The organism is Nonomuraea sp. NPDC005983, from assembly GCF_040614375.1.
Taxonomy (GTDB): domain Bacteria; phylum Actinomycetota; class Actinomycetes; order Streptosporangiales; family Streptosporangiaceae; genus Nonomuraea.
The window spans coordinates 1-42,987 of record NZ_JBEXUP010000075.1 but is presented as its reverse complement, the minus strand read 5'-3'; the positions used below and the strand labels follow the sequence as shown (position 1 = coordinate 42,987).

Sequence of the window (42,987 nt, the reverse complement as noted above, 5' to 3'; positions counted from 1 at the left end):
CGGCGGGCGGCGGGGCCGCGGCGACCCCGGCGAGCCTGGCCGCGGCTTCGCGAAGGGCGCGCACCTCCGACACGCAGGACGCGCACCACGCCAGGCGCCTCTCGAACAGCGCCCTGTCGGCCGCCGGGAGCGCGTGCACGGCGTAGGCGCCCGAGAGGGTGTGGGGTCCGTCCTCGTCCATCGCTCCACTCCCGTGCCGTCACGCCCGCATGCCGCCCATGTCTGTACTTCGCCTCCTTGGGCATGTCGGATGGCAGGGAGACTCGCTCTTTTCCGAACGTGAGCCGATCTCAACGGAGGGCGCGGCCATGAGTTGTGTGATCGCGGGCGGCGGCCCGGCGGGCGCGGTCCTCGCCCTGTTGCTGGCCAGGGCCGGCGTCGAGGTGACGCTGCTGGAGAAGCACGCCGACTTCCTGCGCGACTTCAGGGGCGACACGATCCACCCGTCCACCCTGCAGGTGCTCGACGAGATCGGCCTGGTCGAGGAGTTCCTGCAGCTGCCCCACCGCAAGGCGCACGGGTTTCGCATCGTGACCGACGACGGCGAGGTCAGGGTGACGAACCTGCGCGGCCTGCCGGGCAACTACGACTACATCGCCTTCGTGCCGCAGTGGGACTTCCTCACGCTCATCACCTCGACCGCGCAGCGCTACCCGAACTTCCGGCTGCTGATGAGCGCCGAGGCGACCGGCCTGATCCGCGAGGGCGACACGGTGCGCGGCGTCCGCTACCGGGACGGATCGGGAGAGCACGAACTGCGGGCGGAGCTGACCGTCGGCGCCGACGGCCGCGACTCGACGCTGCGCGCCGCCGCGCGGCTGGTCCCGCGCGACTTCGGCGCGCCGATGGACGTCCTGTGGTTCCGGCTGCCCCGCCAGGAGGGCGACCCGGAGCAGCCGTTCCTGCGGCTGTCGAGCGGGCACCTGATGGTGGCGATCAACCGGGAGACCTACTGGCAGCTCGCCTTCGTCATCCCCAAGGGCGGGTTCGACCGCCTGGCGGGCCAGGGCATCGAGGCGCTCCGCGAGCCGGTCGCCCGGCTGCTGCCGTTCCTGCGCGAGCGGGCCGGGCTGATCGAGAGCTTCGACGACGTCAGCATGCTGACGGTCGTGCTCAACCGGCTGCGCCGCTGGCACCGGCCCGGCTTCCTGTCCATCGGGGACGCCTCGCACGCCATGTCGCCGGTGTTCGGCGTGGGGATCAACCTGGCCGTGCAGGACGCGGTCGCCACGGCGAACCTGCTGGCGGGCCCGCTCCAGGCGGGCATGCACGTCTCCGAGCAGGTGCTGCACCGGATCCAGCGGCGGCGGATGCCGCCCACCGTGGTGACGCAGGCGGCGCAGCGGTTCGTCCAGAACCGGCTGATCGGGCCCGCCCTCGACAGCAGGCTGGGCACGCCGCGGCTGCCGCGCGACCTGGCGCGGGTGCCGCTGTTCAACCGGGTGACGCGCCGCTTCATCGGGCTGGGTGTCCGTCCGGAGCACGTCACGGCGCCGGCGCGCGAGCCGACGTGAGGTGTCCTGGCAAGTTTATGGTCAGGAGTGGGTAAAGTCCGGCCCGGCAATGGGGTGGTTCGGTGGGCGAATGTCCGTTCTCGCAATACCGGCCCCCCGTGCGAGGAAAGTCCGTTCTCACTACGTGGACATCAGGGTCGGCCGTGCCGGGCCAGTGGAATACCCTCGTATGTCGTGAGCGCACAGAGCAATCCTGCGGAACTCGATTCCTGGCGAGCCCTCCCCGCGGCCCAGCAGCCTGACTGGCCCGACCGCGGCGAGCTCGACAAGGTCGTCGCCGAGCTCGGCGGCCTGCCCCCACTCGTCTTCGCCGGCGAATGCGACCAGCTCAAGGAGCAGCTGGCCGCCGTCGTCAGGGGTGAGGCCTTCGTCCTGCAGGGCGGCGACTGCGCCGAGACCTTCGCGGGGGCCACCGCCGACAACGTCCGCAACAAGCTCAAGACGCTGCTGCAGATGGCGATCGTGCTCACCTACGCGGCCAAGGTGCCGGTGGTGAAGATCGGCCGGGTGGCGGGGCAGTTCGCCAAGCCCCGTTCCAAGGGCACCGAGACCCGCGACGGGGTCGAGCTGCCGGCCTACCGGGGCGACATGGTCAACGGCTTCGACTTCACCTCCGAGGCCCGCACGCCCGACCCGTGGCGGCTGCTCAAGGCGTACCACTCCTCGGCCGTGACGCTGAACCTCGCGCGGGCGTTCGCCAAGGGCGGCTACGCCGACCTGCGCCAGGTGCACGCCTGGAACCAGGACTTCGTGGGCGAGTCGCCCGCGGGCCGCCGCTACGAGCAGCTTGCCCGCGAGATCGACCAGGCGCTCGCGTTCATGCACGCCTGCGGGGCCGACCCCGAGGAGTTCCACACGGTCGAGTTCTACTCCTCGCACGAGGCGCTGATCCTCGACTACGACCGGGCGCTGACCCGCATCGACTCGCGTACCGGGCAGCCGTACGACGTTTCGGCCCACATGGTGTGGATCGGCGAGCGCACCCGCCAGCTCGACGGCGCGCACGTCGACTTCTTCTCCCGCATCCGCAACCCGATCGGCGTCAAGCTCGGGCCCACCACCAGCCCCGAGACGGCTCTGTCGCTGATCGAGCGGCTCAACCCCGACAACGAGCCCGGCCGGCTGACGTTCATCACCCGGATGGGCGCGTCCAAGGTCCGTGAGCTGCTGCCGACGCTGGTCAAGGAGGTCACGGCCACGGGCGCGCAGGTCGCCTGGGTGTGCGACCCGATGCACGGCAACACGTTCGAGGCGCCCAGCGGCCACAAGACGCGGCGGCTCGACGCCGTGCTCGACGAGGTGGCGGGCTTCTTCGAGGTGCACCGCGCGCTCGGCACCCACCCGGGCGGCATCCACATCGAGTTCACCGGCGACGACGTGACCGAGTGCGTCGGCGGCGGGCACGAGATCGCCGAGGGCGACCTGGCGACCCGCTACGAGACGGCCTGCGACCCGCGCCTGAACCGCGGCCAGTCCCTTGACCTGGCCTTCCGGGTGGCGGAGCTGTACCGAGGCTGACTCCGATCACGTCCTGCGACGCGGGCGCGGCATGTCGCCGCGCCCGCCCGGCCTGACCTTCCCGAAAAACCGGCGTCCGGACTCCGGGCCACGGCCGGGGGGCGGCAAGCCCTCCGTCGGCTACGCCGGAGTCGGCAGGAAGGGCTGAGCAGGCGGCAGGCCCGCCGATCACGGCGGGCCCGGGCGGTCACTGCTGTTCGGAGCTGTTCATCTCGGCGTTCTTCAGCTCTTCGCTGAGCTCGGCCCTGATCGCGTCCATGTCGAGCGCGCGGACCTGGCTGATGAGGTCCTCGAGAGTCGGCTCGGGGATGGCGCCGGGCTGGGCGAACACCACGATGCCGTCGCGGATGGCCATCAGCGTGGGAATGGACGTGATCTCGAAGCCCTGGGCGAGGTTCTGCTGGGCATCCGTGTCGATCTTGCCGAACGTGATGTCGTCGTGCTTCTCGGACGCCTTCTCGAAGATCGGCCCGAACATCCGGCACGGCGGGCACCAGGTCGCCCAGAAATCGAGCAGGACGATCCCCTTGTCGGCGATGTCGTTGAAGTTCTGCTCGGTTACTTCGATGGTCGCCACACGTGGCTCCTCAAGTCGTCGCTGAAGTTTCACCCCAGTCAACCAGGTACCCCTCTCCAGCATTCCATGCCCACGACCTTGATCCAACAAGGGACCCCGCGCGCGGCCCTCACGAACCGCGCCCGTATGATCACGATTTCTCACCCTCGCCTGGCCACAAGCCTCGGCGGGGACGTACGACGAAAGGATTTGCATGCACACCCGCAGCAAGCTCGCGGTCCTGGCCAGTGCGGTGATGGTCTCCGGCTGGCTGGTGGCCTCCGCCGCCCCGGCGGGCGCGATCTCTGCCGCCGCGGCCGGCCCGTGCGGAAGCGGTTACAACCGGGTCGGCGTCTACGCCATCCCCAAGTCCGGCCCCAGGACGGGCACCCTGGAGGTGTACTACAGCTCCGGGACCGGGAAGAACTGCGCCCTCGCCTACGGCTACGGCTCCACCGCCGGCAAGAAGACCTACAAGTCGGTGACCATCGGGGTGTCCAGCGGCACCCAGGCCGACCATGACTACGGCCAGTTCGCGCAGTACGCGGGCCCGGTGTACGTCTCGGCCCGCAACAAGTGCATCAACGTGTCCGGGTGGATCGGCAAGACCCACCGCGACCTGACGAAGGTGCACTGCGGCTGAGCGTTCCCCGGATGAGAGCCGTTCGCGCCCCTGGTGAGGGCGCGAACGGCCCCAGGGCAAAGCACGCATGACAAGCGCTTTACGGGTCTTTTAGGCTCCATATTTCTAGATAAATATGGATAGAGCATTAAATTAGCGAACCTTGACATGGGCCGACGCGGGTATGAGCAGGGTATGGACTGGGTCACCTGCTCGCATTCGCCTGCCTGCACAGGAATTGCTCGGCCTCCGTACGGGCTCTGCTTAGCGCACCTGTCCCCCGAGAACCTCGCGTCCGAACTGGCCGCGATGGTTCCCGGACGCCTGCTCGACCTGCGCGGGACCACCGTGACCGGCGATCTCCTCGGCCGGGTGGTCGAGGCGGTCCTCGGCAGGCCGGGCCGGGCCAGGCTGGACGGCGCCAGGTTCACCGGAGACGTCCGGTTAGCCGGAGTGACGTTCGCGGGCGACGTGTCTCTCGACGGCGCCAGGTTCGACCGGCTCGCGTCCTTCTTCGGCGCCCGGTTCGAGGGCAACGTGTCGATGGCCGGAGCCAGGTTCGCCCGCGAGCTGTCGTTCCACGGCGTCAGGGTGCGCGGCCATCTCTCGCTCGACAGAGCGGTGATGGCCCGCGACGCGCTGTTCAGCCAGACCGCGTTCGGGCACGGGCTGTCGTGCGAGCGGGCCAGGTTCGACGGGTACGCCACCTTCGACGGCGCCAGGTTCGGCGAAGGCGCGAGCTTCCGCGGCGCCAGGTTCGGCCGGACGCTGTCGTTCCGCAAGGTCACGGGCAGCGCCGGGTTCGACGCCGCGCACTTCGCCGCCGACGCCTACCTGTCGGCCAGCGGCCGCTTCTCCGCCTCCCGCGCCCGCGCCGACGGCGCGCTGGACGTGGCGGTCACGGGCTGCGGCGTGGACCTGCGGCGGGTGGAGGTCGCCGGGACCACCGTGCTCAGGCTGACCGACTCGCACGCCGACCTGGAGGGCGCGGTCCTGCGCGGACCCGCCGCCGTCAGAGGCCGGGGCAGGGCCTCGCTGACCTCGCTGCGTCAGGTGGACGCGGCCGACCTGGCCCTGTCGGGCCTGGACCTGTCGTCGTGCAGGTTCGCCGGGCTGGTCCATCCGGGGGGCGTCCGCTTACAGGACTGCACGTTCGCGCTGACGCCGCGCGGCGTGCGGGTGAGCCTGCGCTGGCCGATGCTGCGCTGGATCTCCCGCCGGCGGGCGCTGGCCGACGAGCACACGCTGCGCGGCTGGGCCGCCGCCGCCGCCGACGGCACGACCACCGCCGACCGCCTCGCGACGCTGTACGCCGGATTACAGAGCCAGGTGGACGACCACGGCACCTCCGCCGACTTCGCCTTCGCCGCCATGGAGATGCGCCGCCAGGCCTCGCACCGCTGGTGGCTGTCGGCGTACTGGCTGCTGTGCGGGTACGGCATGCGGATGGGCCGGGCGGCGGCCTGGTTCGCGCTCCTGGCCGCCCTCACGGCCGGAGCGGTGTTCTGGACGTCCACCTCGCACGCCGAAGGCCGAGCCTCCATCCCGAATCCCGCCGTCCACCATCACTAGCGCGGTGAGGGCCGAGCCGGGGGGCGCGCCTCCCGCTCGGCCGTCAGAGCTCCGCGACGACGCGTTCGATCGCCCGGAAGTGGGAGGTGCGCCAGCCGCTGCCCATGATCTTGCGGGAGAGTTGCTGTCTCGGGTCGTCGGGGTCGAAGCCCTCGTGGTCGAGGAAGAGCCTGGTGCCCCGGCCCTCGGGTTCGAGGCGCCAGGTGACGGTCCAGTCGGCGTCTGTGCCGTCGGTCCAGCTGATCCTCAGCAGCTTCTCCGTCTCGAACTCCAGCACCTCGCAGTAGACGATCCCGTCGAAGCCGACCGCCTTCCTGGGTTCGGTGGTGAAGGTGAAGCGGTGGCCGACCTCCAGCCTGAAGTCGTTGGGCATGAGCCAGCGGGCCATCAGCTCCGGCTCGGTGATCGCCCGCCACACCTTCGCGGGCGGGTGCGCGAGGTACTGGTCGACCCTGATCGCGCGGGTGTCTTCAGTCATCGTCCTCTTCCATGATCGTCGTCTTCCATCTCGTCGAGCAGCATGCTGAGGTCGGCGAGCTTCGCTCTCCAGAAGCGCTCGTACGGTGTGAGCCAGTCGCGGATCTCCATCAGCGGCTCGGCCTCCAACCGGTAGTGCCGCTCCCTGCCTCTGCGGCTCTCGGCTACCAGCCCGGCGTCCTTGAGCACCTTGAGGTGCTCGGAGACGCTCGGCCTGCTCATGTCGAAGCGCTCGGCAAGCCGCCCGGCGGGCTGCGCGCCCTCCTCGCGCAACAGGCGCAGCAGCTCACGGCGGGCGGGGCTGGCCAGCGCGGCGAACACGTGGTCGGCCGTCATGCCTGGATGACCGCGTACCCGTTGCCGAAGGGGTCGTTGAACAGGAGCTGGCGGCCCCACGGCTCGTCGCTCGGCCCCTCGACGGCCACGCCGTGCTCGCCCAGGGTGGCGGCGAGCTCGTCGAGGTCGCGCGAGATGAGCACCATGCCGCCGATCGGCGCCATGTCGGGGAACCAGGACGCGAGCAGCAGCGTGCTCTCGGCGCCCTTCGGGGCGACGGTCAGCCAGCGGCCCATCGGGAACGGGTTGTCGGTACGGAGCTCGAAGCCCAGCGCGCCGGTGTAGAAGGCGAGGGCCCGCTCCTGGTCGGAGACGGGCACGGTCACGGTGGCGATGGTGGAGATGTTCATGTCAGCCACTATATGTAGGAAAAATCCTACATATCAACCTCTACGGGGAAACTCAGGGAAATCCCCGGCTTACCCCCGCGGGCCGCCGTTCGTAAAATGGGGGCCATGTTGATCGACGACTTCGTGTCCGACCTGGGACGGGCCCTGGCCGGGCCGTCGGGCCCCAAGCGCGACCTGGTCGTCGAGGCCCGCGACAGCCTGTCCGACACCGCCGACGCCCTGGAGGCCGAGGGGCTCGACCGGGCGGAGGCCGAGCGGCGGGCGGTGGCGGAGTTCGGGGAGATCTCCGAGATCGCACCCGGCTACCAGGCGGAGCTGACCGCGGTGGCGGGCAGGCGGCTCGGCTGGCTGCTGTTCATCAGCGTCCCGATGACCGTGCTCATGTGGTCGGTGATCTGGCGTTTCTACCCGGTCGACGCGAACGCGTGGGCGCACAAGCCCGGCTGGTTCATGTTCGTCTCCCGCCTGCTCGACACCCTGCAGCTCGCCACCGGCCTGCTCGGCGCGCTGGCGCTGTTCGCGCTCGGCCGGGGCACCCGCTGGATCCGCAGACCGCGGCTGGTGACGAGGTCACTGGGAATCCTGGTGTGGGCGATGCTGCCCACGACCGGCATCCTGAGCCTGTTGCTGTCGTACGGCTCGGGCGTGCCCGACAGCCTGCCCGTCTACCTGCCCTCGATCCTGGCCAACCTGGTGACCTCGGCTCTGTGGGGGATGCAGCTCTACGGCGCGGCCCGCTGCCTCAAGGTCACCCGGACGATCTGACGTCCGACTGCATCACGCTGCCGATCACACTGGCGAACTCCCGCCAGGCCGACCGCTCGCCTTCGAGCTGCTTCCTGCCCGAGTCGGTCAGCCGGTAGGTGCGCCGCTTGCGGCCACCGACCGTGGCCCACTCGCTGACCAGGTGGCCGATGCGCTCCAGCCTGCGCAGGGCCGGATAGACGGTGCCCGTCGGCACGCTGAGCGCGCCCCCGCTCCGCTCCTGCAGCGCCTCGATGATGGCGTATCCGTGCAGCGGCTCGCGCTCCAGCACGGAGAGCAGCAGGGCGTCCATGTGGCCGCGGAGCGCGTCGGGATTCATGGCACAGATCCTAGGTCCCCGTTCGCGATGTAGCCAGTCTACATGTAGGCTCTCTACATGTAGACAGACATAGTAACGGAGTTGACGCGATGGACGTACTCGACCTGGCCCGCCTGCAGTTCGCGGTGACAGGAAGCCTGCACTTCCTGTTCGTCGTGCTCACACTGGGCCTCGCACCACTGGTGGCGATCATGCACACCCAGTGGGCGCTGTCAGGCAAGCCGCTGCGCGAGGGGATGACCCGGTTCTGGGGGCAGATCTACGTCATCAACTACGCGCTGGGCATCGTCACCGGGCTGGTGATGGAGTTCCAGTTCGGGCTCTCATGGAGCGGGCTGTCGCACTACGCGGGGGACGTCTTCGGAGCGCCGCTCGCCATGGAGACCCTGGTCGCCTTCTTCCTGGAGTCCACGTTCCTGGGGCTGTGGATCTTCGGCTGGGGGCGGCTGCCGAAGGCGCTGCACGTGGCGTGCATCTGGATCGTCACGCTGACGGCCTACGCCAGCGCGTTCTTCATCATGGCGGCCAACTCGTTCCTGCAGAACCCGGCGGGCGCAGTCGCCAGGGGCGGCCGTCTGGAACTGGTCGACGCCGGAGCGCTGTTCACGAACAAGACCCTGGTCTTCGCCTTCCCGCACGTGATCGGGGCGGGGCTGTTCACCGGCGCGATGGTGCTGGTCGGGGCGAGCGCCTACAACCTGCGCCGCCGTAGCGACCAGGTGCAGTTCTTCACCAAGTCGCTGCGCACGGGCGTGCTGTTCGCCTCCCTCGGCATCTTCCTGACGGTCGGCTTCGGCTACGCCCAGTTCGGCGGGCTCCAGGACGGCAAGTTCAAGGGCGCCTCCGCCGCCGCCGCGGGCGTGCCGCTCTCCTCCATGATGCTGATAGGCGACCTGCTCATGTTCGTCGTCCTCTTCCTGATGCTGCCGCTCATCTACTTCCTGCCGCGCTGGCGGTGGACGCACCCCCTCCTCATCGCGATGACGCCGGTGCCGTTCGTGGTGGCGATCCTCGGCTGGCTGGCCAGGGAGATCGGCCGCCAGCCGTGGATGATCTGGGAGAAGCTGACCGTCGCCGACGCCATGACGCCCGGACTGACCTCGGGCATGATCACGTTCTCGCTGGTGGGTTTCGTGACCGTACTGGGGCTGCTGGCCCTCGTCGACTACGTCCTGATCGCCAGGGTGGTCCGCCGCGGCCCGCGCGATCTGGCCCTGGGCGCCGCCGACGAGCAGCGCTCCCCCGCGCTGAGCTACTAGGAGTCGCTGACATGGAACTGATCTGGTTCGCGCTGTTCGCCGTGCTGCTGGCCGGATACTTCGCCATCGAAGGCTTCGACCTGGGAGTCGGCCTGCTGCTGCCGGTGCTCGGCAAGGGGCAGCAGGGCCGCGACCACATGGTCGCCGCCATGGCGCCGTTCGTGCTGGCCAACGAGGTGTGGCTGGTGGCCGTCGCCGGGGCGCTGTTCGGCGTCTACCCGGCGCTCGAAGGCGAGGTTCTGTTCGGGCTGTACCCGCTGGTCGTGGTCATGCTGCTGGCGTGGGTCGTCCGTGACGCCGGGCTGTGGTTCCGGCGCAGGATCGACGGCCCCGCCTGGCGGCGCTTCTGGGACCTGATGGTCGCGGCCGGCTCACTGGGGCTCTCGTTCGGCTGGGGAGTCGCGCTGTACGCCGCCGCCACCGGGTTCGGCTCGTCGCTGCTGCACCCGCTCGGGCTGATGCTGGGCGTGGTGACGACCCTGCTGTTCGCCTACCACGGGTGGACCTTCCTCTGCTGGCGGGCACCGGGGTTCGCGGGGGCGTCCCGGTCAGGCAGGGCGCTGCTCGTGTCGGGGCTCGTCGCCGCGCTACCGGTCGTCGGGGTGACCGTGGGGAGCATGCGATACCTTCTGGACAGCAGTGCGCCGCCGGCCACGCTGAGTGTGCTCAGTCTCATGGTGCTGCCGTTCGCACCCATCGTGGTGGTGGCGCAAGTATGGGTGTGGCGCACCTTCCGGCCGGGCAGGGACGCCGTCCGGATCCCGTCGTTCTTCTGAGGACACGTGCATAAAGATCTCCTGCGGCTCATGCGGGCCGAGCAGTCGGTGCGCCGTCACCTGGCCGTCACGCTGGTCGCTGCGGTGCTGGCCGGGCTGCTCGTGCTCGCGCAGGCGGAACTGCTCGCCGGGGTGCTGTCAGGACGGTTCACCGCCGCGGCGCTCGCGGCGCTGGCCGGGGTGGTGGCGCTGCGCGCGCTGCTCGCCTGGACTCAGGGGGTCTTCGCCGGCCGCACCGCCACCGGCGTCAAGTCGGCTCTGCGGAGCCGCCTGCTGTCCCGGCTGCAGGAGCTCGGGCCCGCCAGGCTGGCGGGCCACCGTTCTGGCGAGCTCGTCACGCTCACCGGACGCGGCCTCGACGGCCTCGACGCCTACCTGACCGGCTACCTGCCGTCGATCGCGGTGGCCGGGGTGGTGCCGCTGGCGGTGCTGATCCGGCTGTTCGCCGCCGACCTGGGCAGCGCCGTCATCGTGCTGGTGACACTGCCGCTGATCCCGGTGTTCGGGGCGCTGGTCGGCATGACCACCAAGGCGGTCACCGAGCGGCAGTTCCACGCGCTGTCGAGGCTCGGGGGCCACTTCCTGGACGTCGTGCGCGGCCTGCCCACGCTGCGCGCCTTCGGCCGCGCCCGCTACCAGGCGACCGTCATCCAGCAGGTGGCCGACGCCCACCGCGCCGCCACCATGCGGACGCTGCGGGTGGCGTTCCTGTCGTCGCTGGTGCTGGAGTTGTGCGCGTCGCTGTCGCTGGCGCTGGTGGCGGTGCCGATCGGCCTGCGGCTGCTGGGCGGCTCGCTCGACCTGACGACGGGGCTGCTGGTGCTGCTGCTGGCGCCGGAGGCGTACCTGCCGCTGCGCATGATGGGCACCCGGTTCCACGCCTCCATGGAGGGGGTGACGGCGGCTGACGCCGCCTTCGCCGTCCTCGACGCCCCCGCGCCTGCTGGAGACCGGCCCTCGCCTGACCGCGCGTCGCAGCGATCCGGCGAACGGCCTCCGGCCGACGCCGTGGAGACTCCGGTCGACGGCGCGGACGTCGCCCCGAGCCTGCCGAGCGACACGCCGGAGATCCGGCTGGAGGATGTCACCGTCCACTACCCCGGCCGTGACGATCCGGCCCTCACAGGCGTCTGCCTCACCATCGGGCCCGGCGAGCGGGTGGCGCTGGTGGGCGAGAGCGGCGGCGGCAAGAGCACCCTGCTCAACCTGATCCTCGGCTTCGTCCACCCGTCTGAGGGAGCGGTCCTCGTCGACGGCACCGACCTGCGCGAGCTGGACCTCGACAGCTGGCGCGCCCGCCTCGCCTTCGTCCCCCAGCGCCCGCACCTGTTCGCGACGTCGGTGGCCGACAACATCCGCCTCGGCGCGCCCGGATCGTCCCTGGACGAGGTGCGTCAGGCGGCCACGGCCGCCCAGGCGGACGAGTTCGTGCAGGCCCTCCCCCACGGCTACGACACGGTCGTGGGCGAGCGCGGCACGAACCTGTCGGCGGGGCAGCGTCAGCGCATCGCCCTCGCCCGCGCCTTCCGCCGCCCCCAGGCCGCGGTGCTGCTGCTGGACGAGCCCACCGCCCGCCTCGACGGCCGCAGCGAGGCCGCCGTGGTCGCGGCGACGGCGGCCCTCGCGCGAAGCCGCACGGCGATCATCGTCGCCCACCGCCCGGCCATGATCGACCTCGCCGACCGCGTCATCCGCATCCACGAGGGCCGGGTGCTCTCCGACACCTGTCCCTCCAACCGGGACTCGCCGGGAAGTGACGGGGCCGTCGGGCGGGAGGAGGCCGTCGGGCAGGGCGGCGTTGATGGCGGGTCCGGGCTGAGGAGGGACGCGTGACACGGCGGATGGGGATGCGGCTCGCGTGGGCGGTGCTCGCGGGAGCCGCCGCCGACCTGGCGGGGCTGGGGCTGATCGCCGCCGCCGCCTGGCTGATCACGCGGGCCGCCGAGCAGCCGCCGCTGGCCGCGCTGAGCGTGGCGATCGTGGCGACGCGGGCGTTCGCCACCGGCAAGGGCGTCTTCCGGTACGCGGAGCGGCTCACCGGCCACGACGTCGCCCTGCGCGCCCAGGCGGGCACCCGGGAACGCCTCTACCAGGCGCTCATCCCCCCGCGGCAGCCCAGGCACGGCGGCGCGGACCTGCTCAGCCGGATGGTCGACGACACCGACGCCGTCCAGGACCTGCTGGTCCGCTGCCTGCTCCCCGCCGCGGCCGCCGCGGCGGCCGGTCTGGCGGCCGTGGTGATCGGCCTGGTCGTGCTGCCGGTCGCGGCGCTGGTGCTGCTGGCCGGCCTGGTGGTGGCCGGCGTGCTGCTGCCCGCCGGCACGGCCGCCGCCGCCCGCCGCTGGTCGGCCAGGATCGCCCCGGCGCGGGCGGCCCTGGCGGGACGCGTCGCCGACCTGGTGCACGGCTCGGCCGACCTGTCCGCGTACGGCGCGGGCGAGCAGGCCCTGGCCCAGGCGAGGGAGGCGGACGCCGCCCTGGCCGCCCTGGAGGTCCGCCAGGCCAGGGTGCACGCCGCCGCCCTGGCGGGTGGCACCCTGGTGCAGGGCCTGACCGTGGCGGTCGTCGTCCTGCTCGCCCAGTCGGCCGGCGCCGGCACGGTCGCCACCGCGGTGCTGGCCCTGACCTCCCTGGTCGCCTTCGAGCCGGTCCTCCCGCTGGCGGCGGCGGGCGAGCGCCTCGCCGGCATCAGCGCGGCACTCAGGCGCCTCAGGGACGTCCGCACCGAGCCCGCCGCGATCGCGGAGCCCGCGGACCCCGCCCCGCTTCCCTCGGGGCCCTTCACCGTCGAGGTCCATGACCTGGTGGTCCGGCACTCCGCCGACCAGGCGGCGCCGGCCGTCGACCGCGTCTCGCTGACGCTGACGCCCGGGAAGCGGGTGGCCCTCGTGGGCCCGAGCGGAGCGGGCAAGAGCAGCCTGCTCGCCGCGCTGATGCGGCTGGTCGAGCCGGAGTCGGGCACGGTCACGGTCAACGGCGTGGACATCAGCCGGCTGGACTCCGACACGGTCCGCACGGTGATGACCGGTCTCACCCAGGACCCGTACGTCTTCCAGACCACGCTGCGCGACAACCTGCGCCTCGCCGGGCCGGAGGCCGACGACGCGCGGCTGCTGCACGCCGTCCGCGACGCGCGGCTCGACCAGTGGGTCGAGCGGGTCGGCTGGGACGCCCACCTGGGCGAGGACGGCCGGACCGTCTCCGGCGGCCAGCTGCAACGCCTGGCCCTGGCCCGTGCGCTGCTCTACGACCCGCCCGTGCTCCTGCTCGACGAGCCGGCGGAGGCGCTCGACGAGGAGACCGCCGACTCGCTCATGGCCGACCTGCTCGACGTCACGCACGAGCGCACCACGCTGCTCGTCACCCACCGCCTCAAGGGCCTGGAACAGGTGGACGAGATCATCGTGCTGGAGGACGGGCACGTCGTCCAGCGGGGGCACCATGACGACCTCGTCCGGGCCGACGGCTACTACCGCGACCTGTGGGAGTCGGAGGTGCTGGCCGGCGGTCAGGCGCCGGCGAGCCGCAGCCGGGGTTCCGCCTCGCGCTCCAGCTGACGCAGAACCTGCGCATTCCGGCATAGCGACCGCGCTGTCCAAGTCGTGGACAGCGCGCTGTTCACGGCGCAATGTGGTTTATAGTACAAACCAGTTTGAGCGCGAGAGAGGTTGCCATGGCAGACGACGATGAGCGGGCCCCCACCCCCGAGGAGACACTGCGGCTCATCGAAGAGCAGCAGGCGGCCACCGTGAAGCGGCTGCAGGGCGACCCGCTGACCCGGTACCTGCCGTGGGGGGTCGCCTGGCTGCTCGGATTCACCGCGCTCTTCCTGCACTACGGGCCCGACGGCCGGCCGCTCGTGCCGATCACGCAGATGCAGGCGGTGGGCGTGCTGATGTTCGGGCAGGTGATCGCGGGAGCCGTGGCCGCCTACGGCATCACCAAGGCCACCACACTGGTCCGGGGCCAGAGCACGGCCCAGGGGGCGATGTACGGGTACTCGTGGCTCGCCGGGATGGCGCTGATGTTCCTCATCGCGGCCCGCCTCTCCCCACTCCTGCCTTCCGACGAGACCGGGCTGGTCTGGGCCTCGGTGTCCCTGCTGGTGGTGGGCGTCCTCTACATGGCAGGAGGGGCGATCTGGCTCGACTGGCCGACGTTCTTCATCGGCACCTGGGTCGTGGCCGTCGACGGGCTCGGGGTGCTGCTGGGGCCCGCGTGGCACGCGCTGCTCGTCGCCGTTCTGCTGGGTGGCGGGTTCATCGCGGTGGGCGTGTGGCTCAGGTGGCGCCGGTGACAGCCGAGCTGCCGGAGCTCGACCCGGTGATCCACGCGCAGGCCAGGCTGCGGGTGGTGGCCTCGCTCAACACCCTGGCCGAGGGCGACGAGATGTCCTTCCCGGCGTTGAAGGACCTGCTCGGCATGACCGCGGGCAACCTCTCCGTCCACCTCAGCAAGCTCGAGGAGGCGGGATACGTCCACATCACCAAGACACACAAGGGCCGCACCCCCGTCACGTACGTCGCGCTGACCAGGCGCGGACGGCTGGCCTTCGACGACTACACCAGGGCCATCCGGGCCCTGCTCGACACCGCAGGAGGCACGCCATGACCGCGTCCGCTGACCCCTCGACCGTGCTCGCCAGGGCCGTCGAGGTCACCCGCCGCTACGGCGACGTCCTCGCGCTCGACCGCCTCTCCCTGGACATCCGCGCGGGCGAGCTGGTGGGCCTGCTCGGCCCTAACGGCGCGGGCAAGTCCACGCTGATCAACCTGTTCGTCGGCCTGCGCAGGGCGTCGAGCGGGACGGTCGAGCTGCTCGGCGGCTCCCCCCAGGACCCAGCGGTACGGCGCGGCATCGGCGTGACGCCGCAGGAGACGGGGCTGCCCGAGGCGCTCAGGGTGGGAGAGATCGTCGACTTCGTCTCCGCACACTTCCCGAAGAAGGCCGACAAGGGGGAGCTGCTGGACCGGTTCGGGCTCGCCGACCTGGTCGGACGCCAGATCGGCGGGCTGTCCGGCGGGCAGAAGCGGCGCCTGGCCGTGGCGCTGGCGTTCGCCGGCGAGCCGCGGCTCGTCTTCCTGGACGAGCCCACCACCGGGCTGGACGTCGAGGCCAGGCGGGCGCTGTGGGACGGCATCACGTCCTTCCACGGCAACGGTGGCACCGTCCTGCTCACCAGCCACTACCTGGAGGAGATCGAGGCGCTCGCGCAGCGGGTCGTCGTGGTCGGCCACGGCCGGGTGCTCGCCGACGACACCGTGCGGGCCGTCCGCGACATGGTCGGCGTGCGGCGCGTCTCGCTGGCCGCCGACGACCTGCCGGAGCTGCCGGGCGTGCTCAGCAGCGAACGCGAGGACGGCCGGATCCACCTCGTCACCACCGACCCCGACCGGCTCGTCGTGGAGCTGGTGCGCAGCGGCACGCCGTTCTCGGGCCTGGAGATCAGGCCCACATCCCTGGAGGAAGCCTTCCTCGCCATCACCTCGAAGGAGACCGCGCATGCCTAGCCTGATCCTCGCGCACACCCGTTACCAGCTCCTGGAGCAGATCCGGGTGCCGATCGGCCTGATCGCCAGCTCGTTCTTCCCCGCCGCCTCGATGCTGGCGTTCGTGGTGCCGTTCGCCTCCGACGACCCCGTCGCGGCCACCCGCGCGACAGGGTCGATGATGCTGGTCGGCGCGATGTCGGGCGCGCTCGTCGGGCTCAGCATCCAGGTCGCCCAGGACCGCGAGCAGCCGTGGAACCCGTACCTGCGCACGCTGCCCGCGGGGCCGCTCCCCCGCTTCGCGGGGCGGATCCTGTCGACCATGGCGGTCATGCTCGTCTCGGTCGTGCCCGTGCTGGTGATCGCGGCGCTGTTCACCGAGGCCGCCATCACCCCGCCGAGGCTGGCCCTGGGGCTGCTCGCGCTGCTCGCCGGGTCGGTCCCGTTCATGCTGGGCGGGCTGTTCCTGGGTTTCCTGCTGCCCTCGAAGGCGGCGATCGGGGTGTCGCAGGTGCTGTTCTTCCCGTTCGCGATCCTCGGCGGGCTGTTCCTGCCCGCGCAGTTCATGCCCGACTTCGTGCAGACGCTGTCGCCGTACGTGCCGAGCAGGGGCGCGGGAGAGCTGGTCTGGGCGGCGACGACGGGCGAGGCTCCGAGCCCGGTGGCGCTGGTGATGCTGGCGGCGTGGACCGTGGTCGCGGCGCTCGCCGCCGGCTGGGCCTACCGGCGGGACGAGGGGCGCAGGTTCTCCTGACCGTGGCCGTGTGTCGCCGAGCCCGCGACAGGGTGCACGTCGCCGAGCCCGCGACAGTGCGTACGTCGCCGAGCCCGCGACAATGGGGGGTGTGTCGCCGAGTCCGCAGCGATCTCGACGACACACCCGTCCATGAGGGGGTCCTGGTTATTTCTTCTCTTGGAGGTTGACGGTGACGTCGTGGGTCTTACCGTCCCTCATGTATGTGATCTTGACCTGTTGGCCCGGTTTGAAACCTCTGACCTGCCCAACTACAGTATCTCCCCCGTCAACCGCAACGTTACCGATCTTGGTGATCAGATCTCCCTGCTGGAGTCCCGCCTTCTGCGCGGGGCTGCCGTCGGTGACCTGGCGCACCAGCGCGCCGGGCACGTCGCCGGTGGCGTCGGTGACGCTGACACCGAGGAAGGCGTGGCTGACCTTGCCGCTCTTGATGAGCTGCTCGGAGACCTGCTTGGCGGTGTTGACCGGGATCGCGAAGCCGACGCCGATGTTGCCGGTGCCGCCGCCCGTGGCGATCGCGGTGTTGATGCCGACCAGCTGACCGGCGGCGTTCACCAGCGCGCCACCCGAGTTGCCGGGGTTGATCGCGGCGTCGGTCTGGATGGCGCCGCCGATCGTGGAGACGGAGCTCTCCTGCTGTTGCTGCCCCCAGCCGGGCGGAAGTTGCTGCTGCTCCTGCCCGCCGCCGGCGGTGACCGTGCGGTCGAGCGCGCTGATGATGCCGGCGGTGACGGACCCTTCGAGGCCGAGCGGGCTGCCGATGGCCAGGACGGGGTCGCCGACCTTGAGCTGGTCGCTGTCACCGAGCGCGATCTTGGTCAGCCCCGAGACGCCGTCCGCCCTGATGACCGCGAGGTCGGTGGCCGGGTCGGTGCCGACGACCGACGCCTTGGCGGTCTTGCCGTCGCTGAACTTGACCGTCATCTGACCGCCGCCCTGGCCCGCGCCGACGACCACGTGGTTGTTGGTGAGGATGAGACCGTCGTCGGAGAGGACCACCCCCGAACCCTCGCCGCTGTTGCCCTGGATCATCACGACCGAGGGCTGCACCTTCGCGGCGACCTCGGCGACCGTGAGCTGGTTCGACGCCTGCTTGAAGACCGGGCTCGGCATGCTGACGACGCGCTCGGGCTGGAAGGAGGTGGCGACGACGGCCCCCACGACGCCGCCGCCGACCGCCATGGCCGCGAGCGCGAGCCCGGCGACGGCCTTCTTCCCGACCGAGAGGCTCGGCTTCTTGGTGCTGGCGGGCGGGGGTGGCGGCTGCTCCATGGCCACGGTGTCCCGCCGGGGGAAGCCCCCGGCGGAGGGCGGCGTGGCGCCGAACTGGCTCCAGCCGCCGGTACCCTGCTCGCGAGGCTCGTTCGCGTTCATCTCTTCTCCTCAAGTCCCGATGACTCAAGGGTGCCAAGAGCGGTGTAAACGCTGGTTAAGCCATTGATCCACGTGTCGTGAGACCTCTGACGCGATTCTTATCACCGCAGGTCCACGGCCGGTTACCCGCGTGAATCCCGCCCAAAAATCTTCGGGCGGCAACCACACAGGTCAAGGACGGTTTAATCGGCTCCCCATCGCTTAAGTGGAGCCGGCTCCGATCCCCGCACCGGGAGGCCCAGCCATGTCCGAAAAACAACGTCGTCGCGTTCGCCCCCCCGCGCGCGTCGCACAGCCCGCCGGCGCAAAACGGTCGTTCCCCGCGGCACTCCCCTGGCCGCTCTCATCTCCTCGTGGGAGCTCGCGCTCAAGGCGGCGAACAAGGCCCCGACCACGATCGCCATGTACACCCGGGTGGCGCACCAATTCGTCGACGTCCTCGGCGCGAAGCAGCTGCCGGACGATGCCGAGACCGTCACCGCCGATGAGATCCGCGCGTTCCTTGTGCACGAGCAGAAGCGTGCGGGCCTGCCGACGGCGAAGGCTGCACACGCCTACCTCGGCGTGTGGTTCGCCTGGCTCATCGCCGGAGAGGAGAGAACCACCTTCTCCCCCGTGCTCAAGACCGACAAGCCGCGGCTACCGCAGAAGGCCAGCAAGTACCTGACGCTCGACGAGGTGGCCGCGCTCCTGGACGTCTGCAAGGGCAGCAACTTCGTGGCTCGGCGCGACGCGGCGATCATCCGCGTGCTGATCGACAACGGCCTGCGCGTCTCCGGTTTAGCCGGCCTGCGCCTTGACAATGTAGATCTGCGCGGGCGGCGTCTGAAGATCGTGCTGAAGGGCGGCGATGAGCACTGGGCGCCGATCGGCGACAGGACCGTCCAGGCGATCGACCGCTACTTGCGGGCGCGGGCCCAGCACGCTCGCGCGGACTCGCCGTGGCTGTTCCTTGGGACGAAGAGCCGCACGCGGCCGGGGTTAACGGATGCCGGCATCCAGGCCATGCTCAAGCGTCGGGGCGAGCAGGCCGGGGTCGAGGGGGTGCATCCGCACCGCTTCCGGGGGACGTCCGCGCACCAGCTGCTTGCCGCTGGAGCGTCTCCTGATGATGTGCGCAGGATCCTCGGATGGAAGTCCGAAGCGATGTTGCGGCATTACACCGAGGAGCTGGGGTACGAGCGGGCGCGCGCGGCGCATGCGCAGTTTTCGCCGGGTGATCGGCTGTAGGAACGAAAGTGCCCGGTCCCCGTCATCGATCGGGGGCCGGGCACTGCTCTCAGGGTGGCTGGGTAGCGCGCATCGTCACCTGTGCGCTGCCGCGGCCGGGCTGCGGATTAGCTTCTTTCGTTTCGGCCGTGCCGGTAACCAATACGGTATTCAATGCCCTGGCGGCGGAGCAGCCAGGCGATTGTGACCGCGATCGTGATTCCGACGAGCAGCCGCTGGCCCGGCTGGTACTCGCAGGTCGATGAGGACGTGTGCAAGGCGTTCCAGTCGGAGAAGGGGCTGCCGTCGACCGGCACTGTCGACGAGCCGACGTGGCGCGCCGCGTGGACCGCGCCCGTCACGTGATCGATGACTTGGCCCGGCTGTACCTCATTCGAGGACGCTACGGGCCTCCTACCTGCGGCGACGTGTCGCGGGTTCCTCATTTCCGCCCTCGAATGAGGGACGAGCCTCCCAAGGAGGGCACATGAAGTTCCTCGGACGTGAGCCGGCACTCTGGCTCACCCTCATCCAGACTGCGGTCGCACTCGCCGTCGGCCTCGGCCTGGCCCTGACGGGCGGGCAGGTCGGGCTCATCAACGCCGCGGCGGCGGGGCTCGCCCTGGTCGCTGCGATCCGGGCAAGGTCCGCAGCGGTAAGGGGGATCTGCTCGACGATGTACTCCCCGCGCGCGGGGTCGCCGAACTCCGGGCCGCTACGTCGGGAGACGTCCCAGCTGCTGATGTTCGCCAGGAAGAAGTACTCGCGATCCTGGCCCTCTTGAACGCTGATCAGCGATTGGATGTTGATCTCACCGCCCAGCTCCTCCCTGATCTCGCGGCGCAGGGCCGTCTCCAGGTCGGCGTCGCTCTTCTCGACACCACCCCCAGGCAACACCCAGTAGGGCGCCATGCCTGGACGTACGCGTTTGATGGTCAGTAGGTGCCCGGTCGGGGTGACCAGGATGGCGCGGACGCGGTCCTTCATATGGTGTCCTTTCGATCAGTGCAGGAGCCAGCCGCCGTCGACATGCAGGGACTGGCCGCCGCCCGGCCCCTTTCAACTCCCGGATCTGGGAGAAACTGGGAGCAGGCTGCGAGTTACAGCGAAGATCCTCCGTAGACGCACAATCTGCTCCGAGGACAGCGGTGGGGCCTGATTGACGATCCGCTGGATCGCAGCTGCACGCGCGGCTCTCGCGTCAGCGGTCGCTCTTGCTCGGCCTATCCGGTCACCCACGGCTGCACCGTACCGCTGCAGCTACCAGGGAAAGTGGCGTGGGCGGCGTTTCCAAAAGGAAGCCTGGCGATCAGGATCCGTGACGAGCTGGGAGTGCTGTTCGCGGATGAGGACTTCGCCGAGGCGTTCTCAACTCGCGGGCAGCCTGCTCTGTCACCGGCCCGGCTGGCGCTGGTGTCGATCCTGCAGTTCACCCAGAACCTGTCCGACCGGAAGGCGGCCGAGGCGGTACGTGCCCGGATCGACTGGAAGTACGCGCTCGGGTTGGAGCTGACCGATCCGGGTTTCGACCACTCGGTGCTGTGTGAGTTCCGCCTCCGGTTGATCGACAACGGCCTGGAACAGCGGGTTTTTGATGCTGTGCTGGAGCATGCCCGTGAAGCTGGCCTGGTGCGCAGCGGCGGCCGGCAGCGCACCGATTCCACTCATGTTCTGGCCGCCGTCCGGGCGATGAACCGGCTGGAGAAGGTGCACGAAACGTTGCGGGCGGCGCTGAACGCGCTGGCCGTGGTAGCACCCGACTGGCTGGTCACGGTGGCCGAGACAGAGTGGTGGGACCGCTACGACGCCCGCACCGAAGAGTTCCGGATGCCCAAGCAGATGGCGACCAAGGTCGAACTCGCCAACCAGATCGGAGCGGACGGGATGCGGCTGCTGCTCGCCGTATATTCCAAGGAAGCCCCGCCGTGGCTCAGGAACGTCCCGGCGGTGGAGATTCTGCGGCGGATCTGGATTCAGGAGTTCCGCGACGAGGAAGGACGAGTCCGGTGGCGCACCTCCCAGGAGCAGCCGGCTTCATCCGCGCGCCTGGTCTCCCCCTACGACGAGGATGCACGCGTCGGGGTCAAGCGCGATACCCAGTGGACGGCTTCAAAGTCCACCTCACCGAGACCTGCGATGACGGCGAACCCCATCTGATTACGGACGTTGCGACGACTCCGGCACCCGGCAGCGACTACGGCGTGCTGCCCATCGTCCACGAGGGATTGGTCGAGCGCGGGTTGTTGCCGGCCGAGCACCTGGTCGACGCCGGATACATGAGTGCCGACGTGGTCGTGGCAGCCAAGCGCGACCATAACGTCGAGATGGTCGGGCCCATGATGCCCGGCACCAGCTGGCAGAAGTCTGGCGAGGGGACCATCCCCGTCAGCGCCTTCACCATCGATTGGGACAACGAGACGATCACCTGCCCGCAAGGCAAGATCAGTAAGCGATGGGCGCACGAAATGGACAAGGGCGGCAGAGAGGTCATCAGGGTCCAGTTCGCCCGGAAAGATTGCACGCCGTGTCCCGTACGGCCCCAATGCACCCGGGCCAGCATTCCCCGCCGCCGGATCACGCTGCGAGTCCGAGAGCAATATGAGGTGCTTCAACAGGCCCGCACCAACCAAGACAGCCCCGAATGGAAGGCCCGCTACCAGGCCCGTCAGGGCATCGAGGGCACCATCGCCCAGGCCGTCAACGGGTTCAGGGCCAGGCGGTCCCGCTACCGCGGGACCGCCAAGACCCATCTTCAGCACCTGCTCACCGCCGCGGCGATAAACCTCACGCGGATCGACGCGTGGCTGATGGGCGTGCCCCTCGCCCCGACGAGGACCTCACACTTTGCGGCGCTAGCTGCATAGGGGTTCAGGCCACATAAGGTCAAAACCCACATTCGGTGGATCATGAACGGGTGTTGGAGTGCTCTTCCTCGCACCACGCGGGGCACTGTTTCATCTGGTCGGGCCTCATTCCGAATGGATCGTCACTACGTTCCAGCGTGCTGGCATGCCGTCGCCATGGCACTCCACCGCGGTCGCTGACCTGCCGCAATCAGCATGCCGCCATAAGGGACGAGCTCTATGATCAGGTTCGTCCTGATCGTAGAGATTCGGAGAAGATGTCAATCTCATGCGCCGTGCCATGGTCCTTCTGGGTGGCGTCGCCCTCGCCGTCGGCGCGTTCGCCCTCTTCTACCGGGGCCCGGGACAACCGTTCATCCGCGGTTACGTGAGCGACGTCGGCGCCACCATGCTGGTCTACGCGTTCTTGGGGCTGCTGTGGCGCACCACCGCCGCACGCCGCACCCTGGCCACGGCCGCGATCGCCGCCGCCGTCGAGTTCTACCAAATAGTCGGCATGACCCCGCCGGGCATCGGCGGTGTCCTGGTCGGCGCGTTCCCCGACCCATGGGATCTGGTCGCCTATGCCATCGGTGTGGTCGCGGCTCTGGCCTGGGAACGCCGATTGGTCCGATCCGGTGATCAGGCCGGCTGACTCTCGGACTCCACCCCACCGGCACGCTGAAGGTACGGATGCCCCACAGCGGCGAGGTCACCGGGTTCGTCCTGCGCGGCGGCCAGCCATTGCAAGGCAGGACGAGGTCCGGCCCATATAAGCCCGAAACCCACATTCACCAGGTGTTGCCACTGGCGAGGAGCCTGATGGGCGGCGCGCGGCGGGTTGATGTACCGGATAAGGGACGGTTATCCGGTACATGGCCGTCGCGCCAAGGTATCGGCGACCTGCTGGTTCACCGGAACGATCGCCGCGCGACTCGGGTGCGTTATCCGGTACATCAGCAACCCAGCAAGATCGAATGTGGGTTTTGGGCTTATGTGGGCCGGACCCCTACCAGGCGACGCTCGCCGAGCACCGGGACGAGCGCGAGGCGTGGCACGCTGTGACCGCCTCCTGGAGCCTCCCCGCGGCGACCGACGCCCACCGGGCCACCCGTACCGCCAAATCCCGTCCTGATCTTCCTCAGCCCCGCGCAGAAGCCGATCCGGTGCCGTGGCCGACCGCGCCCACCAACGAGATCGAGGGACGCGCCGTCCCGCCCGACGTCGACCCCGGCCCGCCGGCAGGCGATCCCCCGCCGAGCGAGGTGGAGGCGATCGTGCTGCTGGAGCAGATGCTCGGCGCCCAGGTGATCACCTCGGGCTGGCCACAGCGCCTGCCGCGCGGCCGGGCGCGAGCGTCGAGCACCGGCCCGCCCGGAGGGTAGGCCGGGTTCGTCCCTACTTGGGGTGTTGGTAAGAAGTCCGTCACACGCCCCAAAGCAACCGTGTGTAACCAGGAGCTCCTGGACGGCTTGATATAAAGGCACTTACCGAGCACGCTGGCCTGGAAAAACACGCCGTACGGCGTTATCAGGGTCGCGAGCGCCGGACTCATCCCCGAACATCCCGACCGGAACTCGGTCTCGGTCGGGATGCCAGTCATATGCAGTGACCTGCGCCGATGCCGCTCGTTTGGGGCGTGTGACTCGGTTCTTGCCGGCACCCCTACCGGGGCCCCGGGAGTGGTGTGACCGACAAGGGGTCCCGGTAGCAATGGAGAAATTTCCACCGAAGTAGCGTCTGAGCTGCGGTAATGCGAGACTTCGTAAGCTGGATCTCGATTTGCTTACGGTGCGGAAGCTGAACGATGGACGATCAGCGATTGCGGTCTGCCCACAAGTGCGCGAGACGCTCCATCAACTCTCCGATCCGGTCGGCGTGTAGCTGCTGTCGCTGGTCGGCCTGGGCCATCAGGCACGCCTGCACCGCAGGAAGCTCTTCGGCGGGTACGTCGTCCAGCCACTTGGCCAGGTGTTCGGGGCTGTCGAAGTCGTCGAGTGAAAACAGATGGCGTCATGGCAGGTGCTCTTCCGGTTGGGTGGCTGCTGCGAGCTCGGGTGGTGATGCGGGGGAGTCGCCAGTCTCGATCTGCTGGACGCTGCCGGGCTTGAGTTCGGGCACGTACTTGTAGATCGTGGAGCGGCTGACGCCGAGGAGCCGGGCGATGGAGGAGATGGTGTTGTCCGGCCGGGTGAGCAGGTCGCGGGCGTGCCGGATCTGCTCGGGTGTCATCGCCGGCGGGCGCCGAGGCGCTGGCCGCGGGCGCGGGCGGCGGCCAGTCCCTCGTGGGTGCCTTCCACGATGAGCTCGCGGATGAACTCGGCGAGCGCGGCGAAGACATGGAAGACGAGCCGACCGCCGGCGGTGGTGTCCAGCGCCTCGTGCAAGGAGCGGGAGCCGACGCCGCGCTTGCGCAGCCCGGCCACGATGGAGATGAGGTCCTGCAGGGAGCGGCCCAGCCGGTCCAGCGAGGGCACCACGAGGGTGTCGCCGGGGCGCAGATAGTCCAGCGCTTTCCACAGCTCCTCGCGCTCGGCGGTCTTGCCGGACTTCTTGTCGGCGAAGATGCGGAGACAGCCCGCAGTGGTGAGGGCTGCTAGCTGGCGGTCCAGGAGCTGGCCGCGTGTCGGTTCCTGAAGTCCTCTGCACTGATTCCCGAGGTCGTCTTCAAACTGACTGATCTGAAGGCTATTTGCTCATCCGAGTTTCGCGGTACGCCGTCGCCGACGCCCTCCGCGACGCCCCCAGACGGAGCCGACGACCCCGCCCGCCCTGTGACACCCGACCAATCCCGCCCCGGCCTCCGGGCCCACTTGATTTTCAGGACGCGGGTTTCCGGGAGCCCTGGTCGCTTCGGTGTCCTGTCGGTTCCTGTAGGGCGATCGCCGCGTCGTTGTCGGAGACGTCGTCCGCAGTAATCCGTTTGTGTATCACCACAGCCCGCTGTCAGTATGAGGGCCCATGCGTCACCCTCTTGACACGCTGGACTGGCCGATTTCCACCGAGCGGCTGCTGTTGCGCCGGGCTGCCCCCGACGACCTGGACGCGACCTGGGCCTTCCGGCAGCTGCCGGAGACTCACGAATGGGTCGCGGCCGCCACACAGACCTACGACGACTACCGTGAGCGTTTCCTCCGCGAGGAGCGGCTCGTAGACCTGCTCATCGTCGAACTGGACGGCCGGGTGATCGGCGACCTGACACTGAAGGTCCAGGACGGCTGGGCCCAGGAAGAGGTCGCTGACCAGGCGGAAAGCGTCCAAGGAGAGCTCGGGTGGACGCTCGATCCCTCCTACGGCGGCAAGGGCTACGCCACCGAAGCGGTACGCGCCCTCATCGACATCTCCTTCAAGAGTCTTGGCCTGCGCCGCCTGCACGCGGACTGCTTCTACGACAACGAATCCTCGTGGCGGCTGATGGAGCGGGTCGGGATGCGCCGCGAACAGCACACGGTGAGAGACTCACTCCACCGCACCAAGGGATGGCTCGACGGTCTCTCATACGCGCTCCTGGCCGAGGAATGGCCCGCTCACGAGTGATTACGGCGGAGACGCTTGGGAGCCCTCGCCGGGACGAAGATCACGCTGTCACTCATACACGCGGCCGCTCTCCTGCCGGCGCTGCGGCTGGAACCCAAGGACGCCACCGCGCCGGCACGGCTCAGTGCGTGGGGTGAAGCGCGGTGAAGGACATCCGGCCCGCCCGTCGTCGTTGGCGTCCGGGGGGTGAGCCAACGCTATGCGCGGGCACTGACAATCTGCGGGCGCCAGCGGGCCGTCTCAGAAACGCTCGATTCCGCGACCGGCCGCGGCTTGTCAATCGCTGAGGTAGCGGTGCAGGGAGGTCTTGGGGATGCCGGTCTTGGCGGCGATGACGCCGAGGGAGTCGCCTTGGGCCTTGAGGAGCCGGGCGTACTCGATCTTGTCTTCGGGGTGGGCGACAGGGCGGCCGATCTGGCGGCCGGAGGCTTCGGCGACGGTGCGGGCGTGGGCGGCGCGTTCGGCGGTGAAGGCGTCCTTGTCCCGAGGCTGTCCTCAGCCCCAAAGTGGATCGATCGTTGCAGGTCACGAGGTTCGGCGGCACTATCGGAGGTATCGGGTTCGGCGCCAGGTGGTGGTGCTGAGCATGCGGCCGAATCCGCGCCGGGAACATCTCCGATGCGTTGACCTGCGGCAATGCCGTTCCAAGAATCGGACAGAATCTGGTTCTGTCCTATCAGCGCAACCTTGGGCCCGAGGACGGCTTCGGGAGCGGGAGGCCGGATCGGGCCTCCTCTGTACCCGGGGGCAACGGTGTCTCCACGGTCCGGATTCGATCCCTGGCCGCCGTTCGCCGCCTTCCAACGGCATGCCTATTCACCACGGTCAGCATCCCGTCCCGTGGCGTGGACATGACGAGGCATCAGCAAGGATTCACGGTCGTTCGCCCTTCCAACCTTCCCTTCGCCTGTGGCCCCCGGACGGAACGGGCACCCTTGGGCTTTCCTCTGGGCTCCGCATCCCCAGTTGTCCGCGACGCACGCAGGAGCAGGGACAGGTCTCAGACACTGACCTGGATCACGGTCCCGACATCGCCGGGCCTCCTTTCTCGTGACCACTCACAACGTGCGACCTCATGTCGTAACCAACCATGTCCCCGCCCCAAAGGGCGCTTGATCGCGCTGTGGCACCTTCTCGGGGTGTCGGAATTAGGTCTAATCCCGACACCTCGCGAGGGCGCCACCTGAAGATCAATTCCTGCTTGGGGGTGGGGCCGCGCTCGGGAGCGGAGGACCGGGTTGCGCAATCTCGGCAGTCACACCTGGAGAGTGCCCTTCCGAGATCGCGTCAATCTCGGGACCGCCACACTGAGGCTTCTCGTGGACGGTTCAGCCGCGTCAGAACCAGAGGCCGCAGTGGTGGGCGCTGTTCATGTTGATCGGTCGTACCGTGTCCGGAGCGAGCTTGAGCGCACGGTCGGCGGCATCCAGACGGGGCCATCTCGTACTGCCCGCCCCGTTGGGGTCACCGGTCCGGACGAACCTGGCCCAGTAACCCACGAGCCGGTCGGCCAGGCGCCGCTGCGCCGCGCTGAGCCCTGGGCCGTCGGGGAAGTCGAACAGGTAGAAGGTCTCGGCTCCGTGCGCGGTTGCGGGCCGGACGTGCGCGGGCAGGGGGCTGCCGCTGGGCGTGGGTGCCGACGGGTCGGCGAAGACGTAGGCGTAGGTGGACGCCTTTCTCGCGTGCTCACGGCCCGACTTCCAGGAGGGGCAGATCCAACCGCTGTCGCTGAACACGCGGCTGGCCGCCGCGGTGGGAGAGGTGAAGCGCCGCGCCGGGTAGCGTCGTTCGACCTGTGGCGCGGCCGAGGCAAAGGCGGTCTTGAGCATGGTCGGGTACTGGCGGGCGGTGATGCCTTGCGGGTAGAGGCCCAGGGTGAACTCGACGTGCTCGTCGCGGGCGTTGCCCTGCAGCAGCGGTATGGCCATCTGCTTGCCCGCGGCGAAGACCTTGGCCGGCTCTTGCGGGACGAAGCTGGTGCCGTAGGCGAGCAGCGGGAACTGGGCAGTGTACGGCAGCAGCTCGTCGGCGCTCTTGCGGCGCAGGCAGGCCACGTCGGCGCAGTCCAGCTGCCCGGCCAGAGCCTGGCCGGCGCCTCGGATCGCGTCGATCGGGTGCCAGGAGGAGATCGCGGGCATGCCCTCGCCCATCGCGCCGGCCGGGTGGCTGGTGCGGCACGAACCGCTTTGGACGATCGCCCGGTGGAACAGCCCCCGGGCGGCCGGTGAGGTCATGAGGGTGCAGGTGCTCATCGCGCCGGCCGAGGCTCCGGCGAGAGTGACCTTGCCGGGATCGCCGCCGAACGCGGCGATGTTGGCGCGCACCCAGCGCAGCGCCGCCACCTGGTCCTGCAGGCCGAAGTTGCTGGCTTCGCCGAGCTCGGGGTGGGCGAAGAAACCGAACACGCCGAGCCGGTAGTTGACGGTCACGACCACGATGTCTCCGGCCCTGACCAGCCGGGCCGGGTCGTATATCGAGCCGGTGCCGGTGATGAAACCGCCGCCGGGCGCCCAGACCATGACCGGCCGTCCCTTGCCTGGCCGGGCTGGCGTGGTCACCTCCAGGGTCAGGCAATCTTCGCTCTGCGGGGTGCCCTTGGGCATGTCAGGCGCTTGCGGCTGCAGGCACGCCGGTCCCGCTTTCGTCGCGTCGCGGGTGCCGGTCCAGGAGCTCGCCGGCTGAGGCGGCTGCCAGCGCTGCTCCCCGACGGGCGGAGCAGCGTACGGGAGGCCGCGGAAGCGTCGGATCCCGTCCTGATCCGTGCCACGTACCTTGCCCGACTCCGTCACGGCCACGAGGGCTGAGCTGTCGCCGGCATGAGCAGGCAGAGCGTTTGCCGCGAGCATCGCTGCGCAGGCCAGCGCGGTGAGGACCCCGGCGGCCGCTCGCGCGCGGCCGGTCATCGCCCGCGCCCGTTCCGCTTGGCCTGCTTGCCGCCCCAGCCGGCCAGGAGGGCTCCGGCGACGGCGGCCGTCGCGTAGAGCGTGAGCCGTACCGCGAATCCGCCCGGCAGCCAGGCGAGCAGCCCGGCGTTGCCGTGGTCGGCCAGCAGCCGGATGGCGCCCTGTGCTCCCAGCGCCAGCAGCAGCATGCCGACGATCAGCACGGTGACGTGCTTCATATGGCCTGTCCCCCATCGCTCTCGAAGGGCATGGACACGCCCCTCACCTGTTATGGTTCGATCGAACCATAACAGCCTTGTGGTGCGATCGCACCACAAAAGAACCGCAGGAGGCGACCGACATGCCGAGACAGGCCGACCATGATCGGCGCCGCCGCCAGATCGCCGAAGCCGTCTGGCGCCTGGCCGTCGGCGGCGGCCTGGAAGAGGTCACCCTGAGACAGGTCGCCGCCGAGGCCCAGGTCTCCGCCCGGCTGCTGCAGTACTACTTCGGCACCCGCGCCGACCTGTTGCTCGGCGCGCTGAAGATCCTCAACGACGATGCCGAGCACCGGGCCCGCGAACGCCTCGCCCTGCTCGGTGAGACACCCGGCATGCACGCGATCGTGCGGGGAGTGCTGCTCGAACTGCTCCCCGTGGACGAGGAACGGCGCACCCGGCACCTGGTGTACGCCGCCTACTTCGTCCGCTTCCTGACCGACCCCGACCTGGCCGGGGTCGCCCGCGACGCGCCACGCGCGCTGGAGGACCTGGTCGCCGGCCTGATCACGCAAGGCCAGGACACCGGTCAGGTGCCCCGGCGCGTCGACGCCGCGGCCGAGGCCGCCTTCCTGGTGGCCGGCGCCGAGGGGCTGCAGTCGAGTGTCCTGCTGGGGCAACGGACGGCCGACGAGGCCGTCGCGATGATCGACCATCAGCTCGCCCGCGTCTTCACCCCGAACCCTGCATGACCACCTCCCCGAACCTGTCCGTGCCCGCCACCCGCCTTGCGGCGGCGGCCGGGCGAGGACCGTCAGCCGCCCGGCCGGTGCGGCGCTCGGGTTGTCCTGGCCATCACTGTGCGCGCAGGCGATCGTTGCCCACTGGACCAACGGTGCGACGGCGGTATTGCTCGCTGGCTTGACACCGCCTGCGCGCAGATGGTCGGACGGGAAAGCAGCGATCACATCGACGTCACCTCTGCGGCGACGGACACGGACCGCCTCACCGCAGGGCTGGCTGGGCCAGCATCGCGGAGAACTACGCGGCACCCGCCGCCGAATACGGCGAGTCCGCGCCGACGGCTCACTAACGCCACTGACGGTTCGATTGCTGCTCAACCCCCGAGGCGTGATCCGCCGCTACCTTGCGGCTGGTGTCTGAGCCAGGACTCCGAGGCCGTGTTCGCTCTCCTGTCACTGCCGGGAGATGATGAGCCAGGGCCGCCGGGGCGGCCCGCCCCTCGACGGAGGGATGGGTGGGACGCCGGTCCGGTCTATGCTCAGGCCCATGGCACTGCAATGGGAACAGATCATCGTCGACTCCGCCGACCCCGTCGCTCTCGGGCGCTGGTGGGCCGAGGCTCTCGGCTGGGTAGTGGTCGACGAATCCGAGGAGATCATCGAGATCCGGCCTGAGCCGGACCAGATGCCGGGGCTGCTCTTCGTGCCTGTCCCCGAGGGCAAGACGTCGAAGAACCGGCTCCACCCCGACTTCCGCCCCGACGACCAGGAGGCCGAGGTCGCCCGGCTGCTCTCCCTCGGTGCCCGGCGCGCCGACACCGTGCAGGACGAGCAGCACTGGGTGACCCTCCTCGACCCGGAGGGCAACGAGTTCTGCGTCCTGAGTGAGCGGAAGAGCTGAGCGGAAGCACTGGCGGAAGCGCTGAGCGGAGGCCGGGCAGTTGTCCGGGGCCCCGACGTCCCACGCAGCAACACGGACAGAATTGACACGGAAGCCGGATGGCGGTGGCGCGGCGCACCCGAGCGGGCCGGCACCGAGGGGCTCGTGCCGCGCGAGTTCCTGTTCTCCTGCCCGGACTGTCCTGCGGTTCTCTGACCTACGCGGCACGACGTCGCGACGGCCTAGCCCAAGATCATTTCGTGGCGGGTTTGGAGCGTATCAGTGTCACACCCCTTCAGACAGGCCACTCGCACTCTGGACCCCCACGAGAAGGGCTGGACACTTCACCAGCTACGCCATTCCGCGCTGCAACATCTGGCAGAGGCCAGCCGCACCGCGCCCGAACTCCAGGCCAAGTCCCGGCATCAGCACTTGGGCAGCCTCGGGCGCTGCGTCCGGCCTCGGCGAGGAGACCTCCGCGCGCGTCACCGCGGAAGCTGACCCCGCCGCTCGTCGAAGAACTCGTTGACGCCCAGCTCAACGCCAAGATCGTTCTCTGCGCTAATGGCTGTACCACTGTTCCTCAACCCCGGGGTCGTGACGGGCATGTGGACGATGTGGAGGCCCGCATAAGCACCGGCGAGCGAGCAGGGCGAGTGCCGCGATGGCGTACCACTGGTAGTGGCGCAGCTCGTTTTCGATAGTGGGAAGGTAGTGGCCGACGTAGAGCAGGTGGGCGGTGCCGCTGTCCACGTACACGGTCTGGGGAGCTTGAACGTCTGTGTGTGGTGGCGGCCTTGTCAGTCGGCGGAGTGCTGGAAGCCGTGCAGTATCGCGGTGAGCCCCGGCTCGAAGTGGTCGTCGAGGGTGGTGGTGTCGGCGGCTTCGGCGAGCAGGTTGTAGTCGGGGCTGTCGGGCCGGGGTTTGCGGCTGCGCCGTTCTGCGCCGGGCTTGGTCATGGCGATGGCCAGGGCGTGGCCGATGATGAACTCGCGCAGGCAGCGGGCTATGCGCAGGGCGTGCGCCGGGGGGATGCCGTCGGCGTGGAGTTTGGTGAGCATCTTGACGCCGGTGTCGATGGCGGCGGGCGAGCGTACCGGCCGGGTGGCGAACACCTGCACGGCGTGGGCCTTTGGGAGATGCCCGGCGCGCTGGTGGCAGATGGCGAGACGCCGGAGGACGCGGGGCGGCGCGTCCTGCGGGGGGCCGGTTTGGCCGACGTCGACCTCACGTTTGCGAGCCACTTCGACTACGACGCCGCTGAGGACCGCAGCCGGCAGTTGGTTTTCACCGCACATGTCGGCTCAGCGGACGTCATCCTGTCTGCCGACCACGATGACTACACCTGGAGGCATGGCGACGCACTTCCGGCCGTCAGCAAGGAGGTCCTCGACCTGGTCCGCCGCATCGCCCCGCCGAAGCCGCTGTTGGACCCCGATGAGTGGCAGCACAGCCTGCCACGCTGGCACGTCGGCGCGAACGCGCTTGTTCGCGACCAGCATGGCCGGATCCTGCTCGTGCGCCCTGCACGGAGCCGCACCTGGCAGCTGCCCGGCGGGCAGGTTGATGCGCACGAGACGCCTCAGGAAGCAGCTGGCCGCGAGCTGCGTGAGGAGACCAGTCTGGAACTCCCAGTCGGGCCGCTGATCTCGATCTCTTTCGAGCATCCGAGTCCGGGGTGGGACCATCCGACCCAGGTCCTTCTGTTCGACCTCGGGGTTATCGAATCGGCCACGGCTCAGCTTGCCATCCTTGATCCCGATATCGCCGAGCATCGCTGGGTGCACTCCGACGAAGCCGAGCGGCTTCTCGGTCCGGCGCGTACCGCGCGTCTACGCGCGGGATACCTCGGACTTCGGCAAGGCCGGACGACGCTCGTCACCATCACCGATCCGGAGTGGTGACACCCAGCGATCCAATAGGGCGCAGAACCTCGCCCTCTCCGCGGTAGGTGGCTACGTCCGTGGCGGCCTGAGCGTGGGGACTCAGCTTGTTGTTTAAGTTCCAATCTTCGCGTTCGGTGCATTCGTGGCGAGTCGGGCGTTGCGTTGTGCGGCAGGGCTCAGGTCGTGCGCCGTGGTTTGGTGCCTTTGCGATGATGAGCTGGGCGTTTGTAGGCCACGCCGGTGGCCAGGATGCGGCCGACGTCGTAGCGCGGGACGGGCTTGTTCTTCGAGCCGGGAGGGCGTCCTGGGCCGGGTCCGGCGGGTTTGGGTGCACGGGCCAGCAGCGGCGTCTTCGTGCGGAGGTTGCGAAACCCTCGGCGGACGCGGGCGGGGGTCAGTCGCTCGGGGAGGGCGGGCTTCTCCCACGGGCGGCGTAGGTCCTCCACCAGGCCGCGCGCCAGGCGTAGTTGGGTGTGCGCGGCGAGGATCAGCCAGGTCCAGGTATCGGCGGCGTGCGGGTCACGAAGCTTCGGCTTGGTCCAGCCGAGCGTCTGTTTGAGCAGGCGGAAGGTATGTTCAAGATCGAATCTGCGGAGGAACGCCTGCCAGAGCCGGTCGGTGTCGGCCTCGGTGGCGTCGGTCTTGGACCACCACAGCCAGACCGGCTTGGGGTCGCCGCCGGAGGGCAGATGGTCGACCTGTAGCCGGATCACCGTCCCTTCGATGATGGGCAGCTCGTCAGGGAAGTCGGCCCAGGCGGCTCGGCGGGTCAGCAGAGGGTGGAGCCGGTCGAAGGCTTGGGCGTGCGCGGTGCCGTACCGGGTGGTGTCGGTGACGGTGTGCGCCTGGGAGTTGCCCCAGGTGGCCGCGTTGCCGAAGACGAACTCAGTGCCGTGCTTGGGCGGGCGGCCTCCGCCGGGGCTGGTGCGCAGGAACTCGGTGCGGGAGGGGGCGGGGCGGCGCATCACCCGGTCCGAGCGCATCCGTCCGAGGATCTCCACGGGCAGCTCAGCCAGTAGGAACGCCAGCCGGGGCACGTCGTAGCCGACGTCGATCACGATCAGTATGTCGGGGTCACCTACCTGGTGCTGACCGGCCTCGATCAATCCGGTGACGACCTCGCGCAGCTGGCGAGCGGTGAGCGCGGCGACATCAGCGCCCGGCTCCAGCCGGATCGCGTCCAACATGGCGGTCCAGCTGGTGCGGCCGGTCTCCAGTGCGGCGATGATCGAGTACGGCCAGCCCGGGATCATCCGGTGTTCGTTCTTGCCGCGGCCGTAGGTGTGGCAGAAGGTCCGATCCGGGCAGGTGGCGGCGTCGGGCCGCAGCCACGGGCTGACATCGGCGGCCAGCACGATCCGGCCATCGGCGGCACGTGGCAGCGGCAGGGCCGCCAGCACCTTGCGAAGGCGGGCGAACTCGATGCGGCCGTGGTTGAGCCCGTCATACAGCGCGCCGTGTTCGGGTGCCAGTGCCAGATCCACCAGCGTCTTGACCGGCCCGTCGGTGCATAACACCGCCTCGGTCAGCTCGAACAGCTCATCGCTGCGCGCGCTCAGGCAGCCGTAGAACGCTTGCCGGAACCGCGACAAGGCGGCCAGGCCGTTGCTGCCGGGGTGGATTTCGCGGCTATCGGTTCGGGTAGCCGTCACGCATGCCAGAGTGGACATCGCGGTCACCGCGTCGCCTCGGAGACTCTTGCATGAGCCCGAAGATGAGACGGTGACCGTCTCACGTCACGGCGACACGCCGTACCGAACAGCTACAATCCGTTATGCGTGATTCGACACCTGAGCCGGTGAATGCGGTAAATGTGGAGATCAGGCGACAGGCTCAGGGGCGAACCCCGATGGTTCGCCTGTCCGTGGTCACGTGTCATCGCCGTCGAGCCGACAAGCCTCAGCGATGGCTTGGGGATCCCAATAGAACGGGCGGCATTCCAGCATGCGTCCATCCCGCACGGTGATCAGTTGCATGATCAAGGCGTCGACCTGCTTGCCGGTGGCGCGGGCCCGGAAGCGGACCCGATTCCGTACGATGACGGTGTTGGTGTCCCCCCAATGTTGTTGTTCCAGGAACTCCATCGCCTCCCAGACCTCACTGAAAACGGCCAGAAATCGCTCCATCTCCTCATGCCCACGCCAGACCCCGGTTCCGGTGAACGGCAGTCCTGGAGCCTGGTGCAGCACCACCTCTGGGTCCAGCAAAGCAGCAACGGGTTCGTAGCTGGCCTTACCGAAACCGCCCGTGGCCACGTACGCGGCCTCGGCCGCGTAGAACCTCTCCATGACCGTCCACGCATCGTCAGCTCGCTGTCGGCCTGGCTGCTCCCCGCCGACCTGGGTCTCTGACGTCTTTACTGTGCTCATGACCCGAGCATCTCTAGTGTCCCGGATTCCCGCTGGCGTGAATCGGACCTCTCGCTCAACTCACCTGGGCCCCACAGGACTCCTCGCACCACGAAGGATGCTGATCATAGCTGGCGAGCGAGAGGTTAAACGAGAAGCTCAGGGCTTGTGTCCGAGCCGGCCGCGGATCTCGCCAGCACGTCCGCAATGCGGGCACGGCCGGTACCGCCACGGCAGCAGTACAGAACGGAGCACGCGGGTGCCGTGACAGCGTGGGCACTTGGTGAGCGGGTTCCGGGCGGCGCTTGCCCAGAGCACGATGAGCGCGGCAACGGCGAGCGCGAGCAGAAGCAACGTGTGATCCACTTGGGCCTCCATTTCTGGGTAGCGGCAGCGATCGGGGTAGCGGTGCCGCTACCTGCCTTCGCTACCTGGTTGATGTGGGGAAACGGCTGAAGGTAGCGGGGTAGTGGCACCCGGCGCCTCACCCCTGGAATCGGGGCTGTGCGAGCTGCTGAAGGTGAGAGATTGCCGCTACCCACTGACCGGCTCCCGGCGTTCCAGAAGGGCATCGAGGGCTTCCCGACGGCACCCCTTCAGGACCTGGCCGTCCGCCTTGACGTTCTCGCTGGGCACGCCAAGACCACGCAGTAGGGCGCTGATCGACTCGGGCGTGATGCCCTCGTAGAGCTCCGGGCGCTGCTCGTCGAGCAGCTGCGCCAGGCGCTGCCACGACACCCCCGGCCGACCCGCCGGCCATACGCGGACGACGTCCACCACCACGTCGAGGCGGGGCGCATCGGCGCCGTCGGAGCCGATGATCTGGCCGCCGCGGAGCTGAGCTGCCCGGGCCAGGATCTTGGCGGCTTCCTCCGGAGTGGGGAACTGGGACCGTACCGCGAGCCGGTGACCATCGCCCATCCGGCGTCGATGCCGGGCCGGTAGCCGGTCGCGGTGATGCCGGCCCGGTAGGCGCCGGTGCCGAGGATCATGTCGTTGGCGATGTGGTCTTGGATGGCCAGGCAGGCGCGCATGGTGACGCACCTGGTGATGTTCGGCGGCACCGACTTCTTGTCCGGGATCTGCGTGGCCAGGATCACGATGAGATTCAAGGCTCGGCCGCGCTTGATGAGCCGCTCGGCCGCGGCGGCAACCTCCTTATTGACGAGCAGCTCGTGGGCCTCGTCGATGAGGATGACGACCGGGTGCAGGCCGACGCCCGCCGCAGCGAGTTCGGGGGTGACCTTGCCCTCGGGGGCGCGGCCTTCCCTGCGGTACTTCTTGATCCGGCGGCCGCGCCGCTCGGCCTCCGCGAGCCCCCAGGCGATGATGCGGGCGCCGCCTTCGAGGGCTTCGTCGTCGACGCCGCAGTAGTACTCGGAGCAGAGGCCGTGCTCGTCGAAGTCGCCGAAGTCCGCGGTGCCTTTGAACTCGGCGATGCGGAACTCGACGGTGGGGTCGAGCGCGGCCATGAGCGCCAGGGCGCGGGCGAAGTACGACTTGCCGCTTCCGGGGACGCCGCCGACCAACCAGTTGCGCTGGAAAAGCTCGCTGGCCACGGGCCGCTGCCGCTGGTCGGCGCCGAAGTCTGCAGGCTCGAACACCGACGTGCGCGTGTTGTCGGCAAGCAGCGACCACCGCGGCTGCCGCATCTTCGACGCGGGCAGGTAACCGATCCAGAGGTCGAGCTGGCCTTCGTGGTCGGGGCCCACCGATGGCCAGACCTGGTCCTGTGGCAGGCGGAGGGCGGACGACAGCGCGCGCCGTGCCTCGCATACCTTCACCGCCTCCACACCACGGGGAAGGTTCACCCTGGCCAACATGCCCGGCCCGTCCCGGTGAATCTCCGTCGGGAACTGGATCGCCGCCGGGTCCTTGATGCCCGCGATGCCGATCGAGCAGAGCGCCTCCCGCACCATCTCCGCCGTGAGTCGCCGGAATCTGGTGGTCACCACAGCTGGGCTGACGATCGGCCGGGCGGCCGGCCGCCCGATGCGGCCGAGCGCAAGCGTGAACCCACTCCCGGCCAGCTGCAGCCACGGCGACGGCATCATCAGGGCGGCGGCAGCCCCAGCCCCGAGCGTGGCCACCGCGCCACCGAGCAGCACAGGCATGCGAGCCCGTACGTGCTCAGCGCGCACCTTGTCGAGCTTCAGATACGCCTCGTGGTCCTCCTTGGCGATCGCGCTGCGCCGTAGGGGCTTCAGCTCAGCGTCCGTAGCCCAGCGCCACGCCCCGCGGATGGTGACGCCTATCCCGCGCGGCGCCCACCAAGCCGTCTTCGCCGCGTATTTCGGGGCGCGGACGGTGTGGAAGGCAGTCGTGTAGGCGATGTGGCCGATCCACCAGCGTGCCGCCGCCTCGAAGTCGCGCCGGTTCCGGGCCCAGGCAGGGAAGATCGGCCGCCGCTCGTCCTCGGAGCGGCCGGTGACGGTGGCGTACACGGTGGCCGGGTTGTCGTCGTCCTCGTCGTCGGGTAGGTCGACGGGTCGGTCGGTGACGATGTCGGTGGGCTCGTCGAGGACCTCGGCGTCGTGGTCGACGACGTCGAGGTCCTCTCCGGGCTCGGTGCTGGCAACCACTCAGGAACCTGCCGCGATGATCAGGGCCGTGATGAACAGCCACAGGTGGTGCCATACCGCAGGTCCACGGCCGGTTTCCGGCCGGATGACCGGCCAGATTTTCTTTCCGCCTGTGACGAGGTTCTCACCCGCGCTGCCGGTACTCGTCCCTGAGGAGGCGTTTGTACAGTTTGCCGGTGGGGTGGCGGGGCAGTTCCTCGCGGAAGTCCACGGACCTCGGGCACTTGTAGTGCGCGAGGTGCGCGCGGCAGTACGCGATCAGCTCGGCCTCCAGCGCCGGGCCCGCCTCGTCCATCGACGCGGGTTGCACCACGGCCTTGACCTGCTCGCCCATCTCCTCGTCCGGGATGCCGAAGACCGCCACGTCCGCGACCTTGGGGTGGATCGACAGGACGTTCTCGGCCTCCTGCGGGTAGATGTTGACCCCGCCAGAGATGATCATGTACGAGCGGCGGTCCGTCAGGTAGAGGAAGCCGTCGGCGTCGAGGTAGCCGATGTCGCCCAGCGTCGTCCAGCCCCTACCCTGGGGGTCCTGGACGGAGCGGGTCTTGTCGGGGTCGCCGTGGTACTCGAAGCGGGCGCCGCTGTCGAAGAAGACCGTCCCGCGCTCCCCCACCTGCAGCTCGGCGCCGTCGTCGTCGCAGACGCGCACGGTGCCGAGCAGCGAGCGGCCGACGGTGCCGCGGTGCTGGAGCCAGTCCTGCGGGCTCGCGTAGAGGAAACCGTTGCCCTCGGTTCCCGCGTAGTACTCGTGGACGATCGGCCCCCACCAGTCGATCATCTTCTCCTTGACCGGGACCGGACAGGGGGCGGCCGCGTGGATGGCGCACTGCAAGGAGGACAGATCGTACTTTTTCCGCGTTTCTTCGGGCAGCTTGAGCATCTTGATGAACATCGTCGGCACGAGCTGCGTGTGCGTCACGCCGTACGTCTCGACCAGCTCCAGGTACCGTTCCGGGTCGAAGCGCTCCATCACCACGACCGTCGCGCCCAGCCGCTGGAAGGTCAGGCAGTAGCGCAGCGGGGCGGCGTGGTAGAGCGGCGCCGGCGACAGGTACACGCTGTCGGACGTCGGCGCGAACAGGCCCTGCACCAGCCTGAACAGCGTGCCCGGCGCGTCGAGCGGGGCCGCCGGCAGGGCGGGCTTGACGCCTTTGGGCCTGCCGGTGGTGCCGGAGGAGTAGAGCATGTCCGCGCCCTGGACCTCGTCCTCGATCGGCGTCACCGGGTGCGCGGCCACCGCCTCCTCGTAGGAGGAGAAGCCGTCGGCGGTGCCGTCCAGCATGAGCCGCAGCTCGACGCCGGGAGTCTCGGCGGCGATGGACGTGGCCGGCTCGGCCAGGTCGGCGCTGGAGATGAAGACCCGGGCGCCGCAGTTGTCCACGATGTAGGCGAGCTCGTCCGTCTGCAGGCGGGAGCTGATCGCCGTGTAGTACAGCCCGGACCGGTGCGCGGCCCAGGCGATGGCCAGGAAGAGCGGATGGTTGGCGAGCATGAACGCGACGTGGTCGCCGGGGCGCAGGCCGGCGGCGCGGAAGAGGTGGGCGAGCCTGTTCGACTCCTCGTCGAGCCGGCGGTAGGTGATGATCTGTCCGGAGCCCGCCATGATCACAGCGGGCTTGTCAGGGGTGACGGCTGCGATGGCTCCCGGATACATGACCGAACAGTATTCTGCTGGACGCGCGTCGCGCCAGCATCCTCCCGGGCACGGCGCAGCCGCGGCCCCTCGACGGGACCGCGGCGAGCCGGGTCAGGCGGCGGAACCCGCCGTCACTGCGCGGGGATGACCGAGCCCTGGTACTTCTGCTGGATGAAGTCCTTGACCTTCTGGTCCTGCAGGAGCTTGCCGAGGGTGACGATGTTGGCGTCCTTCTCGTGTCCCGCGCGCACCACGAGGCCGTTGACGTACGGGTTGCCCTCGGTCTTCTCCAGCGCCAGAGCCTGCGACGCGGGCTTGAGCCCGGCCTCGATGGCGTAGTTGCCGTTGATCACCGCGGCGTCGACGTCGTCCAGGGAGCGGGGCAGCTGCGCGGCCTCCAGCGGCTTGAAGACCAGCTTCTTCGGGTTGTCGGTCACGTCCCGCTCGGTGGCGGCGGTTCCGACGCCGTCCTTGAGCTTGACCAGGCCGTTGTCAGCGAGCAGCTTGAGCGCGCGGCCCAGGTTGGTGGCGTCGTTCGGGACGGCCACGGCGGCCCCGCCGGGCAGCGCGGCCAGGCTGGTCAGCTTCTTGGAGTACAGGCCGAGCGGCTCCAGGTGCACCGGCGTGACGAAGCTCAGCTTGGTGCCCTTGGAAGCGTTGAAATCGTCCAGGTACGGCTTGTGCTGGAAGAAGTTGGCGGCGAGCTGGCCCTCGTCGAGCTGCACGTTCGGCTGCACGTAGTCGGTGAACTCGACGACCTCCAGCTTCAGCCCGGCGGCGGGCGCCAGGTTCTGCTTGACGAAGTTCAGGATCTCCGCGTGCGGCACGGGGCTGGCGCCCACCTTCAGCACGCTGTCGGCCGACTCAGCCTTCTCCGTCGTAGCGGACTGCGACGTTCCACATGCGGCGAGCAACAACGACAGGGCGACAGCGCCCGCAATACGGCGAATTTTCATGATTTTTCCTTTATTTATGCGATAGACGCCGAGCGACTACGTCGCCCAGACTCTGGATCAGCTGCACGATCACGACGAGCAGCACGACGGTCACGATCATGAGCAGGGTCTCGAACCGCTGGTAGCCGTATCTGATGGCCAGGTCGCCCAGCCCTCCCCCGCCGATGGTCCCTGCCATGGCCGAGTACCCGATGAGCGCGACGACGGTCACCGTCAGCCCCGCGATCAGCCCCGGCAGCGCCTCTGGCAGGAGCACCTTGCGCACGATGGCGAGACGACCGGCCCCCATGGCCTGGGCGGCCTGGATCACGTCCCGGCTGACCTCGCGCAGCGCCGTCTCGACGAGCCGCGCGAAGAACGGCACCGCGCCCACGGTGAGCGGCACGACCACGGCGGCCGTCCCGATGGAGACGCCGACGAGCAGGCGGGTGAACGGGATGATGGCGATCATCAGCACGATGAACGGCAGCGACCGCCCGACGTTGACGACGAAGCCCAGCACGGACCTGACCGCCGGAAGGGGCCGCAGCCCGCCCCGGTCGAACACGACCAGCGCCACTCCCAGGGGCAGCCCGAACAGCACGGTGAAGAGGGTCGACCAGCCGACCATCTGCGCGGTCTCCCCGGTGGCCGCCCACAGCAGCGGCGCCATCTCGTCCCAGCTCATGAGCCCTCCACACCCTTCGTTCCGGACGAACGCCTCACGAGGCCTCCTCCACGAGCAGCCCGCGCGAGCGCAGGTAGTCCAGCGCGGGGGCGGTGTCACCGGTCAGGGAGACGCGCAGGCGTCCGACGGACCCGCCCGCGAGGTCCTCGATCGAGCCGCCCAGGATGCTGACGTCCACGTTGAACTTGCGCACCACCTCCGACACGACCGGCTGCTGCGGGTCGCCGGTGAAGGTGAGCGTGACCGAGCCCGCCGGCGCCGGCTCGGGGAGGGGGAAGATCTCCCTGGTCAGACGGGAGCCCGGCGTCCTGATGAGGTCGGCGATGGTGCCGGACTCCTCGACGCGGCCGTCCGCCATGATGGCGACCGAGTCGCAGACGCGCTTGACGACGTGCATCTCGTGCGTGATCAGCAGGATCGTCAGGCCCAGCTCGGTGTTGAGCCGCTTCAGCAGGGCGAGGATCGACTCGGTGGTGGCGGGGTCGAGCGCCGAGGTGGCCTCGTCCGAGAGCAGCACGGCGGGGTTGCCCGCGAGCGCCCTGGCGATGCCGACGCGCTGCTTCTGCCCGCCGGACAGGCGGGCCGGATGGTCCTTGCCGCGCCCGGCGAGCCCGACGACGTCGAGCAGCTCAGCCACCCGCCGCTCCCGTTCGGCCCTGGGCACGCCCATGACCTCCAGCGGGAACGCCACGTTGCCCGCGACCGTGCGCGAGGAGAGCAGCGCGAAGTGCTGGTGGATCATGCCGATGCGCTGCCTGGCGCGGTTGAGCTCCTTACCGGGCAGCGCTGTCAGGTCCTGTCCGGCGACGGTCACCGTACCCGCCGTGGGCCGTTCGAGCAGGTTGACGCAGCGCAGGAGCGTGCTCTTGCCGGCGCCGCTCTGGCCGAGCACGCCGTAGATCTCGCCCTCGCGCACGTGCAGGTCCACACCGTCGAGGGCGACGGTGTTGCCGTACAGCTTGCGCAGGCCTGAAGCCTGAATCACGAAAAATCCCCACGAGTGAGAGCGGCCACCTGGAAGGCCGCGGAGACGAGCACCATCGGACGGGTGCGGATCAGCGCGTGCCAGGGGGGAAAGGCAGGTGGCTCAGCCTGCGCAGCACGAAACTGGGTGCGATCATCGGTGAACTTCCGAGGGAGTGCGGACGGGGGCTCGACTAGCGGGCGTTACACGCCATGACGCACATTCGCCCACGACGCATGCCGAAACGACGCATGCCGAAACACAGGGCGCCCGCGGGGGCGCTCAGCTCGTTCGCGTATGCCTCGTCCACGCCGGTGCTAACAGTCCCTTTGCTTCCCGATATTCCCGACATCCTTGGTGATGTACGTCACTCGCTCTTCTCGGCCAGGCCTCCACGCGTGCGGCCCGACGACCGCGAGGTCCTGCGCGCCGCCTTCGGTCGCGGCGAGCCTGACGCGCGAGGTGTCGATCGGGAAGCGGTACATGTTGTCTCCGCGGCTGCGCGCCGCCCAGGGTAGGCAGCCGAGGCCGAGCGCCAGCGCACAGCCCCGGCCGAGTGCCGCATCCTCAGCGTGGCGGCCGGCCTGATCGACCAGCTCCTCGAAGATCCGCCCGCTCCAGGTAGGGATCGCGCAGAGGCGTGACGCGCTCGGCGTGAGCGGCCTTGATCTCGACCATGCGGGGGCCCGGCGCGTAGAAGCGCCCCTTCGTCTCGCCGTACGGCTGAAGCCAGCCCTTGGCGGCCAGGTCGCGCAGGTCGCGGGCCGCCTGCCCCTGGCTGAGCCCCTCGTCGGCCTGGTAGCGGCTCCGGCGCAGCCGCCGGTTGACGAAGACCTCGTAGAGGGCGGACACCGACCGGGTGTTGAGCCCCTCGTCGTCGACCTGCTTCTCCAGCAGCATCCAGATCTCCCCCGCGTCGGCGAGGCGACGCCCCACCCGCTGGGCCTGCATGTGATGGGCGCGCAGGCAGAACCGGACCCACGCGAGCGTGTCGCCGTGCGGGCTCCACTGTCTCCGGCCCACCTCGCCGAGCACGTCGTAGTAGTCGACGGTGGTGCGCTGCTGGCCGAGCCACTCTTCGATCGAGGAGAACTCGGGGGACGTGATCTGATCCCTGCCCAGGACGAGCGTCTGCAGTGCGCGGGACATGCGGCCGTTGCCATCGCGCCAGGGATGGATCTTGACGAGGTTAAGGTGCGCCATAGCGGCCCGGACATAGCTCGGCGCCTCCCGGTCGCCCTCGTTGAGCCACACGATCAGCTCGTCGAGAAGATCGGGCACGAGTCCGGCGTCAGGCCCCTCGTAGACCACCTGCCCGGACTCGGAACCGCGGATGTAGATGAGGCCGGGCCGTAGCGCTCCCGGCGTCTTGTGGCGGTGGTGGCCGATCATCATGAAGTTGAGCCCGTTGAGCAGCCCCACGTCGTAATGGAGAACGGGAGCCCGCGACAGCACCTGGATGTAGGTCAGCGCCTGCTGGTAACCGGCGATCTCGCGCGTCACCGAAGCGGAGGTCTCCAGTGGCTCCTCGCCCGACATGATGGACTCGATGTCCTCGACACTGGCCTGGTAGCCCTCGATCGAGTTGGAGCCCTGGATCGCGCGCGCCTGGAGCTGCCTGCGGAGCTGACCGTCCCAGCGGTGGGTCTCGGCCAGGCGGTACTTGAGGTCGCGGCGCATGTCCTCGATCTCTTCCAGCACCGCCTTGTCGACGGGGTCGAGCGCGGGCGTCTCGTACAGCATGCCGTCATGCGAGCATGAACGAATCATCTAGTCAAACACTGGGATGATTTATCCATCTATCGCCCAGTGTCGTCAGCGAGACAGGGTGCGCGCCGCACGGCGAGCGGCAGCGGCTGCGCTTCCTGCGGGGGCTTCTGATAGGGACTTCCCGCGGAGGGCCCGCGGGGGCCGGCATGCCGCCGCCCGCCGTCCCCCTCTGGGAGGAC

At 69.4% G+C, this 42,987-nt stretch carries 41 protein-coding genes and 2 pseudogenes; 22 read left to right on the top strand and 21 right to left on the bottom strand.

Features of this window, described 5'->3' with window-relative positions; all coding sequences use genetic code 11:
* Positions 1-181, bottom strand: a pseudogene (locus ABZ297_RS28695) (hypothetical protein); the annotation flags it as partial.
* Positions 182-308: 127 nt separating this feature from the next.
* Between ABZ297_RS28695 and ABZ297_RS28690 the strand changes: the two are divergent.
* Both ABZ297_RS28690 and ABZ297_RS28685 read left to right on the top strand, forming a co-directional pair.
* Positions 309-1,514: an FAD-dependent oxidoreductase gene (locus tag ABZ297_RS28690; RefSeq protein WP_355351980.1), complete on the top strand. Its 1,206-nt coding sequence runs from the start codon at positions 309-311 to the stop codon at positions 1,512-1,514.
* A gap of 174 nt (positions 1,515-1,688) precedes the next feature.
* Positions 1,689-3,032: a class II 3-deoxy-7-phosphoheptulonate synthase gene (locus ABZ297_RS28685; protein ID WP_355351977.1), complete on the top strand. Its 1,344-nt coding sequence runs from the start codon at positions 1,689-1,691 to the stop codon at positions 3,030-3,032.
* A gap of 187 nt (positions 3,033-3,219) precedes the next feature.
* On the opposite strand, the gene trxA is transcribed toward ABZ297_RS28685, so the two are convergent.
* Positions 3,220-3,609: a thioredoxin gene (gene trxA, locus ABZ297_RS28680; RefSeq protein WP_355351974.1), complete on the bottom strand. Its 390-nt coding sequence runs from the start codon at positions 3,607-3,609 to the stop codon at positions 3,220-3,222.
* Positions 3,610-3,802: 193 nt separating this feature from the next.
* Here trxA and ABZ297_RS28675 point away from each other — a divergent pair, with 193 nt between their 5' ends.
* Together ABZ297_RS28675 and ABZ297_RS28670 are read left to right on the top strand one after the other, a co-directional pair.
* A complete protein-coding gene (locus ABZ297_RS28675; RefSeq protein ID WP_355351971.1) occupies positions 3,803-4,231 on the top strand; it encodes a hypothetical protein in 429 nt (142 codons plus the stop codon).
* Between the two features lie 288 nt (positions 4,232-4,519).
* Positions 4,520-5,782, top strand: a complete 1,263-nt coding sequence (locus tag ABZ297_RS28670; RefSeq protein WP_355351968.1) for a pentapeptide repeat-containing protein — start codon at positions 4,520-4,522, stop codon at positions 5,780-5,782.
* A gap of 43 nt (positions 5,783-5,825) precedes the next feature.
* On the opposite strand, the gene ABZ297_RS28665 is transcribed toward ABZ297_RS28670, so the two are convergent.
* The 3 genes from ABZ297_RS28665 to ABZ297_RS28655 are packed head-to-tail and all read right to left on the bottom strand — an operon-like array spanning position 5,826 to position 6,945.
* Positions 5,826-6,260, bottom strand: a complete 435-nt coding sequence (locus tag ABZ297_RS28665) for an SRPBCC domain-containing protein (protein ID WP_355351965.1) — start codon at positions 6,258-6,260, stop codon at positions 5,826-5,828.
* Entirely contained in the window at positions 6,257-6,595 is a 339-nt protein-coding gene (locus ABZ297_RS28660; RefSeq protein WP_355351962.1) for a metalloregulator ArsR/SmtB family transcription factor, read from the bottom strand. Before ABZ297_RS28660 ends, ABZ297_RS28665 begins: the two co-directional genes overlap by 4 nt.
* Entirely contained in the window at positions 6,592-6,945 is a 354-nt protein-coding gene (locus ABZ297_RS28655; RefSeq protein WP_355351959.1) for a VOC family protein, read from the bottom strand. Before ABZ297_RS28655 ends, ABZ297_RS28660 begins: the two co-directional genes overlap by 4 nt.
* A gap of 105 nt (positions 6,946-7,050) precedes the next feature.
* Between ABZ297_RS28655 and ABZ297_RS28650 the strand changes: the two genes are divergently transcribed.
* On the top strand, positions 7,051-7,710 hold the full coding sequence (locus tag ABZ297_RS28650; RefSeq protein WP_355351956.1) for a permease prefix domain 1-containing protein: 660 nt from the start codon (positions 7,051-7,053) through the stop codon (positions 7,708-7,710).
* On the opposite strand, the gene ABZ297_RS28645 is transcribed toward ABZ297_RS28650, so the two are convergent.
* Positions 7,694-8,029 (bottom strand): helix-turn-helix transcriptional regulator, encoded by a 336-nt coding sequence (locus ABZ297_RS28645; RefSeq protein WP_355351953.1) that lies wholly within the window; start codon positions 8,027-8,029, stop codon positions 7,694-7,696. The genes ABZ297_RS28650 and ABZ297_RS28645 overlap by 17 nt on opposite strands.
* Before the next feature lie 89 nt (positions 8,030-8,118).
* Here ABZ297_RS28645 and ABZ297_RS28640 point away from each other — a divergent pair, with 89 nt between their 5' ends.
* From ABZ297_RS28640 to ABZ297_RS28605, 8 genes are all read left to right on the top strand, one after another.
* Positions 8,119-9,288, top strand: a complete 1,170-nt coding sequence (locus ABZ297_RS28640) for a cytochrome ubiquinol oxidase subunit I (protein ID WP_355351950.1) — start codon at positions 8,119-8,121, stop codon at positions 9,286-9,288.
* Positions 9,289-9,299: 11 nt separating this feature from the next.
* Positions 9,300-10,064, top strand: coding sequence for a cytochrome d ubiquinol oxidase subunit II (locus tag ABZ297_RS28635; RefSeq protein ID WP_355351947.1), 765 nt, complete (start codon positions 9,300-9,302; stop codon positions 10,062-10,064).
* Positions 10,065-10,070: 6 nt separating this feature from the next.
* Complete coding sequence (cydD, locus tag ABZ297_RS28630) at positions 10,071-11,897, top strand: thiol reductant ABC exporter subunit CydD (protein ID WP_355351944.1); 1,827 nt, start codon at positions 10,071-10,073, stop codon at positions 11,895-11,897.
* Positions 11,894-13,621: a thiol reductant ABC exporter subunit CydC gene (gene cydC / locus ABZ297_RS28625; RefSeq protein WP_355351941.1), complete on the top strand. Its 1,728-nt coding sequence runs from the start codon at positions 11,894-11,896 to the stop codon at positions 13,619-13,621. The genes cydD and cydC overlap by 4 nt, the downstream gene beginning before the upstream one ends.
* Before the next feature lie 116 nt (positions 13,622-13,737).
* On the top strand, positions 13,738-14,361 hold the full coding sequence (locus tag ABZ297_RS28620; protein WP_355351938.1) for a hypothetical protein: 624 nt from the start codon (positions 13,738-13,740) through the stop codon (positions 14,359-14,361).
* Positions 14,358-14,675 carry a transcriptional regulator gene (locus ABZ297_RS28615; RefSeq protein ID WP_355351935.1) on the top strand — a complete coding sequence of 106 codons (318 nt, stop codon included), beginning with the start codon at positions 14,358-14,360 and terminating at the stop codon, positions 14,673-14,675. The genes ABZ297_RS28620 and ABZ297_RS28615 overlap by 4 nt, the downstream gene beginning before the upstream one ends.
* Complete coding sequence (locus ABZ297_RS28610) at positions 14,672-15,574, top strand: ABC transporter ATP-binding protein (protein WP_355351932.1); 903 nt, start codon at positions 14,672-14,674, stop codon at positions 15,572-15,574. Before ABZ297_RS28615 ends, ABZ297_RS28610 begins: the two co-directional genes overlap by 4 nt.
* On the top strand, positions 15,567-16,307 hold the full coding sequence (locus ABZ297_RS28605; protein ID WP_355351930.1) for an ABC transporter permease: 741 nt from the start codon (positions 15,567-15,569) through the stop codon (positions 16,305-16,307). Before ABZ297_RS28610 ends, ABZ297_RS28605 begins: the two co-directional genes overlap by 8 nt.
* Positions 16,308-16,454: 147 nt before the next feature.
* On the opposite strand, the gene ABZ297_RS28600 is transcribed toward ABZ297_RS28605, so the two are convergent.
* Positions 16,455-17,684, bottom strand: coding sequence for a trypsin-like peptidase domain-containing protein (locus ABZ297_RS28600; protein ID WP_355351927.1), 1,230 nt, complete (start codon positions 17,682-17,684; stop codon positions 16,455-16,457).
* Between the two features lie 402 nt (positions 17,685-18,086).
* Between ABZ297_RS28600 and ABZ297_RS28595 the strand changes: the two genes are divergently transcribed.
* Together ABZ297_RS28595 and ABZ297_RS28590 are read left to right on the top strand one after the other, a co-directional pair.
* Positions 18,087-18,914: a tyrosine-type recombinase/integrase gene (locus ABZ297_RS28595; RefSeq protein ID WP_355351924.1), complete on the top strand. Its 828-nt coding sequence runs from the start codon at positions 18,087-18,089 to the stop codon at positions 18,912-18,914.
* 183 nt (positions 18,915-19,097) lie between these two features.
* Positions 19,098-19,259 carry a hypothetical protein gene (locus ABZ297_RS28590; protein WP_355351921.1) on the top strand — a complete coding sequence of 54 codons (162 nt, stop codon included), beginning with the start codon at positions 19,098-19,100 and terminating at the stop codon, positions 19,257-19,259.
* A 48-nt stretch (positions 19,260-19,307) separates the two neighbouring features.
* Here the strand turns inward: ABZ297_RS28590 and ABZ297_RS28585 are convergent, their stop codons facing one another.
* Positions 19,308-19,880 (bottom strand): NUDIX domain-containing protein, encoded by a 573-nt coding sequence (locus ABZ297_RS28585; RefSeq protein ID WP_355351918.1) that lies wholly within the window; start codon positions 19,878-19,880, stop codon positions 19,308-19,310.
* 267 nt (positions 19,881-20,147) lie between these two features.
* On the opposite strand from ABZ297_RS28585, the pseudogene ABZ297_RS28580 reads away from it, so the two are divergent.
* The 3 genes and pseudogenes from ABZ297_RS28580 to ABZ297_RS28570 all read left to right on the top strand — a co-directional run bounded on the left by ABZ297_RS28580 (position 20,148) and on the right by ABZ297_RS28570 (position 23,121).
* Positions 20,148-21,757, top strand: a pseudogene (locus ABZ297_RS28580) (IS1182 family transposase).
* A 280-nt stretch (positions 21,758-22,037) separates the two neighbouring features.
* Positions 22,038-22,391: a DUF2809 domain-containing protein gene (locus ABZ297_RS28575; protein WP_355351915.1), complete on the top strand. Its 354-nt coding sequence runs from the start codon at positions 22,038-22,040 to the stop codon at positions 22,389-22,391.
* Positions 22,392-22,713: 322 nt separating this feature from the next.
* Entirely contained in the window at positions 22,714-23,121 is a 408-nt protein-coding gene (locus tag ABZ297_RS28570) for a hypothetical protein (RefSeq protein ID WP_355351912.1), read from the top strand.
* Between the two features lie 628 nt (positions 23,122-23,749).
* Here the strand turns inward: ABZ297_RS28570 and ABZ297_RS28565 are convergent.
* Both ABZ297_RS28565 and ABZ297_RS28560 read right to left on the bottom strand, forming a co-directional pair.
* Positions 23,750-23,968, bottom strand: coding sequence for a helix-turn-helix domain-containing protein (locus tag ABZ297_RS28565; RefSeq protein ID WP_355351909.1), 219 nt, complete (start codon positions 23,966-23,968; stop codon positions 23,750-23,752).
* Complete coding sequence (locus ABZ297_RS28560) at positions 23,965-24,303, bottom strand: recombinase family protein (protein WP_355351986.1); 339 nt, start codon at positions 24,301-24,303, stop codon at positions 23,965-23,967. Before ABZ297_RS28560 ends, ABZ297_RS28565 begins: the two co-directional genes overlap by 4 nt.
* 394 nt (positions 24,304-24,697) lie before the next feature.
* On the opposite strand from ABZ297_RS28560, the gene ABZ297_RS28555 reads away from it, so the two are divergent.
* Complete coding sequence (locus tag ABZ297_RS28555) at positions 24,698-25,273, top strand: GNAT family N-acetyltransferase (RefSeq protein WP_355351906.1); 576 nt, start codon at positions 24,698-24,700, stop codon at positions 25,271-25,273.
* Positions 25,274-26,610: 1,337 nt separating this feature from the next.
* Here ABZ297_RS28555 and ABZ297_RS28550 read toward each other — a convergent pair.
* Positions 26,611-28,119 carry a carboxylesterase family protein gene (locus ABZ297_RS28550; RefSeq protein ID WP_355351983.1) on the bottom strand — a complete coding sequence of 503 codons (1,509 nt, stop codon included), beginning with the start codon at positions 28,117-28,119 and terminating at the stop codon, positions 26,611-26,613.
* Between the two features lie 53 nt (positions 28,120-28,172).
* On the bottom strand, positions 28,173-28,394 hold the full coding sequence (locus ABZ297_RS28545) for a hypothetical protein (RefSeq protein ID WP_355351903.1): 222 nt from the start codon (positions 28,392-28,394) through the stop codon (positions 28,173-28,175).
* Positions 28,395-28,516: 122 nt separating this feature from the next.
* Here ABZ297_RS28545 and ABZ297_RS28540 point away from each other — a divergent pair, with 122 nt between their 5' ends.
* Both ABZ297_RS28540 and ABZ297_RS28535 read left to right on the top strand, forming a co-directional pair.
* Complete coding sequence (locus tag ABZ297_RS28540) at positions 28,517-29,125, top strand: TetR/AcrR family transcriptional regulator (RefSeq protein WP_355351900.1); 609 nt, start codon at positions 28,517-28,519, stop codon at positions 29,123-29,125.
* 538 nt (positions 29,126-29,663) lie between these two features.
* Positions 29,664-30,017, top strand: coding sequence for a VOC family protein (locus tag ABZ297_RS28535; RefSeq protein ID WP_355351897.1), 354 nt, complete (start codon positions 29,664-29,666; stop codon positions 30,015-30,017).
* Between the two features lie 779 nt (positions 30,018-30,796).
* Here the strand turns inward: ABZ297_RS28535 and ABZ297_RS28530 are convergent.
* A complete protein-coding gene (locus ABZ297_RS28530) occupies positions 30,797-31,117 on the bottom strand; it encodes a TetR/AcrR family transcriptional regulator C-terminal domain-containing protein (RefSeq protein WP_355351894.1) in 321 nt (106 codons plus the stop codon).
* Positions 31,118-31,135: 18 nt separating this feature from the next.
* Here ABZ297_RS28530 and ABZ297_RS28525 point away from each other — a divergent pair, with 18 nt between their 5' ends.
* Positions 31,136-31,900 carry an NUDIX hydrolase gene (locus tag ABZ297_RS28525; protein WP_355351891.1) on the top strand — a complete coding sequence of 255 codons (765 nt, stop codon included), beginning with the start codon at positions 31,136-31,138 and terminating at the stop codon, positions 31,898-31,900.
* Between the two features lie 158 nt (positions 31,901-32,058).
* Here ABZ297_RS28525 and ABZ297_RS28520 read toward each other — a convergent pair whose 3' ends face one another.
* The 8 genes from ABZ297_RS28520 to ABZ297_RS28485 all read right to left on the bottom strand — a co-directional run bounded on the left by ABZ297_RS28520 (position 32,059) and on the right by ABZ297_RS28485 (position 42,781).
* Positions 32,059-33,534 (bottom strand): NF041680 family putative transposase, encoded by a 1,476-nt coding sequence (locus tag ABZ297_RS28520; protein WP_355351888.1) that lies wholly within the window; start codon positions 33,532-33,534, stop codon positions 32,059-32,061.
* A gap of 216 nt (positions 33,535-33,750) precedes the next feature.
* The gene (locus ABZ297_RS28515) at positions 33,751-34,251 is read right to left on the bottom strand and encodes a nuclear transport factor 2 family protein (protein WP_355351885.1); all 501 of its coding nucleotides are present in this window, start codon (positions 34,249-34,251) and stop codon (positions 33,751-33,753) included.
* A 575-nt stretch (positions 34,252-34,826) separates the two neighbouring features.
* A complete protein-coding gene (locus ABZ297_RS28510; RefSeq protein ID WP_355351882.1) occupies positions 34,827-36,812 on the bottom strand; it encodes a hypothetical protein in 1,986 nt (661 codons plus the stop codon).
* 124 nt (positions 36,813-36,936) lie between these two features.
* Complete coding sequence (locus ABZ297_RS28505) at positions 36,937-38,469, bottom strand: AMP-binding protein (RefSeq protein WP_355351879.1); 1,533 nt, start codon at positions 38,467-38,469, stop codon at positions 36,937-36,939.
* A gap of 113 nt (positions 38,470-38,582) precedes the next feature.
* On the bottom strand, positions 38,583-39,407 hold the full coding sequence (locus ABZ297_RS28500) for a MetQ/NlpA family ABC transporter substrate-binding protein (RefSeq protein ID WP_355351877.1): 825 nt from the start codon (positions 39,405-39,407) through the stop codon (positions 38,583-38,585).
* 10 nt (positions 39,408-39,417) lie between these two features.
* Positions 39,418-40,074 (bottom strand): methionine ABC transporter permease, encoded by a 657-nt coding sequence (locus tag ABZ297_RS28495; RefSeq protein ID WP_355351875.1) that lies wholly within the window; start codon positions 40,072-40,074, stop codon positions 39,418-39,420.
* A 34-nt stretch (positions 40,075-40,108) separates the two neighbouring features.
* The gene (locus ABZ297_RS28490; protein WP_355351873.1) at positions 40,109-41,059 is read right to left on the bottom strand and encodes an ATP-binding cassette domain-containing protein; all 951 of its coding nucleotides are present in this window, start codon (positions 41,057-41,059) and stop codon (positions 40,109-40,111) included.
* 546 nt (positions 41,060-41,605) lie between these two features.
* Positions 41,606-42,781, bottom strand: coding sequence for a Fic family protein (locus ABZ297_RS28485; protein WP_355351871.1), 1,176 nt, complete (start codon positions 42,779-42,781; stop codon positions 41,606-41,608).
* Between the last annotated feature and the right edge of the window lie 206 nt (positions 42,782-42,987).

Excerpts from the sequence above, each read along its gene's own strand:
- ABZ297_RS28600 (WP_355351927.1), bottom strand. The coding sequence starts at position 17,684 with ATGAACGCGAACGAGCCTCGCGAGCAGGGTACCGGCGGCTGGAGCCAG.
- ABZ297_RS28605 (WP_355351930.1), top strand. The coding sequence starts at position 15,567 with ATGCCTAGCCTGATCCTCGCGCACACCCGTTACCAGCTCCTGGAGCAG.
- ABZ297_RS28485 (WP_355351871.1), bottom strand. The coding sequence starts at position 42,781 with ATGCTGTACGAGACGCCCGCGCTCGACCCCGTCGACAAGGCGGTGCTG.
- ABZ297_RS28515 (WP_355351885.1), bottom strand. The coding sequence starts at position 34,251 with ATGAGCACAGTAAAGACGTCAGAGACCCAGGTCGGCGGGGAGCAGCCA.
- ABZ297_RS28525 (WP_355351891.1), top strand. The coding sequence starts at position 31,136 with ATGCCCGGCGCGCTGGTGGCAGATGGCGAGACGCCGGAGGACGCGGGG.
- ABZ297_RS28545 (WP_355351903.1), bottom strand. The coding sequence starts at position 28,394 with ATGAAGCACGTCACCGTGCTGATCGTCGGCATGCTGCTGCTGGCGCTG.
- ABZ297_RS28505 (WP_355351879.1), bottom strand. The coding sequence starts at position 38,469 with ATGTATCCGGGAGCCATCGCAGCCGTCACCCCTGACAAGCCCGCTGTG.
- ABZ297_RS28650 (WP_355351956.1), top strand. The coding sequence starts at position 7,051 with ATGTTGATCGACGACTTCGTGTCCGACCTGGGACGGGCCCTGGCCGGG.
- ABZ297_RS28635 (WP_355351947.1), top strand. The coding sequence starts at position 9,300 with ATGGAACTGATCTGGTTCGCGCTGTTCGCCGTGCTGCTGGCCGGATAC.
- ABZ297_RS28655 (WP_355351959.1), bottom strand. The coding sequence starts at position 6,945 with ATGAACATCTCCACCATCGCCACCGTGACCGTGCCCGTCTCCGACCAG.
- ABZ297_RS28675 (WP_355351971.1), top strand. The coding sequence starts at position 3,803 with ATGCACACCCGCAGCAAGCTCGCGGTCCTGGCCAGTGCGGTGATGGTC.
- ABZ297_RS28500 (WP_355351877.1), bottom strand. The coding sequence starts at position 39,407 with ATGAAAATTCGCCGTATTGCGGGCGCTGTCGCCCTGTCGTTGTTGCTC.
- ABZ297_RS28660 (WP_355351962.1), bottom strand. The coding sequence starts at position 6,595 with ATGACGGCCGACCACGTGTTCGCCGCGCTGGCCAGCCCCGCCCGCCGT.
- ABZ297_RS28670 (WP_355351968.1), top strand. The coding sequence starts at position 4,520 with ATGGTTCCCGGACGCCTGCTCGACCTGCGCGGGACCACCGTGACCGGC.
- ABZ297_RS28565 (WP_355351909.1), bottom strand. The coding sequence starts at position 23,968 with ATGACACCCGAGCAGATCCGGCACGCCCGCGACCTGCTCACCCGGCCG.
- ABZ297_RS28585 (WP_355351918.1), bottom strand. The coding sequence starts at position 19,880 with ATGAAGGACCGCGTCCGCGCCATCCTGGTCACCCCGACCGGGCACCTA.
- ABZ297_RS28610 (WP_355351932.1), top strand. The coding sequence starts at position 14,672 with ATGACCGCGTCCGCTGACCCCTCGACCGTGCTCGCCAGGGCCGTCGAG.
- ABZ297_RS28645 (WP_355351953.1), bottom strand. The coding sequence starts at position 8,029 with ATGAATCCCGACGCGCTCCGCGGCCACATGGACGCCCTGCTGCTCTCC.
- ABZ297_RS28620 (WP_355351938.1), top strand. The coding sequence starts at position 13,738 with ATGGCAGACGACGATGAGCGGGCCCCCACCCCCGAGGAGACACTGCGG.
- ABZ297_RS28570 (WP_355351912.1), top strand. The coding sequence starts at position 22,714 with ATGTGGGTTTTGGGCTTATGTGGGCCGGACCCCTACCAGGCGACGCTC.
- ABZ297_RS28550 (WP_355351983.1), bottom strand. The coding sequence starts at position 28,119 with ATGCTCGCGGCAAACGCTCTGCCTGCTCATGCCGGCGACAGCTCAGCC.
- ABZ297_RS28555 (WP_355351906.1), top strand. The coding sequence starts at position 24,698 with ATGCGTCACCCTCTTGACACGCTGGACTGGCCGATTTCCACCGAGCGG.
- ABZ297_RS28535 (WP_355351897.1), top strand. The coding sequence starts at position 29,664 with ATGGCACTGCAATGGGAACAGATCATCGTCGACTCCGCCGACCCCGTC.
- ABZ297_RS28595 (WP_355351924.1), top strand. The coding sequence starts at position 18,087 with ATGTACACCCGGGTGGCGCACCAATTCGTCGACGTCCTCGGCGCGAAG.
- ABZ297_RS28575 (WP_355351915.1), top strand. The coding sequence starts at position 22,038 with ATGGTCCTTCTGGGTGGCGTCGCCCTCGCCGTCGGCGCGTTCGCCCTC.
- ABZ297_RS28640 (WP_355351950.1), top strand. The coding sequence starts at position 8,119 with ATGGACGTACTCGACCTGGCCCGCCTGCAGTTCGCGGTGACAGGAAGC.
- ABZ297_RS28690 (WP_355351980.1), top strand. The coding sequence starts at position 309 with ATGAGTTGTGTGATCGCGGGCGGCGGCCCGGCGGGCGCGGTCCTCGCC.
- ABZ297_RS28665 (WP_355351965.1), bottom strand. The coding sequence starts at position 6,260 with ATGACTGAAGACACCCGCGCGATCAGGGTCGACCAGTACCTCGCGCAC.
- ABZ297_RS28540 (WP_355351900.1), top strand. The coding sequence starts at position 28,517 with ATGCCGAGACAGGCCGACCATGATCGGCGCCGCCGCCAGATCGCCGAA.
- ABZ297_RS28495 (WP_355351875.1), bottom strand. The coding sequence starts at position 40,074 with ATGAGCTGGGACGAGATGGCGCCGCTGCTGTGGGCGGCCACCGGGGAG.